General features: G+C 71.6%; 51 protein-coding genes, 2 tRNA genes and 2 pseudogenes (2 of these 55 only partly in view). 40 read left to right on the top strand and 15 right to left on the bottom strand.

The window, feature by feature from the left end; genetic code table 11:
- On the bottom strand, positions 1-397 hold the 5' portion of the coding sequence (gene phoU / locus ABEA62_RS03075) for a phosphate signaling complex protein PhoU (RefSeq protein WP_286214100.1). Its footprint begins 263 nt before the window's first position; only the first 397 of its 660 coding nucleotides appear in the window; the start codon lies at positions 395-397; its stop codon lies beyond the left edge, outside the window.
- 139 nt (positions 398-536) lie between these two features.
- Here phoU and ABEA62_RS03070 point away from each other — a divergent pair, with 139 nt between their 5' ends.
- The 6 genes from ABEA62_RS03070 (at position 537) to pstB (ending at position 6,725) form a co-directional block, all read left to right on the top strand.
- Positions 537-1,649, top strand: a complete 1,113-nt coding sequence (locus tag ABEA62_RS03070; protein WP_286214099.1) for a sensor histidine kinase — start codon at positions 537-539, stop codon at positions 1,647-1,649.
- The gene (locus tag ABEA62_RS03065) at positions 1,646-2,341 is read left to right on the top strand and encodes a response regulator transcription factor (RefSeq protein ID WP_286214097.1); all 696 of its coding nucleotides are present in this window, start codon (positions 1,646-1,648) and stop codon (positions 2,339-2,341) included. The genes ABEA62_RS03070 and ABEA62_RS03065 overlap by 4 nt, the downstream gene beginning before the upstream one ends.
- Before the next feature lie 404 nt (positions 2,342-2,745).
- On the top strand, positions 2,746-3,870 hold the full coding sequence (gene pstS / locus ABEA62_RS03060; RefSeq protein WP_286214094.1) for a phosphate ABC transporter substrate-binding protein PstS: 1,125 nt from the start codon (positions 2,746-2,748) through the stop codon (positions 3,868-3,870).
- Positions 3,871-3,954: 84 nt separating this feature from the next.
- On the top strand, positions 3,955-4,959 hold the full coding sequence (gene pstC / locus ABEA62_RS03055) for a phosphate ABC transporter permease subunit PstC (protein ID WP_425557955.1): 1,005 nt from the start codon (positions 3,955-3,957) through the stop codon (positions 4,957-4,959).
- A gap of 1 nt (position 4,960) precedes the next feature.
- Positions 4,961-5,935 carry a phosphate ABC transporter permease PstA gene (gene pstA, locus ABEA62_RS03050; RefSeq protein WP_345378495.1) on the top strand — a complete coding sequence of 325 codons (975 nt, stop codon included), beginning with the start codon at positions 4,961-4,963 and terminating at the stop codon, positions 5,933-5,935.
- A 10-nt stretch (positions 5,936-5,945) separates the two neighbouring features.
- Complete coding sequence (pstB, locus tag ABEA62_RS03045; RefSeq protein ID WP_345378493.1) at positions 5,946-6,725, top strand: phosphate ABC transporter ATP-binding protein PstB; 780 nt, start codon at positions 5,946-5,948, stop codon at positions 6,723-6,725.
- Positions 6,726-6,998: 273 nt separating this feature from the next.
- Here the strand turns inward: pstB and ABEA62_RS03040 are convergent, their stop codons facing one another.
- Positions 6,999-7,454 carry a hypothetical protein gene (locus ABEA62_RS03040; protein ID WP_286214092.1) on the bottom strand — a complete coding sequence of 152 codons (456 nt, stop codon included), beginning with the start codon at positions 7,452-7,454 and terminating at the stop codon, positions 6,999-7,001.
- A gap of 184 nt (positions 7,455-7,638) precedes the next feature.
- Here ABEA62_RS03040 and ABEA62_RS03035 point away from each other — a divergent pair, with 184 nt between their 5' ends.
- From ABEA62_RS03035 to rlmB, 5 genes are all read left to right on the top strand, one after another.
- On the top strand, positions 7,639-8,121 hold the full coding sequence (locus ABEA62_RS03035) for a CarD family transcriptional regulator (RefSeq protein ID WP_286214091.1): 483 nt from the start codon (positions 7,639-7,641) through the stop codon (positions 8,119-8,121).
- Positions 8,118-8,786 (top strand): 2-C-methyl-D-erythritol 4-phosphate cytidylyltransferase, encoded by a 669-nt coding sequence (gene ispD, locus ABEA62_RS03030; RefSeq protein WP_345378487.1) that lies wholly within the window; start codon positions 8,118-8,120, stop codon positions 8,784-8,786. The genes ABEA62_RS03035 and ispD overlap by 4 nt, the downstream gene beginning before the upstream one ends.
- Positions 8,783-9,256: a 2-C-methyl-D-erythritol 2,4-cyclodiphosphate synthase gene (gene ispF / locus ABEA62_RS03025; protein WP_345378485.1), complete on the top strand. Its 474-nt coding sequence runs from the start codon at positions 8,783-8,785 to the stop codon at positions 9,254-9,256. The genes ispD and ispF overlap by 4 nt, the downstream gene beginning before the upstream one ends.
- 51 nt (positions 9,257-9,307) lie before the next feature.
- On the top strand, positions 9,308-10,732 hold the full coding sequence (cysS, locus tag ABEA62_RS03020; RefSeq protein ID WP_286214089.1) for a cysteine--tRNA ligase: 1,425 nt from the start codon (positions 9,308-9,310) through the stop codon (positions 10,730-10,732).
- Between the two features lie 187 nt (positions 10,733-10,919).
- Positions 10,920-11,897: a 23S rRNA (guanosine(2251)-2'-O)-methyltransferase RlmB gene (rlmB, locus tag ABEA62_RS03015; protein ID WP_286214088.1), complete on the top strand. Its 978-nt coding sequence runs from the start codon at positions 10,920-10,922 to the stop codon at positions 11,895-11,897.
- 233 nt (positions 11,898-12,130) lie between these two features.
- Here rlmB and ABEA62_RS03010 read toward each other — a convergent pair.
- Positions 12,131-13,375, bottom strand: a pseudogene (locus tag ABEA62_RS03010) (DUF4032 domain-containing protein); the annotation flags it as partial.
- A 105-nt stretch (positions 13,376-13,480) separates the two neighbouring features.
- Positions 13,481-14,644 carry an ABC transporter ATP-binding protein gene (locus ABEA62_RS03005; protein ID WP_286214087.1) on the bottom strand — a complete coding sequence of 388 codons (1,164 nt, stop codon included), beginning with the start codon at positions 14,642-14,644 and terminating at the stop codon, positions 13,481-13,483.
- A gap of 192 nt (positions 14,645-14,836) precedes the next feature.
- Here ABEA62_RS03005 and ABEA62_RS03000 point away from each other — a divergent pair, with 192 nt between their 5' ends.
- The 4 genes from ABEA62_RS03000 to ABEA62_RS02985 all read left to right on the top strand — a co-directional run bounded on the left by ABEA62_RS03000 (position 14,837) and on the right by ABEA62_RS02985 (position 18,060).
- Positions 14,837-16,453, top strand: a complete 1,617-nt coding sequence (locus ABEA62_RS03000) for a serine/threonine-protein kinase (RefSeq protein WP_286214086.1) — start codon at positions 14,837-14,839, stop codon at positions 16,451-16,453.
- Between the two features lie 100 nt (positions 16,454-16,553).
- Positions 16,554-17,063 (top strand): MauE/DoxX family redox-associated membrane protein, encoded by a 510-nt coding sequence (locus ABEA62_RS02995; protein ID WP_286214085.1) that lies wholly within the window; start codon positions 16,554-16,556, stop codon positions 17,061-17,063.
- Between the two features lie 50 nt (positions 17,064-17,113).
- Positions 17,114-17,935 carry a DsbA family protein gene (locus ABEA62_RS02990; protein ID WP_286214084.1) on the top strand — a complete coding sequence of 274 codons (822 nt, stop codon included), beginning with the start codon at positions 17,114-17,116 and terminating at the stop codon, positions 17,933-17,935.
- A gap of 49 nt (positions 17,936-17,984) precedes the next feature.
- Positions 17,985-18,060 (top strand) — tRNA-Thr (locus ABEA62_RS02985).
- Positions 18,061-18,067: 7 nt separating this feature from the next.
- Here the strand turns inward: ABEA62_RS02985 and ABEA62_RS02980 are convergent.
- Positions 18,068-18,742 (bottom strand): uracil-DNA glycosylase, encoded by a 675-nt coding sequence (locus tag ABEA62_RS02980; RefSeq protein WP_345378478.1) that lies wholly within the window; start codon positions 18,740-18,742, stop codon positions 18,068-18,070.
- A 109-nt stretch (positions 18,743-18,851) separates the two neighbouring features.
- Between ABEA62_RS02980 and ABEA62_RS02975 the strand changes: the two genes are divergently transcribed.
- The 3 genes from ABEA62_RS02975 (at position 18,852) to groL (ending at position 21,642) form a co-directional block, all read left to right on the top strand.
- The gene (locus tag ABEA62_RS02975; RefSeq protein WP_286214083.1) at positions 18,852-19,130 is read left to right on the top strand and encodes a DUF3263 domain-containing protein; all 279 of its coding nucleotides are present in this window, start codon (positions 18,852-18,854) and stop codon (positions 19,128-19,130) included.
- Positions 19,131-19,165: 35 nt separating this feature from the next.
- Positions 19,166-19,768 carry a LytR C-terminal domain-containing protein gene (locus ABEA62_RS02970; protein WP_286214082.1) on the top strand — a complete coding sequence of 201 codons (603 nt, stop codon included), beginning with the start codon at positions 19,166-19,168 and terminating at the stop codon, positions 19,766-19,768.
- A 248-nt stretch (positions 19,769-20,016) separates the two neighbouring features.
- Complete coding sequence (gene groL, locus ABEA62_RS02965; protein WP_286214081.1) at positions 20,017-21,642, top strand: chaperonin GroEL; 1,626 nt, start codon at positions 20,017-20,019, stop codon at positions 21,640-21,642.
- Positions 21,643-21,734: 92 nt separating this feature from the next.
- On the opposite strand, the gene ABEA62_RS02960 is transcribed toward groL, so the two are convergent.
- The 3 genes from ABEA62_RS02960 to ABEA62_RS02950 all read right to left on the bottom strand — a co-directional run bounded on the left by ABEA62_RS02960 (position 21,735) and on the right by ABEA62_RS02950 (position 23,157).
- Positions 21,735-22,004: a DUF4031 domain-containing protein gene (locus tag ABEA62_RS02960; RefSeq protein ID WP_286214079.1), complete on the bottom strand. Its 270-nt coding sequence runs from the start codon at positions 22,002-22,004 to the stop codon at positions 21,735-21,737.
- A 69-nt stretch (positions 22,005-22,073) separates the two neighbouring features.
- Entirely contained in the window at positions 22,074-22,361 is a 288-nt protein-coding gene (locus ABEA62_RS02955; RefSeq protein ID WP_286214078.1) for a WXG100 family type VII secretion target, read from the bottom strand.
- 73 nt (positions 22,362-22,434) lie between these two features.
- On the bottom strand, positions 22,435-23,157 hold the full coding sequence (locus tag ABEA62_RS02950; RefSeq protein WP_286214077.1) for an HD domain-containing protein: 723 nt from the start codon (positions 23,155-23,157) through the stop codon (positions 22,435-22,437).
- Positions 23,158-23,337: 180 nt separating this feature from the next.
- Here ABEA62_RS02950 and ABEA62_RS02945 point away from each other — a divergent pair, with 180 nt between their 5' ends.
- From ABEA62_RS02945 to ABEA62_RS02935, 3 genes are read left to right on the top strand one after another with little or no spacing between them, the layout of a single operon-like run.
- The gene (locus ABEA62_RS02945) at positions 23,338-23,718 is read left to right on the top strand and encodes a cold-shock protein (RefSeq protein WP_286214076.1); all 381 of its coding nucleotides are present in this window, start codon (positions 23,338-23,340) and stop codon (positions 23,716-23,718) included.
- Positions 23,718-24,566: a DUF3027 domain-containing protein gene (locus ABEA62_RS02940; RefSeq protein ID WP_286214075.1), complete on the top strand. Its 849-nt coding sequence runs from the start codon at positions 23,718-23,720 to the stop codon at positions 24,564-24,566. Before ABEA62_RS02945 ends, ABEA62_RS02940 begins: the two co-directional genes overlap by 1 nt.
- Positions 24,466-25,773: an MFS transporter gene (locus tag ABEA62_RS02935; RefSeq protein WP_345378563.1), complete on the top strand. Its 1,308-nt coding sequence runs from the start codon at positions 24,466-24,468 to the stop codon at positions 25,771-25,773. Before ABEA62_RS02940 ends, ABEA62_RS02935 begins: the two co-directional genes overlap by 101 nt.
- A 3-nt stretch (positions 25,774-25,776) precedes the next feature.
- On the opposite strand, the gene ABEA62_RS02930 is transcribed toward ABEA62_RS02935, so the two are convergent.
- The gene (locus ABEA62_RS02930) at positions 25,777-26,556 is read right to left on the bottom strand and encodes a CAP domain-containing protein (RefSeq protein ID WP_345378473.1); all 780 of its coding nucleotides are present in this window, start codon (positions 26,554-26,556) and stop codon (positions 25,777-25,779) included.
- Complete coding sequence (gene serC / locus ABEA62_RS02925) at positions 26,553-27,677, bottom strand: phosphoserine transaminase (RefSeq protein ID WP_286214073.1); 1,125 nt, start codon at positions 27,675-27,677, stop codon at positions 26,553-26,555. Before serC ends, ABEA62_RS02930 begins: the two co-directional genes overlap by 4 nt.
- A gap of 32 nt (positions 27,678-27,709) precedes the next feature.
- Between serC and manA the strand changes: the two genes are divergently transcribed.
- The 16 genes and pseudogenes from manA to ABEA62_RS02845 all read left to right on the top strand — a co-directional run bounded on the left by manA (position 27,710) and on the right by ABEA62_RS02845 (position 48,647).
- Positions 27,710-28,897, top strand: coding sequence for a mannose-6-phosphate isomerase, class I (manA, locus tag ABEA62_RS02920; RefSeq protein ID WP_286214072.1), 1,188 nt, complete (start codon positions 27,710-27,712; stop codon positions 28,895-28,897).
- A 28-nt stretch (positions 28,898-28,925) separates the two neighbouring features.
- Complete coding sequence (locus tag ABEA62_RS02915) at positions 28,926-30,254, top strand: UDP-glucose dehydrogenase family protein (RefSeq protein WP_286216729.1); 1,329 nt, start codon at positions 28,926-28,928, stop codon at positions 30,252-30,254.
- Complete coding sequence (locus ABEA62_RS02910) at positions 30,251-30,931, top strand: metal-dependent transcriptional regulator (protein WP_286214071.1); 681 nt, start codon at positions 30,251-30,253, stop codon at positions 30,929-30,931. The genes ABEA62_RS02915 and ABEA62_RS02910 overlap by 4 nt, the downstream gene beginning before the upstream one ends.
- A gap of 151 nt (positions 30,932-31,082) precedes the next feature.
- A complete protein-coding gene (locus ABEA62_RS02905; RefSeq protein WP_286214070.1) occupies positions 31,083-31,796 on the top strand; it encodes a C40 family peptidase in 714 nt (237 codons plus the stop codon).
- A 138-nt stretch (positions 31,797-31,934) separates the two neighbouring features.
- The gene (locus tag ABEA62_RS02900; RefSeq protein ID WP_286214069.1) at positions 31,935-32,921 is read left to right on the top strand and encodes an aldo/keto reductase; all 987 of its coding nucleotides are present in this window, start codon (positions 31,935-31,937) and stop codon (positions 32,919-32,921) included.
- A 38-nt stretch (positions 32,922-32,959) separates the two neighbouring features.
- Positions 32,960-33,032: transfer RNA gene (locus ABEA62_RS02895), tRNA-Arg, on the top strand.
- A gap of 61 nt (positions 33,033-33,093) precedes the next feature.
- Positions 33,094-34,485 (top strand): glycoside hydrolase family 10-like protein, encoded by a 1,392-nt coding sequence (locus ABEA62_RS02890; protein ID WP_286214068.1) that lies wholly within the window; start codon positions 33,094-33,096, stop codon positions 34,483-34,485.
- A gap of 76 nt (positions 34,486-34,561) precedes the next feature.
- Positions 34,562-35,788 (top strand): lycopene cyclase family protein, encoded by a 1,227-nt coding sequence (locus tag ABEA62_RS02885; protein WP_286214067.1) that lies wholly within the window; start codon positions 34,562-34,564, stop codon positions 35,786-35,788.
- Complete coding sequence (locus tag ABEA62_RS02880) at positions 35,785-38,076, top strand: heavy metal translocating P-type ATPase (protein WP_345378467.1); 2,292 nt, start codon at positions 35,785-35,787, stop codon at positions 38,074-38,076. Before ABEA62_RS02885 ends, ABEA62_RS02880 begins: the two co-directional genes overlap by 4 nt.
- Positions 38,077-38,099: 23 nt before the next feature.
- The gene (locus ABEA62_RS02875; RefSeq protein WP_286214065.1) at positions 38,100-39,263 is read left to right on the top strand and encodes a cytochrome P450; all 1,164 of its coding nucleotides are present in this window, start codon (positions 38,100-38,102) and stop codon (positions 39,261-39,263) included.
- Between the two features lie 26 nt (positions 39,264-39,289).
- Positions 39,290-40,564, top strand: a complete 1,275-nt coding sequence (locus ABEA62_RS02870) for an ROK family protein (protein WP_286214064.1) — start codon at positions 39,290-39,292, stop codon at positions 40,562-40,564.
- A gap of 333 nt (positions 40,565-40,897) precedes the next feature.
- Positions 40,898-41,038: a hypothetical protein gene (locus ABEA62_RS02865; RefSeq protein WP_286214063.1), complete on the top strand. Its 141-nt coding sequence runs from the start codon at positions 40,898-40,900 to the stop codon at positions 41,036-41,038.
- A gap of 15 nt (positions 41,039-41,053) precedes the next feature.
- Positions 41,054-41,902 (top strand): annotated as a pseudogene (locus tag ABEA62_RS02860) (NADH:flavin oxidoreductase); the annotation flags it as partial.
- Between the two features lie 48 nt (positions 41,903-41,950).
- The gene (locus ABEA62_RS02855; RefSeq protein WP_286216728.1) at positions 41,951-42,823 is read left to right on the top strand and encodes an NAD(P)/FAD-dependent oxidoreductase; all 873 of its coding nucleotides are present in this window, start codon (positions 41,951-41,953) and stop codon (positions 42,821-42,823) included.
- Positions 42,824-42,952: 129 nt separating this feature from the next.
- Entirely contained in the window at positions 42,953-44,305 is a 1,353-nt protein-coding gene (locus ABEA62_RS02850) for an MFS transporter (RefSeq protein WP_286214062.1), read from the top strand.
- Positions 44,306-44,525: 220 nt separating this feature from the next.
- Complete coding sequence (locus ABEA62_RS02845; RefSeq protein WP_345378461.1) at positions 44,526-48,647, top strand: hypothetical protein; 4,122 nt, start codon at positions 44,526-44,528, stop codon at positions 48,645-48,647.
- Between the two features lie 14 nt (positions 48,648-48,661).
- Here ABEA62_RS02845 and ABEA62_RS02840 read toward each other — a convergent pair whose 3' ends face one another.
- On the bottom strand, positions 48,662-48,868 hold the full coding sequence (locus ABEA62_RS02840; protein WP_286214058.1) for an FmdB family zinc ribbon protein: 207 nt from the start codon (positions 48,866-48,868) through the stop codon (positions 48,662-48,664).
- A gap of 9 nt (positions 48,869-48,877) precedes the next feature.
- Positions 48,878-49,507, bottom strand: coding sequence for a 5-formyltetrahydrofolate cyclo-ligase (locus ABEA62_RS02835; RefSeq protein WP_286214056.1), 630 nt, complete (start codon positions 49,505-49,507; stop codon positions 48,878-48,880).
- Positions 49,508-49,573: 66 nt separating this feature from the next.
- Between ABEA62_RS02835 and ABEA62_RS02830 the strand changes: the two genes are divergently transcribed.
- Genes ABEA62_RS02830 through ABEA62_RS02820 form a run of 3 tightly spaced genes read left to right on the top strand, consistent with a single transcriptional unit; the run spans position 49,574 to position 52,411 of the window.
- Positions 49,574-50,794 (top strand): molybdopterin molybdotransferase MoeA, encoded by a 1,221-nt coding sequence (locus ABEA62_RS02830; protein ID WP_286214055.1) that lies wholly within the window; start codon positions 49,574-49,576, stop codon positions 50,792-50,794.
- Positions 50,795-50,808: 14 nt separating this feature from the next.
- Positions 50,809-51,387 carry a GNAT family N-acetyltransferase gene (locus ABEA62_RS02825; RefSeq protein WP_345378455.1) on the top strand — a complete coding sequence of 193 codons (579 nt, stop codon included), beginning with the start codon at positions 50,809-50,811 and terminating at the stop codon, positions 51,385-51,387.
- A gap of 52 nt (positions 51,388-51,439) precedes the next feature.
- Entirely contained in the window at positions 51,440-52,411 is a 972-nt protein-coding gene (locus ABEA62_RS02820; protein WP_286214051.1) for a hypothetical protein, read from the top strand.
- Positions 52,412-52,415: 4 nt separating this feature from the next.
- On the opposite strand, the gene ABEA62_RS02815 is transcribed toward ABEA62_RS02820, so the two are convergent.
- The 3 genes from ABEA62_RS02815 to ABEA62_RS02805 form a co-directional block, all read right to left on the bottom strand.
- Positions 52,416-52,748, bottom strand: a complete 333-nt coding sequence (locus tag ABEA62_RS02815; protein WP_345378452.1) for a hypothetical protein — start codon at positions 52,746-52,748, stop codon at positions 52,416-52,418.
- Positions 52,749-52,921: 173 nt separating this feature from the next.
- Entirely contained in the window at positions 52,922-54,211 is a 1,290-nt protein-coding gene (locus ABEA62_RS02810) for a glycosyltransferase (protein WP_286214047.1), read from the bottom strand.
- Positions 54,208-56,208, bottom strand: partial view of a glycoside hydrolase domain-containing protein gene (locus ABEA62_RS02805; protein WP_345378450.1) — the 3' portion only. Its footprint extends 222 nt past the window's final position; the window shows 2,001 of its 2,223 coding nt (coding positions 223-2,223); its start codon lies beyond the right edge, outside the window; its stop codon occupies positions 54,208-54,210. The genes ABEA62_RS02810 and ABEA62_RS02805 overlap by 4 nt, the downstream gene beginning before the upstream one ends.

Genomic DNA, 56,208 nt, shown 5'->3' with positions numbered 1-56,208 from the left:
ACGCGGCCTCCTTCGCCGCGGCACACATGCCCTCGAGGATCTCGCGGTGAGACTCGGGCACGGCGGACGCGGGGTAGGCGCGGCGGGCGGACTCGGCGATGTGCTGCGCGAGGTCACCCATGCGCTCGAGCGATGCGGAGATCCGCAGCGACGAGATGATGGTGCGCAGGTCGAGGCCCACGGGCTGCTGCTGAGCGATGAGCAGCACGCAGCGCTCGTCGACCAGGCCCTCGAGCTCGTCGAGCGCGGCATCCTCGGCGATGACGGTCTGCGCCAGCTCGACGTTGCCCGTGAGTAGTGCGTCGGAAGCGTGGGTGATGGCGGTCTCGACGTGACGCGCCATCGCGATGAGGTCGTCCGCGAGCTCGGACATCTCGGCATTGAACAGGGTGCGCATGGCTCTCCTTCTGGCTTAGCCCTCCCAGTCTGGCACTGGTGCGAGGGACGATGCGCGCGTCGCCCCGCCGAGGGGGTGAACAATCGGTGGCGCGCGTGAACATTGGGTGAACCCGCATCGGCGTGGTTACTGTGTGCCCATGAGTCCGGAGGTGTGGGTCGCCGCGATCGTGGGCGCCGCCCTCGGGGCCGCGGTCACGGCCGCGTACCTGCACATTCGGGGCCGCAGGCTGCAGGCGGCCGCGACCCTGGTGCCGCACCGCACGCGTCAGTTGATGTCCGTCTTGCAGTCCGGTGCCGTGGTGATCAGGCGCGACAGGCGCAGCGCGTTCTCGAACCACATGGCGGCGGTGCTCGGTGTCGCGCGGCCCGACGGAGCGTTGAACTCGGATCTTGCCGACCTCGCGGAGGAGGCCTGGCGGCGTGACCAGCCCCTCGAGGACGAGATCGCGGTCCAGCGCGGGGTGCTCGGCACGCCGCGGTTCGTGCACGCCCGCGTGACTCCGCTCGATGACGACCTCTGCCTCGCCGTGGTCAACGACAACACCGAGGCGCGCGCCGCCGAGCAGTCCCGGCGCGAGTTCGCGGTGAACGTCTCTCACGAGCTCAAGACGCCGATCGGCGCGCTGAGCCTGCTCGCAGAGACCATCGAGGAGGGCGCCGACGACCCCGAGATGGTGCGGCGCTTCTCGAAGAAGATGCGCAAGGAGTCACGGCGGCTGTCCAAGCTCATCCAGGAGATCATCGAGATCTCGCGCCTGCAGGGCGGGGCGTCGCTCCTCGAGCACGAGGTGCTCGCTCTCGACGGCGTGGTCCATGAGGCGGTCGAGGCCGCGCGGCTGGGTGCCGACGCCAGGAACATCCGCCTGGTCACCGACGTGCGCGAGCGACCCACGGTGCTGGGGGACCGCGACCTGCTCGTGATGGCGCTGCGCAACCTCATCGACAACGCGGTGCAGTATTCGGACGAGGGCGCCGAGGTCGCCATCTCGGTCGACGCGCGCGACGGCGTCGCGGCCGTAGCCGTGATCGACAGGGGAATCGGCATCGACCCCAAGGACCAGGAGCGCATCTTCGAGCGCTTCTATCGCACCGACCCCGCCCGATCCCGCGACACCGGCGGCACGGGACTGGGCCTCAGCATCGTCAAGCACGTCGCTCTCCAACACTCGGGCTCCGTCGCCGTGTGGTCCGAGCCCGGCGTGGGATCCACGTTCACCTTCAAGCTGGCCGTACATCAGGAGGCATCATGACCGAGGCGCGCATCCTCGTCGTCGAGGACGAGGAGTCGTACCGCGACTCGCTGCAGTACCTGTTCGAGCGGGAGGGCTTCGCCGTCGCGCTGGCCGCGACCGGCACTGCCGGCCTCGAGGCCTTCGTGCGCGACGGCGCCGACCTCGTGCTCCTCGACCTCATGCTGCCCGGCATGTCCGGGCCCGAGGTCTTCAAGGCGATCCGCGAGCGCTCCGACGTGCCCGTCATCATGGTCACCGCCAAGGACGACCAGGTCGACAGGATCATCGGCCTCGAGCTGGGTGCCGACGATTACGTCACCAAGCCCTACTCCGGCCGCGAACTGGTGGCGCGCGTGCGCGCGGTGTTGCGGCGCTACGCGGCCGGCCAGCGGGATATCGTCGACGAGCCGGAGCGGCTCACCGTCGCGGGCATCACGCTCGATCCCGAGCGCCTCCAGATCACGCGCGAGGGGCAGACGACATCGCTGCCGCCCAAGGAGTTCGCTCTGCTGCACCTGCTGGCCCAGAACGCCGGCCGCGTGCTGCCGCGACAGGTGATCATCGACAGGGTGTGGGGCTCGGACTACTTCGGCGACACCAAGACGCTCGACGTGCACATCAAGCGCATCCGCAGTCGCGTCGAGGCGGACCCGGCTGAGCCCGTGCTGATCCAGACCGTCCGCGGCGTGGGCTACACGTTCGAGGCCTGACCCCGCCCCACCCCGCCCCACCCCGCCCCACCCCCGCGGCTCCGCCCAACCCCTGCTCCGCCCCACCCCTGCCCAACCCCTGCCCAACCCCCGCGGCTCCGCCACACCAGTTCGCGGCTCCGCCACACGCGCATCGGCGTGTCGTCGGCGTGTCGCGCAGCGCGGGCGCCCAGACGGGCCGATGCCGGGCTACTTGTGTGGCGGAGCCGCGCCGTTCAGCCGGGGGCGGGGGGGCTGGAGGGGGAACCGCAGGGGGCAGACGGTCACGATTCGGTCACGGGATGCCGGGTTCACCCGAAGTTCACCTTGCGTTCAGAATCCCCCCAACGAGCCGTTACCTCGCGTGCCTAACGTGAACGTCATCCGGCAATGAGCCGGGACCCCATGAACGTGAGGAAACCGAAGTGAAGCTTGTCACCCGTACCGGCGTGGTCATGACCGCCGCCGTGCTGTCGCTCTCGCTCGCCGCGTGCACCGCGAGCAACGAGGCCCCGGCCGAGAACGAGTCCGCGACCCCCGGCACTTCCGAGACCGCTGCGGCTGTCGAGCTCGCCGGCTCGATCAACGGTGCCGGCGCCTCGTCGCAGGAGTCCGCGATGGAGGCCTGGCGCGCCGGCTTCCAGTCGCTCAACCCCGACGTCACCGTGAACTACGACCCGGTCGGCTCGGGCGGTGGCCGCACGCAGTTCCTCGACGGCGCCACCTCGTTCGCCGGCTCGGACGCCCAGATGGACGAGGAGGAGTACGCGCTCGCGATGACCCGTTGCGACGGCGACAGCGGCGCGATCCACCTCCCGATGTACATCTCGCCCATCGCGGTGATCTTCAACCTCGAGGGCGTCGACTCCCTGAACATGGACGCGGACACCATCGCGAACATCTTCAACGGCACGATCACCACCTGGAACGACGAGGCCATCGCAGCGCAGAACGAGGGCGTCACGCTCCCCGACACCGCGATCACGATCGTCCACCGCGCCGACGAGTCCGGCACCACCGAGAACTTCACCGAGTACCTCGCCGCCGCCTCGACCACCTGGGGCGAGGAGCCCTCGGGTGACTGGGTTGGCGCCGCGGGCGAGTCGGGCCAGGGCACCTCGGCCCTCGTCCAGATCGTTCAGGACAACGTCGGCACCATCGGCTACGCGGACGCCTCGCGCGCCGGCGAGCTCGGCACCGTCGCCCTGAAGGTCGGCGAGGAGTACGTGCCGTTCTCCGCCGAGGCTGCCGCCGCGGTCGTCGACGCCTCTCCCGCCGCGGAGGGCACCAACGGTGAGAACGACCTCGCGATCCACCTCGACCGCACCACGACCGCCGCGGGCGCCTACCCACTGGTGCTCGTGTCCTACTCGATCGCGTGCCAGTCGTACGAGGACGAGACCGAGCGCGCGCTCGTGACCGGATTCCTCAAGTACATCGCCTCCGCAGAGGGTCAGGCGAAGTCCGCCTCGGCCGCGGGCTCCTCGCCCATCTCGGCGGACCTGTCCGCGAAGATCACCTCGATCCTCGACGAGATCGCGGCCGCGTAACACACCCAGGATTGGACCGGTGGTGGACTCGTCCGCAAGGATGAGTCCACCACCCGTCTGTCCGCCTTCCTCGGGAGATCGAGCGTGACCACCACCCAGAACGCATCAGGCGTGACCCCCGACTCGACGCCGCTCACGGCGAAGACGGAGACAGCGGCCAACAAGGTCTTCTTCGGCCTGTCCGCCACCGCAGCATCGTTCATTCTCGTGACCCTGGCGGCGGTCGCTACCTTCCTCCTCGTAGAGGCGTGGCCCGCGTTGACCGACACCTCGGGCGAGGTCGCGGCGAAGATCTCCTGGATCCGTCCCGACGACGGACAGAGCCTCCTCGAGCTCGCCGGATTCCTCGTCTTCGGCACGGTTCTGATCTCCGCGATCGCCCTGCTGATCGCGACCCCGCTGTCGGTCGGCATCGCGCTCTTCATCTCGCACTACGCGCCGCGCAAGCTCGCACAGACGCTCGGCTATCTGATCGACCTGCTCGCCGCGATCCCCTCGGTGGTCTACGGGCTCTGGGGTGCGATCGTCGTCATCCCCGTGCTGCAGCCCTTCTACGAGTGGCTCACCACGTACCTGGGCTGGATCCCCCTCTTCGCCCCCGCCGAGGACGGCACCATCTCCTCGACCGGGCGCGTCGCCATGTCCGCGGGCATCGTTCTCGCGATCATGATCATCCCGATCATCACGGCCGTGACCCGTGAGGTCTTCCTCCAGACCCCCAAGCTCCACGAGGAGGCCGCCCTCGCGATGGGCGCCACCCGCTGGGAGATGGTGCGGATGGCGGTCTTCCCGTTCGGTCGCTCAGGAATGATCGGGGCGACGATGCTCGGGCTGGGTCGAGCGCTCGGCGAGACGATGGCGGTCTACATGATCCTGTCGGTGGGCCTCAGCTACTCGTGGGGAATCCTCAACGCGTCGAGCCACAACACGATCGCCTCGTTCATCGCGGGCCAGTTCCCCGAGGCCAACACGCAGGGAGTGTCCGCGCTCATCGCGCTCGGACTCGCGCTCTTCGTCATCACGCTGCTCGTCAACATGCTGGCGCGCTGGATTGTCTCCCGCCGCGCCGAGTTCTCTGGAGCCAACTGACATGGCCACCACCGCATCGTCTCCCCGCACCCCGTCCTCCCCGCTCGGAAGCCTCAGCGGGCGCAGGAAGTTTGCCAATGGCGGCATGACCGTCGTCGTGTACCTGGCCTTCCTCCTCGCCGTCATTCCGCTGGTGTGGCTCACCGTGACCGTGGTGACGCGCGGTCTCGACCGCTTCTTCATCGACGCCAACGGGGACAGCAACTTCAACCTCGACTTCCTGCAGCAGTCGATGCGCGGCGTCTTTGGCGGCATGCCCGAGGGTGGCATCATCCATGCGATCTGGGGCACGCTGCTCATCACGCTGGCCGCGACCGTCATCTCGGTGCCCATCGGCCTGCTCACAGCGATCTACCTGGTCGAGTACGGCCAGGGCTGGCTCAAGCGGTCGGTGACGTTCTTCGTCGACGTGATGACGGGCATCCCGTCGATCGTCGCGGGTCTGTTTGCCTATGCGGTGTTCGCGATCATCGTCGGGCCGGGCACCAAGACGGGAATGGTGGGAGCCGTCGCGTTGTCGGTGCTGATGATCCCCGTGGTGGTGCGCTCGTCCGAGGAGATGCTCAAGCTGGTGCCCAACGAGCTGCGCGAGGCCGCGTACGCGCTGGGTGTGCCCAAGTGGCTCACGATCCTCAAGGTGGTGGTGCGCACCGCGATCGCGGGCATCACCACGGGCGTGACGCTCGCGATCGCGCGAGTGATCGGCGAGACCGCGCCGCTGCTCATCGCGGTGGGTGTCGCGGACTCGATGAACCTCAACCTCTTCGACGGCCGCATGATGGCGCTGCCGGTCTACATCGTGTCCGAGTGGCGCAAGGGGGTGCAGCCGTGCAACGACCCTGGTATCCCGTGCGTGGGTGAGATCACGGAGTACCGCGCGTGGGCGGCCGCGCTGGTCCTCATCCTCATCGTCATGGCGCTCAACCTCATCGCACGTCTCATCTCTCGTTACTTCTCCCCCAAGTCCGGCCGGTAAAGGAATCACTGTGGCCAAGCGCATCGACGTCAACAACCTCAACGTCTACTACGGCAACTTCCTTGCCGTGGAGGACATCTCGCTCGCCATTGAGCCCAGGTCGGTGACCGCGTTCATCGGCCCGTCGGGCTGCGGCAAGTCGACCTTCCTCCGCACCCTCAACCGCATGCACGAGGTCATTCCCGGCGCGCGCGTCGAGGGAGAGGTGCTGATGGACGGCATCAACCTCTACGACTCCGGCGTCGACCCCGTCGCCGTGCGTCGCCACGTGGGCATGGTGTTCCAGCGCCCCAACCCGTTCCCCACGATGTCGATCGCGGAGAACGTGCTGGCCGGCGTGAAGCTCAACAACAAGCGCATGTCGCGCGGCGACGCCGACGACCTGGTCGAGGGCTCGCTGCGAGGCGCCAACCTGTGGGACGAGGTCAAGGACCGCCTCGACAAGCCCGGCTCGTCGCTCTCGGGCGGTCAGCAGCAGCGACTGTGCATCGCCCGCGCGATCGCGATCAAGCCCGACGTCCTGCTCATGGACGAGCCCTGCTCGGCTCTCGACCCCATCTCGACCCTCGCGATCGAGGACCTCATCCAGGAGCTCAAGAACGACTACACGATCGTGATCGTGACCCACAACATGCAGCAGGCCGCGCGCGTGTCCGACCGCACCGCCTTCTTCAACATCGCGGGCACCGGCAAGCCGGGCAAGCTCATCGAGATGAACGACACCCCGGTGATGTTCTCGACGCCGTCGGAGAAGGCCACCGAGGACTACATCTCGGGCCGCTTCGGATGATCCGCGCCTGACCTCGCGCGTCGCGCGTCACCGCACGCGAACCCCGACGGCTCCGCCACACGGCGGGGCCGTCGGGGTCTGCGGGGAGAGTAGGGTGGCCGGCATCGTCCCTGCTACCGGACGATGCCCCGGGCGGCTCGTGTGGCGGAGCCGGGTTCTTGTGTGGCGGAGCCGCGAAGAAGCCCGGTGTGGCGGAGCCGCGAGAGAGCCCGGTGTGGCGGAGCCGCGAGAGAGCCCGGTGTGGCGTGTGGCGGAGCCGCGAGACGGCGCTGCCTACGCGGGCAGCTCGCCCGCGTACTCGGGAAGGGTGCCGTCGAACACCGGCACCTCCTCGACAATCTGGCCCGCGGCATCGGTCTGCAGCGTGATCTCGTGGCTGCGGCCGGGCGCCGCGGTCGAGGTTCCGGTCACCTGCGTGTCGCCTTCGGCTCCCAGGCGCACGGTTCCCCGCGCGGGCACCTCGACCATGGCGATGGTCTCGCCATCGAGGCTGACGGCGACCTCGACCGCCTCGTCGCCGGTGTTCGTGAAGGCGCCGATCAGCGAGGCGGGCGCACCCTCGGCCTCGGTGATGACCAGCAGGTTCAGCCCGCGCACGTCGCCGATCTCGACGCTCACGCCGTCCGAGGCGTCGTACGCCTGCTGCGTGGTGATGGGGTTGATCGCGCTGCAGCCGGCCGCGACGACGGCGAGGGCGGCGACCGAGACGAGTCGTGCGGGGAGCTTCACGGCGGGTCCTTTCGGGGAACGTCCCTCGAAGAATAGTCGGTGCGTGCGAGCGGGGACCACCTGCGCAACGGCGCTCGCGCCGCCCGTGAGGGACCATAGGCCCGAATGCAGGCAGGATGCTTCTGTTATGGGGCAAATACGCAATGGTAGAATGGAGTTCCGTCGAGAAGGGGATTACTCCACCATGAACTTCGTCGTTGGCGAGACCGTCGTCTACCCCCACCATGGGGCGGCCCAGATCCAGGACATCAAGACGCGCGTCATCCGCGGCGAGGAGAAGATCTACCTCAAGCTCAAGGTAGCCCAGGGCGACCTGACCATCGAGGTTCCCGCCGAAAACGTCGACCTCGTCGGCGTGCGCGACGTGGTGGACCAGGCCGGACTCGAGAAGGTCTTCGGCGTCCTGCGCGAGCCCTACATCGAGGAGCCCACCAACTGGTCGCGCCGTTACAAGGCCAACGTCGAGAAGCTCGCGTCCGGTGACGTCATCCGCGTCGCCGAGGTCGTGCGTGACCTGTCGCGTCGCGACAATGACAAGGGCCTCTCCGCCGGCGAGAAGCGCATGCTCCACAAGGCGCGCCAGATCCTCGTGAGCGAGCTCGCGCTCGCCGAGAAGTGCGAGGAGCCGGTCGCCGAGCAGCGTCTCGACGCCGTCCTCGCCTCGTGACCGTCGCGGCCGTCGTCACGGCCGCCGGATATGGGACCCGGCTCGGGTCCACCCTTCCCAAGGCGCTCGTGCCCGTCGCGGGCGAGGCGCTCGTGGTCCACGCGGTGCGTGCGATGCTGCGGGTCGCCTCGACCGTGGTGGTGACGGCGCCGCCGACTCATCTCGACGCCTTCCGCGAGGCTCTCGAGGGTCTCGACGTCAGCATCGTCGCTGGGGGTGAGACCAGGCAGGACTCGGTGAGAGCCGGCCTCGCCGCACTCTCGCTCGCGCCGTCCGACATCGTCATGGTGCACGATGCCGCACGCGCGTTCCAGCCGCCGGCGACCATGAGCGCGGTAGCGGCCGCCGTCGAGGCCGGCGCGGACGGCGCGATCCCCGTGGTCCCCGTGGTCGACACGCTCGTGTCCGCTCCGGGGCCCGACGGCGCACTTGGAGAGCCGGTTGATCGCGGCGACTTTCGCATCGTCCAGACCCCCCAGGCCTTCCGCGCGGACGTGCTCGCGGATGCTCATGCGCGCGGCGGTGCCGGCGCGACGGACGATGCCTCTCTCGCGCGGGCGCTCGGATACCGCGTGGTCGCGGTCGAGGGCCACGAGTGGGGATTCAAGGTGACGCATGCCGGCGACCTCGCGCTGGCCGAACATGTGGCGGTGGAGTGGACATGAACATGCCCCGGACGGGAATCGGCGTCGACGTGCACGCCTTCGGCGGCGACCGCGAGCTGCGCCTCGCCGGCCTCGCGTGGCCGGGGGAGCCCGGTCTCGAGGGGCACTCGGACGCGGATGTCGCCGCACACGCCGCATGCGACGCGCTGCTGTCCGCCGCGGGGCTGGGCGACCTGGGCGCGAACTTCGGTACGTCACGGCCCGAGTGGGCCGGTGCCGCGGGGGTCGCGCTGCTCGCGGAGAGCGCGCGGCTCGTGCGCGAGGCGGGCTTCGAGATCGGGAACGTGGCCGTGCAGGTCATCGGGAACCGCCCCAAGCTCGCTCCGCGCCGTGCCGAGGCGGAGTCGGTGCTGTCGGTGGCGGCGGGCGCGCCCGTGAGCATCGCGGGCACCACGACTGACGGACTGGGGCTCACCGGTCGAGGCGAGGGCATCGCGGCGATCGCGACCGCCCTGGTCTTCCCCGCCTAGGGCGCGCACGTCTCGCATCCCCCGCACGCGCCCGACCGGTAGCCTGGGCGGGTGACCCTGCGACTGTTCGACACCGCTACCCGCGAGGAGCGCGAGTTCGCGCCCCTGACCCCGGGCAAGGTGGGCATCTACCTATGCGGACCCACCGTGCAGAGCTCGCCGCATGTGGGTCATCTGCGCAGCGCCGTCGCGTTCGACGTGCTCCAGCGCTGGCTCGAGCGCTCGGGCTACCAGGTCAGCATGGTGCGCAACGTGACCGACATCGACGACAAGACCCTCGCCAAGGCCGCCGAGGCGGGCTGGGAGTGGTGGGCGTGGGCGCTGCGCTACGAGCGCGAGTTCCAGGCCGCGTACGCCGCGGTCGGGGTCAAGCCCCCCGCCGCCGAGCCGCGCGCCACGGGCCACATCCCCGAGATCATTGCGATCATCGCGCGCCTCATCGACAACGGCCACGCCTACGAACACGGTGGCAGCGTCTACTTTGACGTGCGCTCCTACGCCGCATATGGCTCTCTCACGCGCCAGGCGCTCGAGGACCTCACCCCCGCCCCCGACGCCCCTGCAGACGACAAGCGTGACCCGCGCGACTTCGCGCTGTGGAAGGCGCGCAAGGACGGCGAGCCCGAGACAGCGTCGTGGGAGTCGCCGTGGGGACGCGGACGGCCGGGCTGGCACATCGAGTGCTCCGCGATGGCGCAGCGCTATCTGGGCGACGAGTTCGACATCCACGGCGGCGGCCTCGACCTGCGCTTCCCCCACCACGAGAACGAGCAGGCGCAGTCGCGTGCGGCGGGCTACGGCTTCGCGCGCCTCTGGATGCACTCCGCGTGGGTGACGCAGTCGGGCGCCAAGATGTCGAAGTCCCTGGGCAACGGGCTGCTGGTGTCCGAGGTCCTCGAGCCGCACGAGCCCGCCGCCCTGAGGCTCGCGCTCGCCGCGGTGCACTACCGCTCGATGCTCGAGTACTCGCCGTCGACCCTCGACGAGGCGTCCGCCCAGTGGGCGCGCTTCCAGGGATTCGTCTCGCGCGCCACGGAGCGCGTCGGTGCCCCGACGTCGACCGACCTCGCGACCGCGACCCTCCCCGAGGGCTTCGTCGAGGCCATGAACGACGACCTTGGCGTGCCGCGCGCGCTCGCGGTCATCCACGAGACCGTGCGAGCAGGCAACGCGGCTCTCGCCGCGGGGGACGATGCCGCGGTCGCGGGCGCCCTCGTGGGCGCGAGGGCGATGCTCGATGTCCTGGGCCTGGACCCGGCCGCTCCGGAGTGGGCCGCCGAGCGCGCGGGTGCGTCCGACACCGCGATGGCCGCGCTCGACTTCCTGGTACGCGCGGACATCGACGCGCGCGCCGCGGCGCGTGCGTCCAAGGACTGGGCCACCGCGGACGCGATCCGTGACCGCCTGGCCGGCGCGGGCATCGTCATCGAGGACGCGGCCGACGGCGCACGCTGGTCCCTCGCCGCCGACTCCTGACTACCCGCCCTCTCGCGGCTCCGCCACACAAGTCCCCCGGGGAATGGTCCAGATCACGGACTCTGGCCGCGACACGCCGGCGACACGCCGAGCCGCGTGTGGCGGAGCCGCGAAAGCGTGTGGCGGAGCCGTGCGTATGTCTGGCTGCGCGCGGCGGCCTATGCGCCGCCCCCAGTACCCTTGAGCCATGGCTGGGAACTCGAAGCGCCGTGGCGCGACCCGCAATGCGGGCTCCAAGAAGGGCGCAAGCGTCGGCACCGGCGGTCACGGCCGCAAGGCGCTCGAGGGCAAGGGCCCCACGCCCAAGGCCGAGGACCGGCCGTATCACAAGGCATACAAGGCCAAGCAGCGCTCCGAGCGTGACGCCGCCAAGGCTCCCGGTACGCGCGGAAAGACCACGCCGCGCGACCGCACCTCCGGCTCGCTCGAGCTGGTCGTGGGCCGCAATAGCGTGCTCGAGGCGCTGCGCGGGGGCCTCAAGGCTCACACGCTGCACGTCTTCAACCGCATCGACGCCGATGACCGTGTGACGGAGATCGTGTCACTCGCCGTGGAGCACGGGCTCACCGTGCGCGAGGTGACCAAGGCGAGCCTCGACGCGCTCGCGGACGGCTCTCCTCACCAGGGCGTCGCGCTCGAGGTGCCGCCGTACGCGTATGCCCACCCCGAGGACCTGCTGGAGGCCGCCTCGCCGGTGCGCATCATTGCTCTCGACGGCATCCAGGATCCTCGCAACTTGGGTGCGATCGTGCGCTCCGCCGCGGCATTCGGCGCGTCGGGCGTCGTGGTGCCCGAGCGCCGCGCGGCGGGCATGACCGTGGCCGCGTGGAAGGTCTCGGCAGGAGCCGCGGCCCGCATCCCCGTGGCACGCGTCACCAACATGGTGCGCACGCTCGAGGACTACAAGAAGGCCGGCCTGTTCGTGATCGGCCTCGCGGGTGACGGCGAGGTCGACCTGCACGAGTCGAGCCTGCTCGACGGCCCGCTCGTGATCGTCGTGGGCGCGGAGGGCGAGGGACTGTCCCGGCTCGTGCGCGAGGCGTGCGACCAGGTGGTGTCGATCCCGATCGCCGCGACCACGGAGAGCCTCAACGCCTCGGTCGCGGCATCGATCGCGCTCTACGAGGCGTCCAAGGCCGCGAAGGCGGCGGCAGCCGCCGGCTAGAAGCCCGTCTCCTCGGCGGCCTCGGCATCGTCCGCCTCCGCGGCCGCCGCGGCCTCCGCGCGCTGGCGCCGCTGGGTGAGCTCTCCCGACAGCGGGGCGCGCTCCGGGGGAGCCACGCGCGTCGTGACGCGCTGGACCTGCGGCGGCGGGGCGTTCTCGGGCACGGGGACCTCGCCCCACGCGTACGTGTTGTCGTTCTCGAAGGGGTCTCGCCGCTCGAACTCGGTGCCGACCTCGTCGGTGAGCGCGGGCAGCTCCGCCGTCATCTCTGCGAGGGAGCGGCCGAGCACGGCGCGCTCGTCGGGACGCAGCGGCAGCACGTTCTTGACGTAGGAAGCCGTGGCCACCGGCATCGGCACATCCTCGTTGGCGGCCTCCGCGAGATACCAGCGGTGGTCGAGGACCTCGTGGAAGACCTGCGCCGGCTCGAGCTTGCCGCGCAGTTCGCGCGGCACGGCGCGCACCGTGGGTTCGAAGATCGAGGTGAGCCATTCGTGGGCCGCGAAGGCCTCGTCGTCCGCGACATCGGGGTGGACGGCGCGGAACTCGTCGAGGTCGTTGAGCAGGCGTCGCGCCTGGTTCTCCTGCACGTCGAGCCCCGTGAGGCGCATGAGGCGGCGCGAGTGGAAGCCGGCGTCGACCACCTTCGGGCGGATCCTGAGTCCCGTGCCGTCAGGGGTGGACAGCATGTCGAGCTCGCCCACGTCGAAGCCCATCTCGTTGAGGTGGCGCACGCGCTCGGAGACGTGGAAGGGGACGTTGGAGTCGAAGACCTCGGTCTCGGTGAGGGCCTTCCACAACTTCGTGTACTTGCTCTCGAGGCGCTCGCCGATCTTGAACGGGTCGATGCCCTCGTCGAGGTCCTCGTTGGCCTGCAGGTCCAGGATCTCGCCGATGATGTTGGTCGTCGCGATCTCGACGTCGTAGCCGCGCTGGCCGTCCGTGAGGCGTTCATGCAGCTCGCCGGTCTCGGCGTCGACCAGATAGGCCGAGAACTCGGACGCGTCGCGCCGGAACAGCGCGTTCGACAGCGACACGTCGCCCCAGTAGAAGCCGTTGAGGTGAAGGCGCACCAGCAGCACCGACAACGCGTCGATGAGGCGGTTGAGCGTGCCCTTGCGCAGCGCGGTCGAGAAGAGCGCGCGATAGGGGAGTGAGAACGCGAGGTGCTCCGTGACGAGCGCGGCCGACAGCTCCTCGCCCATGGGGGTGCGCCGCTGCGTCACCACCGCGACGGCCTTCACGCAGGGTGCGTCCATGCGCTCGAGCCCCCGCAGCATCTCGAACTCGCGGTACGCGATCTCGCGGTTGGTCTCCTTGACGGCGAGCACGTTCGCGCCGTGGCGGACGAACCGCACCACGTGGCGCGACAGTCCTCGCGGCAGCGCGGCGATGCGGTCCTCCGGCCACGCGGACAACGGGATCTCCCACGGGAGCTCCATCAAGGCAGGATCGGCGGCCCCGGTGATGTGCGGCATGTCCTCAGCCTAGCGAGGGCCAGCCGGGGGGAACGATGCCCACCCCGGCACGCGCAGAAGGAGGCGGCCCCCCGAGGGGACCGCCTCCTTCATGACCTGCGAGTGTTACGCCTTGATCGCGCCGGACGCCGCGGTCTTGACCGCGTGCGGGGTGAGGCGCTGCTGCGTCGAGGCGGAGAACACGTGCTGCTCGTTCGGGCGGATGGTGACCCAGATGGTCTCACCCTTGCCGGGCACGTCGCGGGGGTCGACGCGGACGATCACGTCGCCCGATCCACCCACGGTGACGTCCTTGCCGGTCGCGACCGGTGCGGGGATGTTGCCGTACACGAACGCGTCCGAGCCCAGCTCCTCCACGACGTTGACCTCGACCGGCACCGCGCCGGGCGTGTTCGGGGCGACACGGTCGAGCGACTCGGGGCGGAAGCCCAGCACCACGTCGCCGTTGTCGGCTGCGGTCATCTTGGCGACGACCTCGCGCTCGAGCGGGACACGGGCCGAGCCCACGATCGCGTGACCGTCCTCGACGCGGAACGTCGAGAGGTTCATCGCGGGCGAGCCGATGAAGCCGGCCACGAACACGTTCGCGGGGGTGTCATACATCTCGCGCGGGGTGCCGACCTGCTGGAGGACGCCGTCCTTGAGCACCGCGATGCGGTCACCCATGGTGAGGGCCTCGACCTGGTCGTGGGTCACGTAGACGGTGGTGGTGCCCAGGCGACGCTGGAGGGCGGCGATCTGGGTACGGGTCTGGACACGGAGCTTGGCGTCGAGGTTCGACAGCGGCTCGTCCATGAGGAACACCTGCGGCTGGCGGACGATCGCACGGCCCATGGCGACGCGCTGACGCTGACCACCCGAGAGGGCCTTCGGCTTACGGTCCAGGTACTCGGTGAGGTCCAGGATCTTCGCGGCCGCCTCGACGCGCTCGCGGATCGTCGACTTCTCGACCTTGGCGATCTTGAGCGCGAAGCCCATGTTGTCCGCAACGGTCATGTGGGGGTAGAGCGCGTAGGACTGGAACACCATCGCGATGTCGCGGTCCTTGGGCTGCACGTGGGTGACGTCGCGTTCGCCCACCCAGATGGATCCGGCGTCGACGTCCTCGAGGCCCGCAAGCATGCGCAGCGACGTGGACTTTCCGCAGCCGGAGGGGCCAACGAGAACGAGGAACTCGCCGTCGGCGATCTGGAGGTCGAGTGCATCGACCGCGGGGCGCTCGGTGCCGGGGTAGATCCTCGACGCCTTGTCATAGGTAACGGTGGCCATGGCCGTGTTTCCCTTCACCGGCAGGTACGTGCCGGACGATCCGTAGTGAAGAAATGCCGTTGTGTGTGTCCACACTGACACTTGCCGAGGCAGTCGCCTCGGCCCACCCATACTCTCACACCGCGTGCGGGACCAGGAACCCCGTGTCATGCGCCGGAGAGCGAGGGACGATGCTCCGGGTAGGTTGGGGCCATGGCCGGACTCCAGCGCGAGGTGGGCGACACCGTCGGTGGCTACCGCATCCTGGGGCGCCTGGGAACGGGAGGATCCGGTTCCGTATATCGCGTCGCGGACCAGTCCGGACGCGAGGCCGCGCTCAAACTCGTCGACGCCAAGGACGACGAGGTCGCGGCGGCCAGGCTTGCGCGCGAGGTGCGCGCGCTGCAGTCGCTGCGCCACCCGGCCGTCCCCCACATCCTCGACGCGGAGCTCGACGAGGACGAGACCTTCGTGGTCTTCGAACTCGTCGCGGGCGAGACCCTGTTCGACCACATTCAGCGCCACGGACCGCTCACGGGCGACGCGCTCGCGGACTTCGCCGAGCGCACCGCCTCCGCGCTCGAGGCCGCGCACGCCGCAGGCGTCATTCATCGCGACGTCACGCCGTCCAACATCATGATGGGGCCCGACGGTCCGGTGCTCATCGACTTCGGGCTCGCTCACCGCGCGGAGGACAGCCGTCTCACGCGCGAGGGGCTCGTGAGCGGCACGCCGGGCTACGTCGCCCCCGAGGTCATCGACGGCGCCGAGCCGGGCACGCAGGCGGACCGCTGGTCGTGGGCGGCGACCGTCGCGTATGCGATGACCGCGCAGGCCCCCTTCGGATCGGGCACCGGCGCCATCAGCCGGACGCTCGAGGCCGAGGTGCGGCTGCCTCCCGTGCCCGGAGCCGAGGCGCTGCGCGCCGCGCTGGGTCGCGACCTGGCCGCGCGCCCGGGGATGCGCGACGTGGTGGCCGCTCTGCGCGGTGCCACCGAGGTCATGTCGACGTCGCTTCCCGCGACCGCGGTCGCGCCGGTGGGCATGGAGGGCTGGTCGGGAGGAACGCCCGAGGGCGCCGCACCCACCGCGGTCCTGCCCAGCGGCGAGCAGCGCGTGGATGATGTCGCCGCGGGTGGCGACGACACGACCGCACGCGACGACGAAGGGGACGACGACGGGGAGTGGGACGAGCGCGGCGACCTCGAGCCGGAGGCCGAGCCCGCGCCGCGCGCGCCACGCCGCCGCATGCTGCTCGTGTGGGCCGCGCTCGTGGCGATCGCCGCCGCGCCGCTGGCGCCGATCATGACCTTCCTGGTCCTCGCCGCCGTGGCGATCCTCGCGCGCGGCGTCTACCGGCGCGCGCTGGCCATCGAGGCCGCGCGGGTCAAGCGAGGCCATCGGCGGACGGCCGACTCGGTGGTTCACACGCTCGGCCTGCCGTGGCACACGCTGCGTGCCGCGGCGGAATGCGTCCCCGCGATCCTCACCGCGGCCGCGCTCGGCGCGGGAACCGCGACGGGAGCGTGGTGGCTCGTGAGTTCGGGGACGGTGCTCGGGGGCACCCGCGACGCGCAGGACTACGGCCATGCGGGGGCGCTCGCGCTCGGCGCGGTGGTCGCCGTGATCACCCTCGGCTACGGGCCGTTCATGGCCGGCACGCGCGAGGGCGCCCATCGGATGGCGGCCGCCGTCTCGCCCACGAGCGGCCTGAGGGTCGCCTGGACCCTCGTCGCGATCGTCGCGATCCTCGTCGCGGTGATCGGCGTGTACGTCTCTCCGGAGGCCGCCTGGTGGCCGCTGCCCGACCTGCCCACGGCATCGTCCTGACGGCCGGACACTTGTACCCGGAACAATCGCGGCGCCCCGGGCGTTCGCCGGTCAACGACAACCGTGAGTGCGTCCGCACGCGCGGCGAGAAGGGGTGGGGATGAGCACGGAGACCGCCGAGGCAGCCGTCGAGGCGCCGGCAGGCCGCTGGGGGACCGTTCAGCCGTGGCTGAGCCTGATCGTGAGGCTCGGGATGGCGGGCATCCTCATCGCCGCCGCGATCCCCAAGCTGGTCGACATCCCGCAGTCGATCCGCGCGGTGCGCGCGTACCGCCTGCTGCCCGAGGCCGTGGTCCCGTTCGTGGGGACGATGCTGCCCTTCCTCGAGCTCTTGCTCGCGATCTTCCTGCTGGCGGGCCTGTTCACCCGGCTCGCGTCCCTGGTGTGGCTGCTCATGATGGCCGGATTCCTCGTGAGCGTCATCTGGGTGTGGGTCAAGGGCTACTCGATCGACTGCGGCTGCTTTGGCGGCGGCGGCGACGTCGAGGAGGGAACCACCAACTACCCCGTTCACCTGGCCGAACGCCTGGGCTTTGTCGCGATGGGCACGTATCTCGCGATCTGGCCACGCAGCCGCTTCTCGCTGGACCGCTGGATGCGGGCCGCGTGAGGCGCATCGTCTAGATTTCTTCCCAAGCACACCCAATCCTGGAGAGACAGATGTCGAGCAAGAACAACAAGGCGGGTGACGCGCGTGCCGCGGCCCGCGCGCAGGCGCAGGCTCAGGTGAAGGCGCAGGAGCGCCGGACCACCCTCATGATCGTCGCGGGCTCGATCGTGGGACTCGCGCTCTTCGGTGCGCTCATCTTCTTCATCGTCAACCAGGGCAAGGTGCCCGAGCTCGGCGCCGAGGGTGCGACGCAGCCGGCAGGCGCGGACGCGACGGGCGGCATCCCGGTGGGCACGGGCGGCGTCGTGGGCGTGGACGTCCCGACCGACGCGCCTCGCGTCGACATCTACCTCGACTTCCTGTGCCCGGTGTGCAACGTGTTCGAGGAGACCAATGCCGCCGACCTCGACGAGCTGCGCGAGGCGGGCACCATCCAGGTCTTCTACCACCCGATCTCGATCCTCGACCGCCTCTCGAGCGGCTCGCAGTACTCGACCCGCGCCGCGGGCGCGGCCGCCGTGGTCGCCGACCAGGCGCCCGAGCACTTCCTCGAGTTCCAGGCGGCGCTCTTCGCCAACCAGCCCGCGGAGAACACCACCGGCCTCACGGACGAGCAGATCGCGCAGATCGCGATCGACGCTGGCGTTCCCGAGGACGTCGCGAACGCCCTCGACAACGCCGACATGCGCAAGTGGGTCACCGCGGCCACCGACCAGGGATCGCAGGATGGCGTGGGTGGCACCCCGTCCGTCCGCGTCTCCACCACCGGCGACTTCGCCGACGGAGTGATCCTCAACTCGGACGACTCCGCACCGTCGGTCGACTACTTCACGGCGGGCGTCCTGCGCGAGTACCTCGAGGGCCTGTCCTAGGCCGCCGTCTCACGGTGCGGCGCCGGGTGTCCTATCCTGGCGTCGCCCGGCTGGCATGGCGCAATGGGTAGCGCACCGCTCTTGTAAAGCGGGGGTTGCGGGTTCGAGTCCCGCTGCCAGCTCCACGTCTCCCTAGCGCGGTGTCCCCCACCGCACGGGAGTAGCCCCCTGCGCCTCGAGCGCGGCGTTCACGCGCGAGAACGGGCGCGAGCCGAAGAACCCGCGCGACGCGCTGAGCGGGCTCGGGTGCGCGCTCTCGACTCGCGCGACCCCCGCGAAGGCGGGGGCGAGGGCCCTGGCATCGTTGCCCCACAGGACCGCCACCAGGGGGCCGCCGCGCGTCGCGAGGGACTCGATCGCGAGCATCGTCACGTGTTCCCACCCGCGCCCGCGGTGCGAACCCGGCTCCCCAGGGGCGACCGACAACACGCGGTTGAGGAGCATGACGCCCTGAGCGTGCCAGTGTGTGAGATCTCCCGAGGTGAGCTCCTCGCCCGTGTCCTCCTTGAGCTCGCGCGCGATGTTGCGCAGCGAGCGCGGCAGCGGACGCCCCGGCGCGACCGCGAAGCTCAGCCCCACCGCGTCCCCCGGGGTGGGATACGGATCCTGACCCACGATCAGCACGCGCACATCGGCGAGTGGCAACGAGAACGCCCGCAGGAGCGCCGGCGCGGGGGGCAGGAACGCGGGCTCGGCGCGCAGGAAGGCCTCGAGCTCGCGCAGGGCGGGCGCCGCGGGCGCCAGCGCCGCCTCCCACCCGTCGCCCAGTCCGGCGGTCGCGAGAAGGTCGCCCCCGGCATCGTCCATGCGGACACCCTAGTGAGCGGACGATGCGCGGCGGGGCCGGGTGCCCCGCGCGCCTGCGCGGAGGGCCGGCCGCCCGCCGGTAGCGTGGTGTCCGACGAATGGAGGACGGATGGACGCGGGAGCCGCACGCGTGGTGGACGCCAGCACGCTCGACGAGCGCGACGCCGACATCCTGTCCTTCGAGCGCCGGTGGTGGCGGTACGCGGGTGCCAAGGAGGACGCGGTGCGCGATCTCTTCGGGATGACCGCGACGCAGTACTACCAGGTGCTCAACGCCCTCATCGACACGCCGGGCGCGCTCGCGCATGACCCCATGCTGGTCAAGCGGCTGCGACGCATGCGCGCGGCACGCCAGCGGGGCCGCCACGCGGGCGCCGACGAGGCGTGAGCCCACACCTGCGAGCCGGACGATAGGGTGACCGCGTGACCAACGAGTACCAGCGCGACGAGTTCGACGAGATCGCCGAGCGCGGAGGGCCCGTCGGGGTCCACCGTGCGCCGCGACCGTGGTGGACGCTCCTGCTGGTGCCCCTGCTGGTGTTCCTCGCCGCGGGACTCGTGGCCTTCCTCTACGCGACGTTCCTGTGGAACAGCGGGTCGACGGCCGACCCGAGCGCCTCGCCCACTCCGTCCGCGACCGTGACGACCGAGCCGACGACCGAGCCGACCGCGAGCGCGGCGCCCGAGCCGTCCGAGACGGCCTCCGCCGAGCCGGAGCCGACCGAGACCGCGGAGCCCGAGCCCGTGATCGTGTTCGACACGCCCATCGCGGTACTCAACGGCACGGGAATCGGCGGTCTTGCGGCGGGTCAGGCGGACCTCCTCACTGCGGGTGGCTTCACCGACGTCACCGCGGCCAACCTGGGCGGTGACGAGCCCGACGTCAATACCGTGGTCTACGCGGACGAGTCGCTCGCCGACACGGCCGCCGAGGTCGCGTCGCTGCTCGGCTTCGACGCGGTCGAGCAGGGCACGCCCAGCTCTGACGCCGACATCGAGGCGCAGATCGTCACCGATCCCCGCTAGCGCGTCGCGTACCCGCCGGGCGAGTACCCGACGGACCCGCACACGCCGAGGGCGAACACACCCTCTCGGCGTTTGCACTCGACGGGGGAGAGTGCCAGAATCGGCGTTAGCACTCGGCTGGTCCGAGTGCTAACAGACCTAGGGTTCTCCGCCGAGGTGCGGAGCGCGGCGTGACGTGAACGCCGCGATCCGGGCCGTCCGTCGCGGGCGGTGGGGGACCGTCATCCATCGGAAGAGGAACTACCCCCATGGCAAAGATCATTGCCTTCGATGAGGAGGCCCGCCGCGGTATGGAGCGGGGCATGAACGCCCTCGCTGACGCCGTCAAGGTCACGCTCGGACCCAAGGGTCGCAACGTGGTGCTCGAGAAGAAGTGGGGCGCCCCGACCATCACCAACGACGGTGTCTCCATCGCCAAGGAGATCGAGCTCGAGGAGCCCTTCGAGAAGATCGGCGCCGAGCTCGTCAAGGAGGTCGCCAAGAAGACCGACGACGTCGCCGGTGACGGCACCACCACCGCCACCGTCCTCGCCCAGGCGCTCGTGACGCAGGGCCTGCGCAACGTGGCCGCTGGCGCCAACCCGATCGCCCTCAAGAAGGGCATCGAGAAGGCCGTCGAGGCCGTGACCGCCGAGCTGCTCAAGGCGGCCAAGGAGGTCGAGACCAAGGAAGAGATCGCCGCGACGGCTGGCATCTCCGCCGGTGACCCCGCGATCGGCGAGCTCATCGCCGAGGCGATGGACAAGGTCGGCAAGGAGGGTGTCATCACCGTCGAGGAGTCCTCGGCTCTGGGCCTCGAGCTCGAGCTGACCGAGGGCATGCGCTTCGACAAGGGCTTCCTCTCGGCGTACTTCGTCACCGACCCGGAGCGCCAGGAGGCCGTCCTCGAGGACGCCTACGTGCTGCTCGTCGAGTCGAAGATCACGTCCGTCAAGGACCTGGTCCCCGTGCTCGAGAAGGTCATGCAGACCGGCAAGCCCCTCGCGATCATCGCGGAGGACGTCGAGTCCGAGGCCCTCGCGACGCTCGTGGTCAACAAGATCCGTGGCACCTTCAAGGCCGTCGCCGTCAAGGCTCCCGGCTTCGGTGACCGCCGCAAGGCGATGCTGCAGGACATGGCGATCCTCACCGGCGGTACCGTGATCTCCGAGTCGGTGGGCCTGTCACTCGACAACGCGGGTCTCGAGCTGCTGGGCCAGGCGCGCAAGGTGGTCGTCACGAAGGACGAGACCACGATCGTCGAGGGCGCCGGTGCGGCCGAGCAGATCGAGGGTCGTGTTCGCCAGATCCGTGCCGAGATCGACAACTCGGACTCGGACTACGACCGCGAGAAGCTCCAGGAGCGCCTCGCCAAGCTCGCCGGCGGCGTCGCCGTCATCAAGGCGGGCGCGGCCACCGAGGTCGAGCTCAAGGAGCGCAAGCACCGCATCGAGGACGCCGTCCGCAACGCGAAGGCCGCCGTCGAGGAGGGAATCGTCGCCGGTGGTGGCGTGGCCCTCATCCAGGCGGGCACCACCGCATTCGCCACCCTCGAGCTCGAGGGTGACGAGGCGACCGGTGCGCGTATCGTCGAGGCGGCCATCACCGCCCCGCTGCGCCAGATCGCGATCAACGCCGGCCTCGAGGGCGGCGTTGTCGTGGAGAAGGTCAAGGGCCTCCCGATCGGTCACGGCCTCAACGCCGCGACCGGCGTGTACGAGGACCTGCTGGCCGCGGGCGTCAACGACCCGGTCAAGGTGACCCGCTCCGCGCTGCAGAACGCGGCGTCGATCGCGGCGCTGTTCCTCACGACCGAGGCCGTCGTGGCCGACAAGCCCGAGCCCGAGCCGGCCATGCCGGCCGGCGGTGGCGACATGGGCGGCATGGGCTTCTAAGCTCAGCCGAACCACCGTCCGATGGCCCCCGGGGATGTCCCCGGGGGCCATCGGCGTGTTCGAGGCGTCACCGCTACGTCCGCTCCGCCCACTCAGCCCGCGCGACGCTCTGCCGCGGTGACCCTGAGGCCCGACGCGCGCAGCCTCACGATGAGTTCGCGCGTCGAGACCTCCGTCGCACCCATCGCGACAAGCTCGTGACGGCGCGCGATGGGGTAGTCATAGTGGTCGCGGTCGAACGCGCGTCGCGGAATCCCGGCCCTCGCGGCGAACTCGTGGAGCTCCGCGAGAGAAGCGTCGGATACCAGGTGTCCCCACACCGTTCCGTGGTTGGGCCACAACGGCGGATCGATGAGGATCATGCGTCGAGCCTACGCGCCGGGCGGCGAGCCCTGACCGTCCCGGCCGGGGAGTGGGCGGGCGACAGGGGACTACCGCGAGAAGAGTCGCGCCGCCGTCGCCTCCGCCTCTTCGTAGGAGCGCGCCGCGTGCGCGAGGGCGGTCGTGATCGCGTCGAGAGCCGTCTCGACGTGGACCTGTGCGCCTCGCCACTGTTCGCGGGCGTCGCCAAACGCTGCCGCAGCCGATCCCTGCCATGTGGAGTCGAGGGCGTTGAGCTGGGCCATGAGCCCCGCGACCTCGGCACGGATCGCCTCGGCCGAGCGTGCGGCACGGGCGGAGGCGGCGGAGACCTCCGCCGCGTCGACGTGATACTGCATGGTGTCCTCCTCGGGTCGTGGTGACTCCGAGGCTAGGAAGTGGCTGGCGCGTCGCGCGCCGCGCGCCGTGCGATCAGGGGACGGGGTGTCCCGCGTCGGGGGCCGTGGACATCGCCGCGATGGCCTTGTCGAGCCGTGCGAGTTCCGCGGTGAGGTTCTGACGCGCCTGCGACTCCCAGTTGGCGCCCAGCGGGCTCGTGTAGAGGCGCTCGCGCCCGAGCAGCTTCATGACGATCTCCCTGCGGCTGCGCAGGAAGCGGTCCTCGGGGATCTCGGCGTACTCGGCCCTCACGTCGTGCAGATACGCCTTGTAGCGCTGCGGATCCGCCGCGAGGATCGCGAGGTCAGCGTCCGACAGCACGGCGGCATCGGGCGACTCCGCGGCCATCGCGTGGCGCGACAGGCCATGGACCATCGTCGCGACGGCGTCGATCTTCGCCTCGGGAAGACCCAACACCCTCAGCTCGAGCCTGGCGAACTCCGCGCTGGCGTCCTCGTCCTCGCCGCCGCGTGCCGCGTATGCGGACTCGGCATCCGACGCGAACACGGCGCCGTGATACCAGGCCGCGAGCCTCACGCAGTGGGGAAGCCGCGTCTCCTGCTGAAGCTCGTCCACGCGCGTCAGCAACTCGACCAGGTGGCGAACGTCGTGGAAGTGGCGGGCCGGGTTCTCCCAGCGGCGCAGCAGCCGAGACCCCGCCTCGGCGATCTCATCCTCGGATGCGGTTGCTCCCGCGGCGACCGCTTCCCGCACGAATGCGGGCAACAGCCAGGCTGGCGTGGTGGCCGGGGGCATGTTCACCTCAGGTGGATTCGAGTACCGCAACGCCTCCAGTCTGCCCACATCGGACCGTCGCGCGCAAAGGCCATCCGGCGCGCCGCGTGTGAACGGAGGCTCCGGGGGCCCAGGTCGCGGGCGCCCGCTAGAATCGTCGGAGCGCCGAGACGCGGCGCGAGCAGGACGAACGAGGTTGATGTGCCCACCGGACATGTGAAGTGGTTCGACTCCGACAAGGGGTTCGGATTCATCGCGAGCGATGACGGCTCGGAGGTCTTCCTCCACGCATCGGCGCTGCCCGCCGGCGTGACCATCCGCCCGGGCGCGAAGGTCGACTTCTCGGTGGCCGACGGCCGCCGCGGTCCCTCCGCGCTCAGCGTCACCGTTCTCGAGCCCGGTCCCTCGGTCGCGGCCAACCTGCGCAAGCCGGCCGACGACATGACCGTGATCGTCGAGGACCTCATCAAGATGCTCGACGGCGTCTCGAACTCGCTGCGCAAGGGCCGCTACCCCGAGCCCGCGAAGAGCAAGCAGGTGGCCGCCGTGCTGCGCGCCGTCGCGGAGCAGCTGGACGTCTGATGGCGAAGGATGCCGTCCTGATCGGAGCGACCGACCTCGCGCGCGAGGTCGCCGTGGAGGTCGCGGGAGGCGCCGAGGCCGTCGGCGAGCACCTGTCGGCGCACGTCGAGGGCGAGCGCCTGGTCACCCACCTGTTCGCGTGCACGATGCCCGGGTACCGCGGGTGGGTGTGGTCCGTCACGCTCGCTCGCGCCCCGCGCCAGAAGGCGGCGACGGTGTGCGAGGCGCACCTGGTGCCCGCGGACGATGCCCTGCTCGCCCCCGCGTGGGTTCCCTGGGCCGAGCGCATCCGCCCCGGCGACCTCGAGCCCTCGATGGTCCTCGCGTACATCTCCGACGACGCGCGGCTGGTGCCGGGCTACGAGCAGACGGGCGTCGGGCAGGCGGGCGACGAGGACGAGGATCGCGTCGCGAACTGGGAACTGGGGCTCGGTCGCGCGCGCGTCCTGGGTCCCGAGGGACGCTCGGACGTGGCGGACCGCTGGTACCGCGGCTCGCACGGGCCGACCGCGGCCTCCGCGATCGCGTCGCCCTCGCCGTGCTCGACCTGCGCGTTCTTCATCCCCCTGACGGGCTCGATGCGCATGCGCTTCGGCGCATGCGCCAACGAGTGGTCGCCCTCGGACGGTCGCGTCGTGAGCGTCGACCACGGCTGTGGGGCTCACTCGGAGACCGACGTCGAGCGTGGAGCCACCCAGTGGCCCGATCCCGACCCCGTGTTCGAGAACGAGGTCGCGGTGAGCGTCGATCTCGCCGAGCCTGCACCCGAGCCCGAGCCTGCACCCGAGCCCGAGCCCGAGCCCGAGCCCGAGCCTGTACCCGAGCCCGAGGAGACCACGGCTGACTGACCAGGCCCCCGGCCCGGTCAGTCCGCGGCGCGACGTCGCACGTGCGCTCGCCGCGCGCGCCTACGTCCCCACCTTCATCGCCGAGATCGGAATCGGCGCGATCCTGCCCGTGCTCGCGCTGAGCGTGGTCGGCATGGGCCATTCGGCGGTGCTCGGTTCGCTCGCCGTGGCCGCCTACCAGGCGGGACGCCTCCCTGGCTCCGCGTGGGGCGGTGCCCTCGCACATCGTTCGGGGGCGTCGCGAGCCGCGATGCTGTCGCTCGGCGTCCTGGGGACCGGCGCCGTGATCGCGGGAGCCAGCCCCGGCATCGTCCCCTTCATGGCAGGGGCGGCGCTCGTGGGGCTCGGCCACGCGGCGTATCACGTCGCGCGCCAAGAGCAGATCCTCGGCGTGATTCGTCCCGCCTTCACGGCACGTTCACTCACGACGCTCGCGGGGGTGTGGCGGATCGCCAACTTCATCGGCCCGCTGCTCGGCGCCGCGCTCATCGCGATCGCCGGCGTGCGCACCACGTACGTGCTGGGGGCTGTGTGCGTCGCCGCGGCGATGGTCGCGCTGGGGCTGTCGGGTGGCATGAGGGCCGGCTCCCGTGCGACGGAGCGCCCGCCGCGCCTCCCGCTGTCCCGCGTGGCGCGCGACAACGCGCGGCTCCTGCGGACGCTCGGAGTCGCCGTGGTGGCGACCGGGGCGCTGCGTCAGGCGCGGCTCGCGGTGATCCCGCTGTGGGCGACTCACGTGGGCCTCAGCCCCGAGGCCGCGACGCTCATCTTCTCGATCTCCGCGGCCATCGACATGCTGCTCTTCTACCCCGCTGGCGCGGTGATGGACCGTCGCGGACGGCTGTGGACCGCGATTCCCTCCACGCTGCTGCTGGCGGCCGGGACGCTCGCGTTGCCGCTGACCGAGGGCGCGACCGCGGTCGCGGCGGCCGCGCTGCTCCTCGGAGTCGGCAACGGCTGGGGCTCGGGGCTCATCATGACGCTCGGAGCGGACGTGGCGCCCGCCCAGGGCAGGTCAGTCTTCACCGGCCTGTGGATGATCCTGCAGGATGCGGGCGGACTGCTCGGACCCGCGATCGTGTCGCTGGGGGCGCTGATCGCGCTTCCCGTGGGCTTTGTTGCCGTGGGCGGCGCGGGACTCGCAACGGCGGGCGCTTTCGCGGTGTGGGTGCCGCGCGGGCCCCGCGGGGCCCACGCGGTCGAGTGACGGCTAGCGGAAGTTCTCCGTCGCGTACCAGGTGGTTCCGTCGGATGTCGACGCCGCTCCCGCGCCCATCTGGGTGTACGCGGGGTTCATGATGTTCGCGCAGTGGCCGGGGGAGTACATCCAGTTCACGTGCATCTTCGCGATCGCGGTCGAGCGCGCGTAGCCCGTTGAGCGGTAGACCATCGCGACGTTCTCGGCACCCGGCCGGTTGGGGTTGTGCGCGAGCTGGTCCGCGATCTCGCTCGTCTGCTCGTCCGCCGCCGCGAGGTGCTGCGACCACGCGGTCGCCGCGGAGGCGAGGGAGCCCGACCATGACAGCGGCGCGTAGCCCAGCCGCGCGCGCTCGGCGTTCGCCGCGCTCAGCAGTCCCTCGACGCTCGTCGCGGACGCGGGGGAGGAGGGGCTCGCGCAGTACGCGGCGAAGCCGCGGGAGGACGATGCCTGGGTCGCGCCCCCCGATGACGTGCGGCGCCCGTTCGAGACGGCCGGCGCCGCGGGCTCGGGCGGCGGCGGAACCGTCACCGTGATGCGGGGAGTCGAGTCGGCCATGTCGACCTCGACGTCGGGCGCCGCGATGGCTGCCACCGTCGCGCGGAAGGTGGGTGCCTCCGCGACCGCGGGCGACGACGGTACCGGCGCGGGGACAGGCGGTCCCGGCGCGTAGGTGAAGGCGCCCACGAGGGCGGTGGACGCGATCGCCACGGGCAGCCCACCGAGCAGGAGGGCCGGAGCGTGGCGTCGACGAGGGCGCGTGTGCTCCAGCACATCCTGCGGCTCGGTCATGTCAGCAATTTCTCCACGAGGTAGTCCATGCACTGCACCAGGGACTCGACGTCGCGCGGATCGACCGCGGGGTAGACGCCCACGCGGATCTGGTTGCGGCCAAGCTTGCGGTACGGGTCAATGTCCACCACGCCGTTGGCGCGAAGGTGACGACGCAGCTCGGCGCTATCCACGCTCTGGTGCAGGTCGATGGTCGCAACCACGGGGGACCGATGGGCAGGGTTTGTGACGAACGTCTCAGTCCACGGGGTCCGCTCCGCCCAGTCGTACACGACCCCCGAGGAGCGAGCGCTGCGGTCCGCGGCGAAGCCCAGTCCTCCCGAGGCGATCATCCATTCGAGCTGCGCACGCATCATGACGAGGGTGGCGATAGCAGGGGTGTTGAGGGTCTGGTTGGCGCGCGAGTTGGTGAGCGCCACGGCGAGAGAGAGGGACTCGGGGATCCACCTGCCGGAGGCCGCGATCTCCTCGATGCGTGCGATGGCCGCGGGAGAGACGATCGCGAACCACAGCCCGCCGTCCGAGGCGAAGCTCTTCTGAGGCGCGAAGTAGTAGACGTCCGCCTGGGCGATGTCGACCCGCACTCCGCCTGCCGCGGACGTCGCGTCGACCACCGTCAGCGCGTCCCCGATGTCCGCGGGACGCTCGACGGGGGCGATCGCGCCGGTCGAGGTTTCGTTGTGCGGCCACGCGTAAGTGTCGATCCCGTCTTCCGCGCGCGGCAGCACGATCTCGCCCGCGGGGGCGGTGAGGATGCTCGAGGCCGCGAGGTGGGGTGCGGAGTCGGTCGCCTTGGCGAACTTGCTGCCAAACTCGCCGAACGCGCAGTGCTGAGCGCGCTCGCGCACGAGCGAGAACGCCGCGGCGTCCCAGAACAGCGTCGATCCGCCGTTGCCGAGCAAGACCTCGTAGCCCTCGGGCAGCGCGTAGAGCTCGGTCAGCATCGCACGGATGTCACCGACGAGATTCTTGACCGGCGGCTGGCGGTGCGACGTGCCGAGCACGCCCGGCTGGCTCGCGACGAGCGCCGCGATCTGGGCGTCGCTGACCTTCGAGGGGCCCGATCCGAAGCGGCCGTCCTGCGGAAGAAGGTGCGCGGGAATCTCGATGATGTCCGTCATGGCATCACTGTAATGGCGCCGGTACTGGCATCATGGCGGGCGTGTACCGCCTGCAACCCGCCCTTCAGCGCTATGCGTGGGGCATGACCGACGTCATCGAGTCCCTCGTGGGTTGCGAGCCGTCCGGGGAGCCCGTCGCCGAGGCATGGTGGGGGGCGCACGCGTCCGCGCCGGCGCTCGCTCGCGTCGATCCGCACGCCGCTGCGGTTCCCCTCGATGCCGTGATCGCAAGCGACCCGCGCGCGATGTTGGGGGACGAGCACTCGACGCGGTGGGAGCGCCTCCCGTACCTCCTCAAGGTGCTGGCCATCGCCCGGCCGCTGTCGCTGCAGGTGCACCCGACCCTCGACCAGGCTCACGCGGGCTATGCGGACGAGGACCGCCGCGGCACGCCCATGGGTGATCCGCGGCGCACGTTCAAGGACCGGCTCCACAAGCCCGAGATGGTGGTCGCGCTCACGCCGATGACGCTGCTCACGGGCTTCCGGCCCGTGGCCGCCGTCGCGCGGGACCTCGTGACGATCGGCACTCCCCTCACGCGCCGGTGGGCGACGCTCCTCCTCGACGCGGGCACGGAGCCCGCTGTCGCGCTGCGCGACTACGTCGCCGAGGTGTTGCACGACCCCGAGGCCGCCGGTTCGATCGACGCCCTCATCGCGGCGGGAGAGGCGCCCGGCGCGCCCGAGACGCTCGCGATCGCAGCGGCCGCCGCACGCCAATACCCGTGGGATCCGGGCGCCTTTGTCGCCGTCGCCCTCAACGTGGTCCACCTCGCGCCGCGTGAGGCGTGCTTCACCGGCGCGGGGGTCATCCACTCGTATCAGTCGGGGCTGGGCCTTGAGGTGATGGTCAACTCCGACAACGTGGTGCGCGCGGGGCTCACGCCCAAGCCCATCGACGTGGACCTGCTGATCGCGCTCACGGACGGCACGCCGACCCCGCCGCCGCGTGTCATCCCTCACATCGAGGGGCCCGTCGCGCGCTACATCGCACCGGTCGAGGAGTACGCCCTCTCTCTGGTTGAGCACGGCACAGCGACCTTCCCCGCCGGCCCGCGCATCGTCCTCACGTTCGCCGGCACCTCGCGACTGCGCACGCACCGCCAGGAGGTAGAACTCGCCCGCGGCGAGGCGGTCTTTGTGGCCGCCGCCGAGGGCGAGATCGAGGTTGAGTCCACGGGCGTCGCGGTGGTGGTGGAGGTGCCGTCTCCCACCCGCTGACCGGGGCCGATACCCTGGGCGCATGTCACTGCGTATCTCCGTCTTCGGCACCGGTTACCTGGGTGCCACCCACGCGGCCGGGATGGCCGAGCTCGGACACGAGGTCATCGGCGTCGACATCGACCCCGCGAAGATCGAGCGCCTGCAGCGAGGCGAGGTCCCGTTCTTCGAGCCGGGCCTGCCCGAGTTGCTGAAGAAGCACGTCGATTCGGGTCGGCTGCGCTTCACGACGGACGCCGCCGAGGCGGCAGAGTTCGCCGACGTCCACTTCATCGGGGTGGGGACGCCCCAGAAGAAGGGCGAGTACGCCGCCGACATGAGTTTTGTCGACGCGGTCATCGAGACCCTTGCGCCGCGGCTCACCCGGCCCGCCGTCATTCTGGGCAAGTCGACCGTCCCTGTGGGGACGGCGGCTCGCCTCGCGGCGCGCGTGAGGGAGCTCGCCCCCGTCGGGGGCGAGGCCCAGCTGGGCTGGAACCCCGAGTTCCTGCGTGAGGGCTTTGCCGTCGAGGACACGCTGCGGCCGGACCGGCTCGTGCTGGGTGTCGACAAGGACAACCCGGGGCGGATCGAGGAGGTCGCGCGCGAGGTGTATGCCGACGCGCTCAGCCGTGACACGCCCATCGTGGTGACGGACCTCGCGACCGCGGAGCTGGTCAAGGTCAGCGCCAACGCGTTCCTCGCGACCAAGATCTCGTTCATCAATGCGGTCGCCGAGGTCTGCGAGGCGACGGGCGCGGACGTCGCCGACCTCGCGGATGCGATCGGCTACGACGAGAGGATCGGCCGCAAGTTCCTGGGTGCCGGACTGGGCTTCGGCGGCGGCTGTCTGCCCAAGGACATTCGGGCGTTCATGGCGCGCGCCGACGAGCTCGGCTCGGGCCAGGCGCTGCGTTTCCTGCGCGAGGTCGACGACGTCAACCTGCGCCGCCGCGATCACGTGGTCGACCTTGCCGCGCGCGAGGCGGGCGGCTCGCTCAAGGGCGCCCGCATCGCGGTCCTGGGTGCGGCCTTCAAGCCCAACTCCGACGACGTGCGCGACTCGCCCGCGCTCGACATCGCTGGTCGTCTGCACCTGGGCGGCGCCGACGTGCGGGTCTTCGACCCCGAGGCGATGGCCAACGCCGCCGCCGTGTGGCCGACCCTCCACTTCGCCGACAACGCTCAGCAGGCGTGCGCGGACGCGGATGTCGTGATCGTGGCAACCGAGTGGTCGGAGTTCCGCACGCTCGACCCCGTGGCGCTCAAGGACGTGGTCGCGAAGCCGACCGTCATCGACGGCCGCAACTGCCTCCCCGCCGAGTCGTGGATCGGGGCAGGTTGGCGCTACCTGGGCCTGGGGCGCTATTCGTCATGAGCGACCTCATCGACACGACCGAGATGTATCTGCGGACTATCTACGAGTTGATCGAGGACGGCGTGACGCCCATGCGCGCCCGGCTGGCCGAGCACTTCGGTCACGCCGGGCCCACGGTCTCGCAGACCATTGCGCGCATGGAGCGTGACGGTCTCGTCGTCGTGTCGGAGGACCGTCATCTCGAACTCACGCCCGCCGGAGAGGAGGTCGCGATGCGCGTCATGCGCAAGCACCGCCTCGCCGAGCGGCTCCTCACCGACGTGATCGGTCTGGACCTCGCGCACGTCCACGACGAGGCGTGCCGCTGGGAGCACGTGATGAGCGAGCGGGTCGAGCGGCGCCTCCTCGAACTCCTCGACAGCCCGACCGTGTCGCCCTACGGCAACCCCATTCCCGGGCTTGCCGAGCTCGGTGTCGTCGAGGGAGCTCGCTCGGCCGGAGAGGGGCGCGTGACGGACCTTCTCGACGCCGGTGTGACGGATGTCACACTCACCAGGATAGGCGAGCACCCGCAGGCGGACCTCGATCTACTAGCGGTGATGGTCGAGAACGGCGTGTTGCCAGGCGCGATCGTGCGCCTCGCGCCGGCCGATGCCGGGGTGGGTATCACGAGCACTCAGGGCGGTCTCGTGATGGGCCGCGAGCACGCTCGTCACATCTTCGGCTTGCCTTCTTGAGGATGTTTGATAAATTTTCGGTAACAACGACGGCCTTCAAGGCAAGGAGACTTACTCCGCGGTGCCCCTCACAAGAGGACACGCTCGAAGATGACGCGAGCGGCGGGGCACAGAAACATCGACGCGCAGACGGCGCGGAAGGAACGGAAATTTGAAGTACGGATACATGCGCGCCAAGACGCGCGCCGTGGCCGCAGCAGCGGGCGCAGCGCTTGTCGTGGTCCCGCTGACCGGTGCCGCCGCGGCCGCCCTGGTCACCACTGAACCCCTCGAGACTGACACCGGAGTCGACGTCGCCTCGGCCTACACCGCCGACGTGGCAGCGATCCCCGCGCTCACCACCGACGAGGAGGCCGGCGACTACACGATCGACACCCCCACGGTGCAGGTCAAGGTCCCGCCGCCCCCGCCCCCGCCCGAGCCCGAGCCCGAGCCGGTCGCGGAGGCCCCCGCCTCCTCGTCCTCCTCCAGCGGAGCCACGGCCGTCGCGAAGACGCAGACGGTCCAGCCGTCCGCAAACGTGCAGGCCGCGATCTCCGGATCCGCGATCATCGCGGAGGCCGCCAAGTACGTGGGCGTGCCTTACGTCCTGGGCGGGAGCACCCCGTCCGGCTTTGACTGCACAGGATTCGTGTCGTACGTCTATCGGGCCTTCGGCATTTCGCTGCCGCGCTCGTCGGGCGCGTACTACAACGTGGGCACGCGAGTCTCCGACCCCCAGCCCGGCGACCTGATTGTGTCGCCCGGCCACGTGGGCATCTACGCGGGTCCCAACCTGCAGATCGACTCGCCGCGTCCCGGCAAGACCATCCAGTTCCGCCCGATCTGGCAGTCGAACCCGATCTACGTCCGCGTCACCGGCTGATCGCGCACGCCCCACGAAGGCCGTCACCCTCCCGGGTGGCGGCCTTCGTCGTGTGTGGGCCCGGGCATCGTCCCCGCATCCCCCGGTTCGCGTCCCGACGTGGCGTTGAGTGCTCCCGGACCGGGCTACCGTGGAGCCATGAGGACGACAACGGTGCCGAATCTTGGACGCGAGATCTCCCTGGTGGGACTCGGAACGTGGCAACTGGGTGGCGACTGGGCCACCGTCGGCGACGAGACCGCGCAGGAGGTGCTCGCGGCGGCCGCCGACGCGGGAACGCGCCTCTTCGACACGGCGGACGTGTACGGTGACGGCCGCTCGGAGAAGGCGATCGGGCGGTTCCTTGCGGGCCGCACGGACCGCGGCGAGTTCACGGTCATCACCAAGATGGGCCGGCGTGCGAACCCGCACACCCCCGAGGAGTACACGCTCGACCACTACCGCGCGTGGACGGACCGCTCGCGCGAGAACCTGGGCGTCGACACCCTCGACCTGGTGCAGCTGCACTGCCCGCCCACGGCGGTGTTCGGCGACGAGCGCGTCTACGACGACCTGCGCACGCTGCAGCAGGAGGGGCGGATCGCGCGGTGGGGCGTGTCCGTCGAGCTGGTGGACGAGGCCCTCGCGGCGCTCGAGCAGCCCGACCTCGCCACCATTCAGATCATCGTCAACATCTTCCGCCGCAAGCCGCTTGAGCGAGTGCTTCCCGAGGCGCGCGAGAAGGGTGTCGGGATCATCGCGCGCCTGCCGCTCGCATCGGGGCTGCTGTCGGGCAAGTACGACGAGCACACGACGTTCGCGCCCGAGGACCACCGGACGTGGAACCGCGACGGCGCCAAGATGAACATCGGCGAGACGTTCTCCGGCATCCCGTTCGAGGTGGGAGTGGCGGCTGCCCGCGAGGTCGCCGCGCTCACCCCCGAGGGCTGGGCGACGTCGCAGATGGCGCTCGGCTGGCTCGCGCAGGTGGGCGTCGCCACGATGATCCCCGGCGCCTCCAAGCCCTCACAAGCGCGCTCCAACGCCGAAGCCGCGGAGTTCCCCGAGCTTCCGGCCGCGACCATGGCGGCGCTCGAGGACATCTACGACCGCTTCTGCAGGGAGCACGTCCACCACCTGTTCTAGGCCGATGCGCGAGCGGGTACCCTGGTGCGGTCACCCCGGCGCCTGTAGCTCAGGGGATAGAGCACCGCTCTCCTAAAGCGGGTGTCGACAGTTCGAATCTGTCCAGGCGCACTTCTGCGGTGTCGTCTCCACGCTCGTAGACTGAGAGTGATCTCGTCGAGGAGGTCCGGTGATGAGGCGCCTGCGGCGGCGTCGCTGGCCACGATGGCTTGTCGGCATGCTCGCCGCGATGATGGTGGCGACGGGCTGCTCCGGTGGCTCGCAGCCAGTCCCGAGCGCGGCCCCGAGCGGCGGCGTCACCGAGACCCCGCTACCCACCTCCATACCCGACCCCCTGCCGACGCACGGGCCGTCCGCGACTCCGACCGGCATCGTCGCCCCGAGCACTACGCCGACCCCGACCGCCGCCCCGCGCGTGACGCCTACCCCCACACCGCCGGCGCCCCAGCCACCAGCGCCCCAGCCGCCCGCGCCCGCCACCCTCGACCGGGCGGTGTGGGTCCACCTCTTCGACGGGTCGCTCAAGACTCGCGAGGGCATCGCGCGGGTGGTCGAGCGGCTCGACGGCGCGCGTGCCACGGCAATCGTCGCGGAGGTGGTGCGCCGCCACGACGCGTACTACGACTCGGACGTCCTGCCCCGCACGCCGGACCCCGCTCTCGAACCGGGTCTCGACGTGCTCGCTACGCTGATCTCCGAGGCGCATGCGGCGGGTCTCGAGGTGCACGCGTGGATTCCCGTCGCCCCGACCTGGCACGCCGCATACGACGGCCTTCCCGCCCCCGCCGGCTGGCTGCCCGCCGAGCACGGACTTGCGGCGCCCGAGCGCGACCGATGGGTCACGCGCACGGTCGACGGCGAGTGGACCGAGTACCTGGATCCGGCGCTTCCCGAGGTGCGCGAGCACGTCGCGGCCGTCGTGCGCGAGATCGCCGAGGACTACGACGTCGATGGCATTCACCTCGACTACGTCCGTTACGCCTCGCAGCGCCACGGATATCACCCGCGTGCACTCGCGCGCTATCGGGAGGCGACGGGCACCACGGCCACGCCCGCGCCGGACGACGCCGCGTGGTCGCGATGGCGCCGCGCCCAGGTCGACGCGCTCGTCGCGGACGCGGGCCGCGCGATCGATGCCGCGGGAAGCGACGCCGTGCTCTCGGCGGCGGTGATCGCGTGGGGGGACGGGCCGGGTGGGTCGTCCGTGCGGGACTTCGAGGACACGGCCGCGTTCCGCGAGGCGCTCCAGGACTGGGAGGGTTGGGCCGAGCGCGACCTGGTCGATGTCCTCATGCCCATGGACTACTTCCGCGAGGCGGACGCCCAGCAGTCGGCGTGGCTGCGGCGCTGGCTCGACTACCAGGCGGGACTCGAGCGCCGCACGGGCACCCCCGTGGTGCCGGGGATCGCCGGCTACCTCAACTCGCCGCGCGACGCGCTCACCCAGGTGGGCCTCGCGGACGCTCGGCTCGGCTCGGTTGCGGTGTACTCGTATCAGGGCTCGACCAACGATCCGGAGCGTCCGCTGTGGGCCAGCCTTGCGGCCAGCGACTGGGGCGGGTAGTCACCGGGACCATGGGCACTGTCGCGAGCGCGCGGCCGCTGCGAGACTGCCGCCGAGCGACCGGGGGGAGACGGCGGTGACGTCACGCGACCACGCCGATGCCGTCGACGCCGAGTCTTTCGACGCCGTGATCGTCGGAGGCGGCGCCGCGGGGTTGTCGCTCGTGTGCCATCTCGCACACGCCGGCTGGCGCGGGCGGCTCGCGATCGTCGACGACGGTGACCACCCGCACGCACACCGGTCGTGGGCGTGGTGGGGTCGCGGAGCGGGCCTGCTCGACGCACACGCCACCGCTCGCTTCCACCACCTTGAGGCGGCCGGTCCCACGTGGCGTCGCCACGCCCCTCTCGCTCCCCACACGTATCTCTCGATCACCGGCTTCGCGCTCGCCGAGGCGGCGCAGGCCGCGCTGGCCGAGCTGGACGGCGGCGTGCGGGTCGCCGGGCGCGCGCTCGGGATCGCGCAGGAGGACGATGCCGGGGTCGTGACCGTCGACATGCCGCGGGGCGGCGTGACGCGCCTGCGGGCGCCGTGGGTCTTCGACAGCGTGGGCCCCGGCGCCACCCGGGTCGATCCGCGGTCGGCCCCTCATCTCGACTTCCTGGGACTCCACGTCGAATCCGATCGGGACGTGTTCGATGGGGACGCGGTGACCCTCATGGACTTCCGCACCGGCCAGCGTGACGGCGTCGCCTTCGTCTACGTGCTGCCGTCGTCGCCGCGGACGGCGCTGGTCGAGCGCACCGTCTTCGTCCACCCTGGCGCGCGCGGGCGGGTTCGCGGCGGCCACGAGGCCGAGCTCGCCACGTATCTGCGCGACACTCTCGCCCTGCCCGACGCGCGCGTCACGGGTCGCGAGGAGGGCCTCATCCCGCTCGTCGCCCACGCGTCCGCCCGACCCGGCGGGGGCATCGTCCCCATCGGGGCGCGTGCCGGAATGGTGCGCGCGAGCACGGGCTACGCGTTTGCGCGCATCCAGCGCCACAGCGAGGGGATCGCGCGGCGGCTCGTGGCCGAACGCGACCCTCGTCGCGCCGCGGCGCCCGAGCGCTGGCCTCGGCTGCTCGACGCCGCGCTGCTGCGGGTGATCCGCGCGGATCCCGACGCCGTGCGCGAGGCCTTCGCCGCGATGCTCACGGCTCACCCGCCGGCCCGCACGCTGCGCTTCCTCGACGGCGAGGCGAGCCTCGCCGACCACGTGCGGATCTTCGCCTCGCTGCCGTTGCTGCGCTTCGCGCGCGCACAGGTGAGCGACCTTCGTCCCACCGCGAGCCGGCGTCGCCGTCCTACCGTGGACAGATGAGCCGCTGGTTCAGGCGCCACCTCGAGATGATCGTGCTGGTCACCTCGGCCTCGCTGCTGGCCGGGGGAGGGCTCGCGTGGTGGGCGGGGCTCTCCGGAGCGGCGCGCTCGGCGTGGATCGCGGGAGCCCTGCTGGGGCTCGCCTTCGCTCTCGCGGCGACCGTGGACGCCGCCCGCCACCGCCGCCCCACGGTCGATGTCATCGCCGTGCTCGCGCTCGCGGGGGCGCTGTGGGTCGACGAGCCCCTCGCTGGCGCGATCATCACCCTCATGCTCGCCACGGGTCAGGTCCTGGAGGCACGCGCGGACGCCCGCGCGCGTCGCGAGCTGAGCCTGCTCACCGCGCGCGCGCCGCGCACCGCGCGACGCGTCACGCCCGGCGGCATCGTCGACGTGTCGGTGGACGATGTCGGGGTCGGGGAACGCCTGCTGGTGCGCCCCGGCGAGGTGGTGCCCGTCGACGGGCGCGTCGTGAGCGCCTCGACATTCGACGAGGCCGCGCTCACGGGTGAGCCGATGCCCGTCGCGCGTCCCGCGGGTGACGACGTGCGCTCGGGAGTGGTCAATGTCGGCGCGCCGGTGGAGATCGTCACGACCACGACGGCGTCCACGTCGACCTATGCGGCGCTGGTGCGCCTCGTGGAGCAGGCGCAGGCGTCCTCCGCTCCGTTCGTGCGCGCCGCGGATCGCTGGGCAATCGCGTTCGTTCCGCTGACGCTCGTGCTCGCGTGTGTCGCGTGGTGGGCCGCGGGCGATCCCGTGCGGGCGGTCGCGGTGCTCGTGGTCGCGACGCCGTGCCCGCTGCTGCTCGCCGCCCCCATCGCGATCGTGTCCGGCCTGTCGCGAGCGGCACGGATGGGCGTGGTGATCAAGGGTGGCGGCGCGCTCGAGCGACTCGCGCGGGCGCGCGTCGTCGTCTTCGACAAGACGGGAACGCTCACGCGGGGCCGCCCGACGCTCACCGACGTGCTCGTGCGTGAGGCGACGGCCGACGAGGCGTTGCGCCTCGCGGCCTCGCTCGAGCAGGTGAGCGCCCACGTGCTCGCGGGTCCGATCGTCGAGGCGGCGCGTGCGCGCGGCCTCGCGCTCGAGCTGCCCGAGGCGGCCGAGGAGATTCACGGCCAGGGCGTCGCGGGCACGGTCGACGGGCGGCGCGTGCGCGTGGGTCGGCCGTCGTGGATCGTGGGGGAGCGCCCCGACGCGTGGACGCGCCAGGTGCGCAGGCGGGCCGACCTGGACGGGTCGATGTCGGCGCTCGTCGAACTCGACGGCCGTGTCGCGGCGGCGCTGCTCCTGCACGACCCCATTCGCCCCGACGCGCCCCGCATGGTGCGTGCGCTGCGCGCCGTGGGGGTCTCGCGCATCGTGCTCGCGACGGGAGACCGCGACGACGTCGCGGCGATGGTGGGACGCATCGTGGCGGTCGACGCGGTGCTCGCCGAATGCACGCCGGCGGACAAGCTCGCCGCGCTTGAGCGAGAGGCGGCACACGGCTCGACCGTCATGGTGGGGGACGGCATCAACGATGCCCCCGCGCTCGCGGCGGCCGACGTGGGCGTCGCCCTCGCCGCCCGCGGATCCACCGCCTCGTCGGAGGCCGCGGATGTGGTGCTGACCGTCGATCGTGTCGACGCGCTCGCCGACGCGATGCTGATCGCGCGTCGCTCACGCCGAATCGCGCTGCAGGCCGTCGCCGTCGGCATGGGGCTGTCGCTGGTGGCGATGATCGCCGCGGCGCTGGGATACCTGTCGCCGACCGCGGGTGCCGCCCTCCAGGAGGCAATCGACCTGCTCGCGATCGCGATCGCATTGCGCGCGGTGGTGCCCACGCGCATGCATTCGATCGTGCTGTCTCCCGAGGACCGTGCGACCCTCGCTTCGCTGCGCGTCGAGCACGACTCCCTGGCGCCGCTCGTCGAGAGCGTCGCGAGCGTGGCGGATGCCCTGACGAGCGCGAGGCCCGATCTCGGCGACGCCCGCGCGTTGGTCGCGTCCCTCGAGAGCGACCTGCTGCCGCACGAACGCGCGGACGAGGAGCGGCTGGTGCCCGTGGTCGCGCGCGCGCTCGGTTCCACGGAGGCCGTCGCTGCGCTCAGCCGCACGCATGCCGAGATCGAACACCAGGTCGCGCGCGTCAGACGGCTCCTCGACACCGTCGACGGCGGCGCGACCGCGGAGGACGTGGTCGAGCTGCGGCGCATGCTGTACGGGCTGTATGCCGTGCTGAAGCTCCACAACGCCCAGGAGGACGAGGGCGCGTTCAGCCTGGTGCCGGTGGGCTCGGCGTGACGGCACGGTGGCAGGATGGCGAGATGCCGCACCGTCATCTCGAACACGAGCCGTGGGACCCGCATCTCGCCACCGAGGGGAGGGACCCGCGCGACGTCTATGACGAGGCGCGTGGACGATGCCCGGTCGCGCCGCGCGTGGGTGGCGGGTGGACGGTCTTTGGTCACGCAGCCGCCGTGGAGGTCGCGTCGCGCTCCGACCTGTACTCGAACGCGGTGTCGCGCTTCCTGCAGGTGCCCAACGGCCTCGACGGCCCTCGCCACGCCGCGGTGCGGCGCGCCATCGACCCGCTCTTCGAGGCGGCGCGCATGCGTGACCTCGAGCCGCGCATCGCGCGCGTCGCGAGCGCGCTGGTCGCTGAGATCGCGCTGCCCGCTCGCGTCGACGCGGTCGCTTTGGGGGCGCGCTTCGCGGTCCGCGCGCAGTGCGCGTGGCTGGGCTGGCCCGCCGACCTCGAGGAGGAGCTCCTCGCGTGGATGGCCGACAACCACGCCGCGACCCGGTCCAGGGACACGAGGCGCACGGCTGCCGTGGCCGAGCGCTTCGATGCGATCATCACGCGCCTCACCGCGGAGCGCCGCGCTGCTGGCACCGATGCCCCGGACGACGTCACCACCGAGTTGCTGCGCGTGCGCGTGGAGGGTGAGCCACTCACGGATCCCGAGGTCACGTCGATCCTGCGCAACTTCACCGGCGGCGACCTCGGGTCCATGGCGCTCTGCGCGGGAGTGATCCTCACGTACATCGCGGACCACCCACCACTTCAGTCGCGCCTCCGGTCGGGAGTCTCCGACGCCGAAGGTGACGCGATCCTCGACGAGATCCTGCGCATCGATGACCCGTTCCTCGCGAACAGGAGGCGCGCGAGCGTCGACACGTCGCTCGCCGGACACGAGATCGCCGCGGGAGACGTGGTCATCGTCAACTGGACCGCGGCCAACCGTGACCCCGCGGCGTTCGGCGATCCCGACGCCTTCGCCCCCAAGGCGAACCGCGACGCCAATCTGGTCTACGGCATCGGCCCTCACGTCTGTCCGGGACGGCCCCTCGCGACCCTCGAACTACGGGTCCTGGTGCGCGAGGTGCTCGCACGCACCTCGGAGATCGCGGTCGATTCCGAGCGGACTCGCGTCCGCTCCATGCCGCCGCTCGGCGGGTTCGAGGAGGCGCCGCTCGTCTTGAGGTGAGCCGCGCGCGCGTACCCTTGCACACCATGGGAATCGTGCCGGAGTCCGGCCGCGGCGCCGCGGCCCGAGTCGGCGCACACCTCGACGCGTCCGCCGCCGCCGATCCTCACACGCTGCGTGCGCACAATCTGGGCATCGTCATGCGCATGCTGCGTGACCACGGCAGCCTCACGCGCAAGGACATCGAGCAGTCGACCGGGCTGGTGGCCGCCTCGGTCACCAATCTGCTGGCCGATCTCTCGGGCAGGCGGCTGGTGCGCGACGTGCGCGGCGGCGGCGCCGAGGCGCGCGGCCGCGGGCGCCCGCGCGTCATGGTCGAGCAGGTGCCCGACCGATGCCTGGCGCTGGCGGTCCGCATCGAACGCACCCGGGTGACCGCGGAGGTGCACTCGAGTGCCGGGGTGCTGCTCGACTCTGCCTCGCGCTCCGTGACGCTCGCATGGGGTCAACCGGGCGATGTCGCGCACGCCGTCGCCGGCCTCGTGGCGCGCGCCGAGGGCATCGCCGCGGATCACGGCGGGCTGCTCCTCGCGTGTGTCGTGACGGTCCCCGGGCCCGTGAGCCACGAGAACCGGATCGCGGACTCGGTCGAGTTCGGGTGGGGTCACCTTGAGCTCGTCGAGCTCATCCGCGCCGCAGGGGTGCCCTCGGAGCTGCCGCTCGAGGTGATCAACGACTCGAACGCCGCCGCGCTCGCGGAGCACTTCGCGCTGCCGTTGCCGCGTCCGGGCGTCATGCTCTATGTCGAGGCCAGCATCGCGGCAGGAGTGGGCGGCGGCGTGATCGCGGACGGGCGCATTCTCACCGGCGGTCGCGGTTTTGGCGGCGAACTGGGTCACGTCACGGTCGATTGGCGCGGGCGGCCGTGCCACTGCGGAGCGAACGGTTGCCTGTCGGCGTACATCGGCCCGGACGCGCTGTTGACGTCGGCGCGGCTCGTGGATCACGCGCAGCTCGCGGGCCGTCAGGCGGCCATGGATGAATTCCGCGCGCGACTGACCCGCGGGGAGAAGCGCGCGGTCGACGTCGCGCTGCGCGCGGGCGACATCCTGGGCGCGGGAATGCGCTCGGTCTATGACGTCATCAACCCCACCACGCTGGTGCTGGGCGGATACCTGGCGGGCATGAGGCGCTGGATCGAGCCCGGCATCCAGATGCAGCTCGCTCCGCGCACCGAGAAGCTCGCGCCCGTGGCCGTCGAGTCCGGCCGACTCGGCAGGCGCGCGGGCCTCGTGGGTGCCGCGCGACACGGGCTGCTGCCGCTGTTCGACGACCCGACCCTGGTGCCGCCGGCCTCCTAGCCGCCTCCTCACCTGCGCGGCTCCGCCACACGATTTCGCGGCTCCGCCACACGGGCCTCGGCGTGTCGCCGGCGTGTCGCGCCCAAGAGGGCGGTTGAGGGCCGATGCAGGGGGGGCTTGTGTGGCGGAGCCGCGAGTGGGCGCGGTGTGGCGGAGCCGCGAGTGGGCGCGGTGTGGCGGAGCCGCGAGTGGGCGCGGTGTGGCGGAGCCGCGAGTGGGCTTGTGTGGCGGAGCCGCGAGTGGGCGCAGGGTGACCTTCGTCCCGCGGCGCCACCATCTAATAGACATACGCTCATTAGTGGATGGACTGTCCCCCATCCGAAGGAGCCAACGATGTCGACCGCCTTTTCCCACGTCCTGCAGCCCGGTCGAATCGGCGACCTTGAGCTGCGCAACCGCGTCATCATGGTCCCGATGGGCACCGCGATGGGTGACCACGACGGCCACCTCACGGACCGCGAGATCGCCTACTAAGCCGAGCGCGCCAAGGGTGGCGCGGGGCTGGTCGTGACGGGCATCAATGCCGTGACCGACGACTACGAGGTCATCAACGAGGGGCTCGGCCGCGTCGACTCCGACGCCGCGATTCCTGGACTCACCAAGCTCGCCGAGGCCGTGCACGCGCACGGCGGCGCGATCTCGGTCCAGCTCACCGCGGGACTGGGGCGCAACATCAACAACGTCGACCCCGCGCGTCCGCCGATCTCCGCGTCCGACAACCCCCACTGGCTCGTTCCTGGAGTCGTGTGCCGCGCGCTCGAGGTGGACGAGATCGCCGTGATCGTGCAGCGCTTCAGGGAGGCCGCGGCCCGCTGCAAGGCCGCTGGCATCGACGCGATCGACATCCACGGCCACACCGGCTACCTGATCGACCAGTTCATGTCCCCCCAGTGGAACCGCCGCGAGGACCAGTACGGCGGCTCCGTCGAGAACCGCTGCCGTTTCGCGACGGAGATCATCGCCGCCGTCAAGGAGGGGGCGCCGGGCCTGCCCGTGAGCTTCCGGCTCAGCGTTGACCACCGCTACGAGGGCGGGCGCACGCCCGAGGACTCGAAGCAGATCGCGCGCGTGCTCGAGTCGGCCGGCCTCGACCTCATGATGGCGGACGAGGGCTCGTACGAGGCCATGGACTATGTCTTCCCGCCCTACTACCTGGGCGACAACTGCATGATGGGCGCCGCGGCGGCCATGAAGGAGGTGCTGTCCATCCCCGTGCTCGGCTGCGGCAACCTCACCCCCGAGCGCGCCGAGGCGGCGATCGCCGCGGGCGAGATGGAGTTCGCCGGAATCGGCCGCGCCCTCATCGCGGATCCCGAGTGGGCGCTCAAGCTCGCCGAGGGCCGCCGCGAGGACATCCGCCCGTGCATCCGCTGCAACCAGCTGTGCGTGGGCAACGCGTTCGTCGGCAAGCCCCTCGGATGCGCGGTCAACCCGGCGGTCGGCTACGAGCGCGAGCGCGTCCTCACCCCCGCGCCTGCGAGCAAGCGCGTCGCGATCGTGGGCGCCGGCCCGGCCGGCCTCGAGGCGGCGCGGGTCGCCGCCCTGCGCGGGCACACGGTTGACGTGTACGAGAAGGGCGAGCAGCTGGGAGGCGTGCTGTGGCCCGCCGCAACCCCGGAGTTCAAGAAGGAACTGCGCTCGATGATCTTCTGGTGGGAGCGCCAGCTGAGGGACCTGCCCGTGACGGTGCACACCGGCGTCGAGATCGCCCCGGACTCGCCCGAGCTCGACGGCGCGGATGCGGTGATCCTCGCGACCGGCTCGACCCCGCTCACCCCGCCCATCCCTGGCCTCGACGGCGAGCACGTGGTGGACGTGATCGACGCCCACCTGGGCGCGGAACTCGGCCACCGGATCGTCGTGTGCGGCGGCGGGCTGTCGGGCGCCGACTTCGCTCTCGAGGCTGCCCAGGACGGCCACGACGTCACGATCGTCGAGATGGCCGACGGCATCGCCGCCGACCTCCTGATGATCAACCGCATCACCCTCATGCGCGACCTCGCGGAGGCCGGGATCACCCTCCTGACCGGCCACACCGTGACCGCGGTGGACCCCACCGGCGTGACCGTGGGCGGCCCCGACGGGCCCGTTCACATCGCCGCCGACACGGTGGTCTCCGCATTCGGCGTCCGGCCGGCCACCCGCCTGGTCGAGGCGCTCGCGGACCGGGAGGGCGTGGTCGCTATCGGCGACTGCGTCCGTCCCGCCAAGGTGGGCGACGCGATCAACGCCGGCTTCGAGGCCGCGTTCGCGCTGTAGCCCACCGCAGGGGGACGATGCGCGGGTCACCCGCCCGCGCATCGTCCCGTCTCGCGGTGGTCGTGCGGCCCTGCCGCACGCCATCCCTGGGTCCGAGGTCCGGCGCGAAGGCCGCGCCACGCCCGTAGCGTGACCGCAACCGAGGGAGGAACCGTGACCGCCGCGCGCCCGGATGCCGCATCACCTGATCGCGCGCGCGCCCGCGCCGCGTGGGCCGTGCTGTTCGCAGGCATCGCGCTGTACTTCGTCGCGGTCGTCAACCGCACGGCCCTGGGTGTCGCCGGCGTCGAGGCGATCGAGCGATTCGGGATCGAGGCCACGTGGCTGTCGATTCTCGCGGTCGCGCAGATCGCGACGTACGCGGCGCTGCAGCTCCCCGCGGGCGCACTGCTCGATCGGTGGGGGCCGCGCCGCGTCATGATCGGCGGCGCGGTGCTCATTGCGGCGGGCACCGCACTGCTTGCCGTGACGACGAGCCTGCCCCTCGCGATCCTCGCGCGCGTGCTGATCGGCGCGGGCGACGCCCCCATCTTCATCTCCGCGTGTCGGCTCATCCCGCAGTGGTTCCCCGCGCGGCGCGTCCCGCTGCTGGTGCAGGTGACCGGCTTCGCGGGGCAGGCGGGTCAGCTCGCCACCGCGGTGCCCGTCGCCTGGCTGCTGCGCGAACAGGGCTGGACCGTGGCCTTCGCGACCCTCGCCGCGGTGACGTTGGGACTCGCGGCCCTCGCCGCGGCGGGCGTGCCGGCGCGCGCGCCCTCCGCCACGGCATCGTCCCCTCGCCAGGTCGAGCCGCTGCTGCCCGCGATCCGCGCGGCCACCCGGCCCGCTGGCACGCGGCTGGGCTTCTGGACGCACTTCCTGTCGCTGTTCTCCGCGAACACCATGGCGCTGCTGTGGGGCGTGCCGTTCTTCGTGACGGCGCAGGGCCGGTCCGCCGCGGAGGCGAGCCTGCTGCTCACGGTCGTGACGCTCGCCAAGATGGCGGCGGGTCCCCTCGCGGGCATCTACACCGCCCGGCATCCGTTGCGCCGCAGCTGGCTCGTGCTCGCGTCCGCCGTCGCGACCGCTCTCGCATGGCTCGCCCTGCTGGGCCCGTCGACGCCGCGCCCGCTGTGGCAGCTGTGCCTCTTCATGGCCGTGATCGGGGCGGGCGGGCCCGTGTCGCTCATCGCGATGGACTACGCCCGAACGTTCAGCCCCGAGGAGCGGCTGGGAACCGCGACCGGATTCGTGAACATCGGTGGATTTGTCGCGACCATCGTGTCGATCCTGCTCGTCGGCGTGACGCTCCAGCTGGTGTCGCCTCCCGGCGCGGACACGTACACGCTCGACCAGTACCGGATCGCGTTCGCGACGCTCGCGATTCCGTGGGCGCTGGGGCTCGCGGGAGTGCTGCGCAACCGCCGCCTCGCGCGCGCCGACATGGCCCGCGACGGCATTCACGTGCCCCCGCTGCGCGAGGTGCTGCGCCGGCGTCGCTGACCTCCCATGGTGGCGTTCACATCCGGTCTCTCGGCCGGTTTGACGCGGGGGCGGGGTGCGGCCCACAATCAGGCCAACAGTGCGTGTCGGCTGCACAAGTCGGCGCGCACTGTCTCTTTGTCCGGGCAGGCTCCGCGAGGGCTTCCGATGGGGGACGATGCGGCGGTCGCGGGCGGCGTGGTGTGGAGGGGCGCCGTGACCGAACCGTTACCGTAGGACAGTGGTCGACTACATCGGGCGCGCCCTCGTGGCGGAGGCCCTTCAGGAGTGGAGAGAGCAGCTGCAGCAGCTCGCGAGCGTCTCTCCGCTGCGCGACCTCGCCCTGAGCGAGGCGACCACTGTCGACCTGCGCGGCTCCCACCCCGGTGGCCTCGCTCCGCTCTTCGCGGGACGGCCCGCCTCGCTCGCCTCGCTGCTGCGCGATCCCGAGCACTACGCGCAGGCGCTGCACCGGATCCGCATGATCCGCGAGGGCGCCGACCGCGTCAAGGCCGCGACGGGGGTGTGGACCGCGGCCATGGTGATCGGCACCGTGTCGTGGACCGAGCACGACCGCCGCCGCGAGCTCCCGCTGCTCATGCGGCCCGTGCACTTCGAACCCGCCCGCCAGGGCGACGTCCTGCTGACGATGCTCGACGAGGTCGCGGTCAACCCGGTGTTCCTCACCGAGGCCCGCGCGCGCGGCGTCGGCGAGGGTCTCGCGGGCCTCGCCCCGCAGGCGGGACCCGGCGTCGAGTTCGATCCGCGGCCCCTGTGGCAGCGCGTCCGCGAGCTGGACACGGCATTCCCCGACATCGAGGTGGTCGACAGGCTCTTCGTGGGCGCGTTCGACGACCCCGAGCAGCGCCTCCTCGACGACCTCGACGAGATGGACGCCGTGATCGGGGCCTCCGACATCCTCGCCGCGACCGCGGGCGATCGTGACGCGCAGGCCCTCCTCGCGCAGCCGTTGCCCGCTTTCCCGCTGGGCGACCGCGATCCGTTCGCCGAACGCGGCGTGGGCGACCTCGACGACATCGAGTTCGCGGCGCTCGACCTCATCGCGACCGGGCGCTCGGTCTTCCTGCAGGCGCCTCCGGGCGCGGATCCGCTGGGCACGGTCGCCGCGATCGTGGCCGATGCCGCCGCGTCGGGTCGTGCGGTCATGGCCGTGGGAGGCACGGAGCAGTCCGTGCGCGCGCTCGCGAAGCGCCTCGACAAGGTGGGGGTGTCCGACGCGTACGTGTCCGGCGCAGTCGCGTCGTGGAACGAGGTCGCGAGGCGACGCCTGCTCACGTCGATGACGATGGGCGTCGACGAGGTCGACGACGACTCGCTCCGCCGCGGCGGGGAGGACCTGCTGGCGGCCCGCCACGAGCTGCAGGCGCGCTTCGACGCGCTCCACCGCTCGCATCGTCCCTGGGACGTGAGCGCCTACGAGGCCGTCCAGGCCGTCGTGAGGCTCATCTCCACGTCGCCCGCGCCGGCGACTCAGCAGCGGCTGGGCGGCGAGGCCGCCGCGCTGGTCGCCGAGCATGGGTTCGCGTCCGTCGCGCATGCGATGGTCGAGCGGCTGCGCCCCGCCGCGCCGGCGGAGGAGGAGGCCGCGCCGCGCGTCGCCGAGCCCGAGGTGACGCTCGTCCCCTGGTGGTCCGAGGTCACGGACGATCCCGCGGAGGGCGCTCGCCTCGACGAGGCGCTCGCGACGCTCGTGGTGCGCCACCTTCCTAAGATGCGCGCCGAGGCGCAGGCCGCCGCGCACGAGACCGGCATGGATGAGCCCCCCACGATCGCCGCGTGGGCCGACCAGGTCGGGCTGTTCACGGATCTGCGCGAGACCCTCGAGATCTTCTCGCCCGCGGTGTTTCACCGCTCGCTGCACGACCTCGTCGCCGCGACAGCGCCTCCTGGCTCGCCGCAGGCGGGTGAGCTTGCTCGCCGCGACCGCCGCGCGCTCCGGCGCCGCGCGGTCGAGTTGCTGCGGCCTGGGCGCTCGAAGGACTCCCTCCACGAGCACCTGGTGGCGGCGCACGCGCAGGCGCTGCGCTGGCGCGCGCACTGCTCGGCCGGCGGCTGGCCCGTGGTGCCCAACGACTTCGACCTGTACGCGGACCGCATCGACAGCGTGCTCCGCCTGTGGGGCAGGATCGCCGAGCCCGTGACGCGCGTCGCGGGCGAGGAGGACCTCCTCGATCAGCCGTGGGACCGCGTGCGCGAGGTGCTCGAGCGCCTGGCGGAGGGCGTGCCAGGCACGCTCGAGGCCGCCGAGGAGGTGCCCGTCGAGCGCGATCTCGAGTCCGCAGGGCTGGGCACGCTACTCGCGGAGCTGCGCGCGCGCGACGCGTCGCCCGAGCAGGTGCGACGCGACCTTGAGTTCGCGTGGTGGGCCTCGGCCTTCGACGCGATCGTGTCGGCGGAGCCCCGGCTCACCGAGGAAGGCGCGCTGGGTCGCGTGGTCGAGCGCTTCCTGCGCCGCGATCACGAGTTCGGTGCCGCGCGCGTGGGGCCGCTCATGCGCGCCGCCGCCGAGCGCAGGCGGATCGCCGTCGCACGCCACCCCGACTTCGCGCGGGACCTGTTCGCGACGCTCGTCGAGGGAGCTGACGCCCCGTACCGTGACCTGTGGAGAGACTTCCAGCCGCTCGTGAGCGCGCTGCGCCCCATCACGGTCGCGACGGCCGAGCAGGTGTCGCGGCTCGCCCCACCCTCGCGCTGCGTCGACCTCGCCGTGGTCTTCGCGTCCGAGTCGCTGGCGCTCGCCGAGACGGTTCCGACGCTCGCCCGCGCGCGCCAGGTGGTGGTGATCGGCGACGCCGAGTCCGCGACCCGCAGCGCCGTGGCCGTGTTCGCCCACCTCCTCCCGCGCGTGCCGCTGCACGCTCTTCCGCAGCCGCGCGACCCGCGCGTCACGGGGGTGCTCGGCGCTCTCGCGTACGGTCGCTCGCTCAGCTCGCTGCCCTCGGCGGGTGAGCCCGATGCGCTGCGCGTGATCCGGGTCGAGGCGACGGGGACCCCGGTGGCGGGGGAGCGCACCGTCGAGTCCACGCGCGCCGAGGTCACCGCGGTGCTCGACCACGCCGACCGCGTGGTCCACGCGATGCCGCGGCGCGACCTCGTGATCGTCGCGGGCAACGAGCTCCACGCGGCGCGGCTGCGCGACGCTCTCGACGAGCGGGGGGCACGGCTCGCGGAGTCGGTCGCCGTGGTCACTCTCGGCAACGCCGCCGGAATCGACGCCGACGAGGTGATCCTCACGCTGGGCTACGCGTGCGATACGCGTGGCACGCTGCCCGCGCGGCTCGGGGTGCTGTCCGAGGAGGGCGGAGCCCACGCCCTCGCGCAGGGGATCGTGGCCAGCCACGAACGCCTCACCGTGGTCAGCGCCCTCGACGAGGACCAGCTGGCGGCGATCGCGGAGGGTGGCGACGCCGACGGCGTCGAGGGCCTGCGCGAGCTGCTACTCGCGGAGCGCGCGGCGCCCGTGCCGCCGGAGCGCCCCGAGCCCGCGCCGGGGGACTGGCTGCTTGCCGACGTCGCGGCGCGGCTGCGCGCCGCCGGCTACGCCGTCCACGTGCGCTACGGGTCGGGAGCCGACGCGATCCCGCTGGTCGTGGGCGGTCGCCACGATCGCGGCTACAAGGTCGCGGTCGTGACCGACGAGGCGGCGCGCGTGGGCACCGCGAGTGTGCGCGACCGCATGCGCCACCAGTACGCGGGCCTCGAGGCACTCGGCTGGAGCGTCGTGTCCCTGTGGACGCTCGACGTCTTCATGGATCCCGAGGTCGCCGTGGCGTCGATCATCGACGCGGTCGAGGGATATCACGAGCCCCTCGTGTGGGAGCAGCCCAGCCTCGACCTGGGCGTCGAGACCTCCGCGGTCAGGGTGCCGGCTCAGGAGGTGTTCGACCTGGACGCCGTCTCGGACGTCACCGGCGCGATTCCCGCGCTGCGGGCGGACGATGCCGGGGTCGCCACGGACGAGCCCGCGGCCGCACCCGCGGCTACCGCCGAGGCCCCCGACGTCACCCTGGGGATCTCGGTCTTGCTCGCGGAGCAGATCCTTGCGGACAAGGTCGAGACCCGGGAGCGGTCGGCGACCCAGGAGAAGGAGCAGGACATGGAGGACGTGCAGGAGGAATTGGAACTCGAGACCGAGCACGCCGCGCCCGCCGCGACGGAACCGGAGGCGACCCAGGCATCGTCCCTTCCCTCACCCCCGCCGCTGCGACCCGCCGGGCAGGGCACGGGCCGCCCGCTGATCCCTACGCGCTCGCGCGAGGACCTCGACGAGGGCTGGGGAGGTGGACACGGCGGATCGAGCCGTGACGACGAGATCAAGCGGGAGCGCCCGCCGCACTGGTGAGCGCGCGCCGCGCCTCAGGAGGTGCTGGCCGCCTTGGTGGTCTCCGCACGGGAGTCCGTGCGGTAGAAGCCGGAGCCCTTGAAGGTCACTCCGACCGAACCGAACAGCTTGCGCACGGGGGCGGTGCACTCGGGGCATTCGGTGAGCGCCGAGTCGTGGATGGACTGCACCGCATCGAACGCGTTGTCGCACGCGGTGCACGCGTAGGAGTACGTAGGCATGCGCACATTCTACGCGGGAAGAGCGAATGCCCCCTCGGGTGTCACCACCATGTCGACCCCGAGGTCATGCGGCTCGCGCGGGAGCGGGTCCGTCACGGCGTCCCTGACCTCGTTTGCGAACGCGAGAGCGATGATCGGCGTGCCCGGTCGCGCGTCCATGAGCGCGCGGTCGTACCACCCGCCGCCCTGACCCAGGCGCGTGCCGCGCGTGTCGACCGCGAGCGCAGGGACCACGATGACGTCGGCCTCCGCCAGGGTCGCGGACGGGAGGAAGTCGCCGCTCGGCTCGGGCGGGCGGCCGGGGGCGCGCTCGACCAGGTCCTCGACGCCGCGGTACACGCCCCAGCCGCGCTGCAGCCCGTCTCCGAGGAGGGGAATGAGGACGCGCACGCCGCGGCGGTGGAGCTCCTCGATCAGCGGGTCCGTGCCCGGCTCGTGCGGCCGTGAGGCGTAGACGGAGACGCAGCGCGCCTCCTGAATAGCGGGCAGCGCGAGCAGGTGGTCGCGGAAGGCCGCCGCGGCCTCGTGGCGGCGGCGTTCGCTCCTGTGGAGCCTCTCGCGTCGAATGGTCGCCCGGAGATGGGCCTTCGCCTCGTCCGGCTCGGGCGTGCGAAGAAGACCTTCGGACATCGGCGTCATGGGAACCATTGTGCCAAAGTTCGGTAAATCTTTGTTCCACTGTGGGCAAGTCCCTAGGCTCGAGCCATGTGTCCGCCGCCCGTCACGCGCAGCCTCGACCAGCATCGTGCAGCCGTGAACGCCGCGCTCGCTCCCATCCCCGAGCTCAGCGTGCTCGTCGGGGACGCCGCGGGGGCCACGCTCGTCGAGCCGCTCGTGGCTCCGGCGCCGCTGCCGTCGTTCGATGTGGCCGCGTGGGATGGCTACGCGGTGCGCGCCGCGGACGTCGCGGAGCCCGTGGTGCTGCCCGTCGCGCACGAGGTGTCGTTTGCCGACCGAGGACCCCGGCGTCACCTGCCGGCGACGGCGGCGCGGATCGCGTCGGGGCAGGCGGTGCCCGCCGGAGCGGATGCCGTGGTGCCGCTCGCGGCCACCGACCGCGGTGCGGCAAGGGTCGGGCTCGCGGGGGGCATCGTCCCTGGCAGTGGAGTCCTGCCTGCGGGACACGGGGCCGCGGAGGGCCGCGTCCTCGTGCCTGCCGGGCGTCGACTCGGGGGCCGTGAGGTCGCGCTCGCCGCGTCGATCGGGCGCGCGCGTCTCACGGTGCGTCCCGTGCCGCGGGTGGTCGTGGTCGCCACGGGTTCGGAGCTGATCGACCCCGGCACCTCGCGCGCGGGTGTTCCCGAGGCGACCGCGCACCTCATCGCGATCGCCGCGCGCACGGCGGGGGCACGAGCCTCGCGCGTGGGCCCCGTCCCCGACGATCCGGCGACGTTGCGGACCGCGCTCGAGGACCAGCTGGTCCGCGCCGACCTCGTGATCGTCACGGGCGGGCTGAGCGACGGGGAGAGTGACACGGTGGTGGCGGTCCTGAGCGAACTGGGAGAGGTGGACGATGTCTCGCTCGCCTTCGCGCCGGGGTCTCGTCACGCATTCGCGATGGTGGGGGAGGACGCGCGGCGCGTTCCCACGATCGCCCTTCCGGGCAATCCCGCCGCCGCGGCGCTCGCGTTCGAGGCGTACGTGCGGCCCGCGCTGCGCCAGATGTGCGGATTCACGGAGGTGGCTCGCCCCGCGGTGCGGGCGCGCCTCGACCGTGGGTGGTCGTCTCCCGCCGGCGTCACCCAGGCCGTGCCGGTGCGCCTGGGGCTGGACTCCGGCGGCGTGGTGACCGCGGCCCCGACGTGCGAGCCGGGCCGCGTGTCGCTCGCGGCGCTCGGAGACGCCGACGGCATCGCGTGGGTCGAGCCTGGCGTGACGGCCGTACAGGCGGGCGACGTCCTGCGGTGCACCGTGTGGGACGACTGAGTGTGGGACGACTCATGGGCGACGCCGACGTGATTGAGTCCTCGGGGCTGCGCCTGCGGCCCCTGCGTGCGCGCGACGCCCGCGCGTGGATGGATCTGCGCGAGGCCAACCGTGACTGGCTGAGGCCGTGGGAGGCGTCCGCTCCCCCCGAGGCCGGTCACGAGCCCATGTCGTTTCGCGCCTTCGTGCGTCTCGAGCGCGCGCAGCGGCGCCGGCTCGAGGCGATCCCGCTCGCGATCGAGGTGGACGGCGCCCTCGTGGGCCGCGTCGCGATCGCGGGGATCCAGTGGGGCGCACAGCGGGCCGGTTCGCTCGGCTACTGGATCGCGCAGGACCACGCGGGTCGAGGAATCGCGACCCGCGCTGCCGCGCTGCTCGCGGATCACGGGTTTCGGGCGGGGCTGCACCGCATCGAGATCGCGATCCGCCCCGAGAACGCCGCGAGCCGGCGCGTCGCGGAGAAGTTGGGCTTTACGGAGGAGGGCATCCGCCGCTCTCACCTCTACATCGACGGTGCCTGGCGAGACCACGTGGTGTTCGCCCGGACTCAAGACGAGCCGCGGACCGGCCGATATTGGGAGACCGGCGCCTGACACGCCGCGCACCCTCCCGCGCTCGCGGGCCGGGCGGCCGTACCGTCGTGCCATGCCTCCCGCTGGACTCCTCGCGATCATCGCCCTCGGCATGGTGCTCGCCTACGTGATCCCCCAGCGGATCAAGGAGCGCTCGGACTATGCGCTCGTGCGCACCGAGGACCGCTTCTCTGCCGAGATGCGGGTGGTGAAGACCACCGCCGAGCGTCTCGAGAAGCCCGTCTCCCGTGCCTCGTCCGACTCCGGCGAGGTGCCCCTGTTGGTGACCGGCGCCGCGAGGGCATCGATCGTCAAGCTGGGCGCCGACGCGATGTCCCGTCCCGCGGGCCCGATCGACAAGGCCGCTACCTCGGCGCAGCGTCAGCTGATCGCGATGCGCGCGGACCGTGCGAGCGTGCTCGCCGAGCGTCGCGCTCGTGCGCGTCGGCGTGCCCGCGTCGCATTGGGAACGGCCGTCTTCGCCGCCCTCGCATGGATTCTCGTGAGCTTCGGGGTGGTGCACCCCGCCGTGGCGGCGGTCGCCACCGGACTGTTGGCCGGAGTCGTCGTGCAGGGCGCACGCGCCGCCGCCGCTCAGCGTCGCGTCGACGCCAGGATCGCGCTGGTAGCCCGCGAGGTGGGCGCCGCCGCGACCGCGACGCAGGCGCTGCGCCAGGTGAGCGCCGAGCGTGCCGCCGGACGCGACGCCCAGCCGTCCGACGTCGCGACCCAGGCGATCAAGATCGTCACCGCGGCGGACCTTGCGCCGCTCGCGGCACCCGCACCGACCCCCGTGGTCACTCAGGCGCCCGCGGTGGCCCGGACCGCCGAGGAGTCGGCGGCGTGGAGCCCTCGCGAGATGCCCGCGCCGTCGTACACGCTCAAGGCGCAGGTGCGTCCGGGGCAGGCCCGACCGCTCGAGGACGGCGATATCGCCGCCGCGTCCTACCGCGCGGTCGAGGGTGAGGCCGCTCCCGAGGCCGCACCCGCAACCACGGGGTCGCTCGACGCGATCCTCGCTCGCCGCCGCTCCGCTTCCGCGTAGCGCTTCAACCCTCGACGGCGCTCGGGTCCTGCGCGCTTGCTCGCGCCTCGATCGCCTCTCGGACCACCTGGCGGAGCGACTCGATGATGATGGCGGCCGCGATGAGCGCCGCCGCCATGGGGAAGGCCGCGCTTCTGGTGAGCGTCATGATGAAGGAGAAGGCCCACTCGCCGACCTCGGCGTTGGCGCCCATGCGCTCGACGACCGCGGTGTAGAGGTTCGTCCCCCACGTGAGGACGATCGTTCCCACCGCGGCGAGGGCGATCCCCCAGCCGAGGCACTTCTTGGACGAGTCGAGCATGCTTCCCCCCAGGATGCGGTGTGCGTCGAAGGCCACGGTGCCAGGCAACTCGTGCCGCCGCAACCGGTCGCCGCGTCTCGCGCATCGCCTGGTGTGATTCTCAGGCCGAATCCGGCCTTAGCGCATCGTCTGGTGCGATTCGCCGCTGGTCCCCGGGCGGTGCCGAGGCTGACAGAAGGCGGCGACCCCCCACCACGACACTGCAGCAGCTACGCGCCCACCCGTGCCCTGTCAGGGAGCAGCGCGAACAGCCTGTCGAATACCTCGACGCGGTCGAACTGCATCGCATGCTCGCGCGCGCGGTGCTCCCACCACTCGCGGTCGGCGTCGTCGAGCCCAGCCGCGCACACGTTGAGCGCGACCGTCAGCGCCGACGGGTCGCCGTGCGGCACCACTACCGCGGTGTCGCCCACCGCCTCGAGGATTCCGCCGGTGTCGCACGTGATGACGGGCCCGCCGCCCGCGAGCATCTTCTCGACCAGCGCGATCCCGAAGGTCTCGGTGAACTCCGGAGCGGGACGGGACGGCAGCGCATACGCGGAGCACGCGGCCATGAGGTGCGCCTTCTCGTCGTCGCCCACGTCCTCGAGGAAGACGATCCTGTCGCGCGCGGCGGAGCGCGCCGCGACCTCGCGGAAGTACGGAAGGTCGGGACCGCGGCCCGCGATCACGAGCGTCTGGTCCGCGCACGACTCCGCCGCCGCGAATCCGCGGATGAGGTCGTCGACGCCCTTGGCACGCTGGAGGCGCGACAGGTAGAGGACGTAGCGGCCGCGCGCGAGGTCACGCGCCGCGAGCACGCGATCCGTCTCGGAATCGTCGCGCACCAGGTATGCCGAGGTGTCGATCGCCGGATACGAGATGCGCACCCGTGCCTCGCACTGCGCCGCAAATGAGGTCCCGTACACCGCGTCGAGCTCCGCCGCCGAGGCCACGATCACCTCCTTGGTGTACCGCGACACCGCGACGCACACGTCCTGCGACAGGTACGTCGACAGCACCGCTGCGGCCGCCCCGAACTCGCCGTGGTCCACCGCGGAGCGCACCACATCGGTGATGTCCGAGCCCACCGCCTCGGCGATGGTCGTGACGTTGACCGGCAGCCCCGTGGTGCGCGCGATGCGCAGCGCATCGGCGACGGCGGTCGTGTGGGGGTGCAGGTAGAGCGACATCGCGACCGTGGGCACGCCGTCCGTGAACAGCTCGACCAGCCGGCCCACCATCCCCGCGAGGTAGCGCCCGTCGGGAATCTTGTAGCCGCCCACCGGTCCGGGACGCTCGACCGTGATGCCCGCCGAATAGGGCAGCACGGTGTCGAGTGGCTTGAGCGGCAGCCCCGTCTCCTCGAGGCGGTCCAGCGGCCACGTCACGATCCGCACGTCGTCGAAGCCGCGCGTGAGCGCGACCTCGGCGAGGTTGCGCGCCTCGCCGGAATGCCCGCAGATCACCGGATCCGCGCGGACCACGATGACCAGCCTGCGGCGAATCTTCTGGGTCATGATGCCTCCTTCACGGGTGCCGGCTCGGGCGATGAACTCAGGGAGGGGGGACGATGCTCGCGGCCCCAGTCGCTCGGGGAGTCGCCGAGCACGAAGCGCAGCTCGCCGCCGCGGTGGACGTCGCAGCCGTCCAGCCAGGCGCCCTCGACGGGCTCGCCGTCGAACGTCACCGACCTCACGTATTGCACCGGCCCGCCAGGGATCGGCTCGACGAAGTTCTCCGCCACGATCGTCAACTCGCCGCGCGCGACGCGCATCGTGGCGCGCGCAAACGCCGGCGGGTGGAGCAGGAACAGGTTCTGGCCCGCGACGGGGAACAGCCCCAGGCACGCCCACACGAACCACGAGGACAGCCCGCCCGAGTCGTCGTTTCCCGGCAGTCCCCCGCGTCCCGGCCCGAACATCTGATGGACGATGCCGTGGACCACCTCCGCGGTCCGGTCCGGCCTCCCCGCGTAGTGGTAGGCCCACGGGGCCTCCATGTCGGGCTCGTTGTTGAGTCCCTCGAAGCGGCCCAGCCCGTAGCCGGCCGCCATCTCCTCGGGGCTCGGCCGCTCACCCGGTTGGACCACGGCATCGGCCCCGTAGCCGAAGAACGTGTCGAGGAGCGCGACGAAGGCGGCGTCGCCGCCGGCGAGCGCGATGCGCGCGGCCATGTCGTGGAGCAGGCGGAACGAGTAGTTGAAGCGCGTGCCCTCGTAGTACGTGGACGCGCCCAGGAGCCCCGTGGCGGGGTCGAAGGCGTTGCGCCAGCGGTCGGCGAGGGGCGCGTACTCGGCGACCAGGGCATCGTCCCCCAGGAGGCCCGCGACCTGCGCGGTGCACCAGTAGCCGTAGGCGATGTCGAGGGTGTGGCTGAGCGGCTCGGCGCGTCCCTGCAGCAGGAACTCCTCGCCGTAGGTGCGGCGCAGGTCGGTCTGCATGTGGACGAGCGCCCAGTCCCAGTCGATGCCGGAGATGCCCAGCTGCGCGAGGTCGGACAGCAGGGTGTGCGCGAGGGCGCTGCCCTGGCGGCTGAAGCGGTCCGAGCCGCGCGCCATGCGATAGCCGATGGGCAGGTTGCCCTCCTGCTCGCAGATGCTGAGCAGCGCGGTGGCGAGCTCGGCCGCGCGGTGGGGGAGCAGCGCCGTGAGCAGGGGCAGCTGAGTGCGGTAGATGTCCCACATGGTCGACACGTCGAAGACGAAGGGGCCCTTCTGGGGCCAGAACGGGCTCTCGTTGGGCGCGAAGCACGGCTTGATGAGCGAGTGGTACAGCGCCGTCGCGAAGACCTGCCGGCGCTGGGCGTGGGGGGTGTCGACCGTGATCGCGTCGAGCAGTCCTCGCCAGGTCTCGCGCGTCCCGGCGAGCCGGGAGTCGAACGTGCCCAGCTCGCCCAAGTCAGCGTGGAGGTTCGTGCGCGCCTGCTCGACGCCGCGCAGCGAGAAGCCGATCCTCAGCTCGACCGCCTGTCCCTCCTCGGACGGTCCCGCCCACATGAGCCCGAAGCTGCGCAGCGTGGTGGGGCGGATCGAGTCGAGGTCGAGGCGCTGGCCTGCGGGCATGAGGCGGCGGTCGTACCAGAGCATCTGGCGCCAGGACTCGGCGTCGCACTCGACGTAGATCGCGAGCGGCACGCCCTCCACGACGATCTCGCCCTGCGCGATCCCAGGCTCGACGGACTCGAGACGGGCGCGCAGCGGCACGGTCGCGCCGTAGGGGATGGTGAGCCCTCCCGTCGACAGGTCGACCACGACGCGCGCGTTGGGGTGGGCGGGGAAGCGGTAGCGGTGGATCATGCTGCGCGGACCGGCGACCAGCTGCGCCTCGATGCCGTTCTCGAGGGTTGCGGAGTAGAGGCCCGGCTCGGCGTGCTCGTCGATGAGGTCCCACGTGCGTCCGAGCTCGTCGAGCGGCTCGATCATGGGCGTGACGCGGAAGTAGTTGTAGTACTTGCGGATCGCGCCGGTGCCCGACTGCTGGAAGTGCGTGAATCCGGAGGCTAGTGGGCGGTCGTG

The organism is Demequina sediminis, from assembly GCF_039545075.1.
Taxonomy (GTDB): domain Bacteria; phylum Actinomycetota; class Actinomycetes; order Actinomycetales; family Demequinaceae; genus Demequina; species Demequina sediminis.
The sequence above is the reverse complement of the archived record's forward strand: the minus strand, read 5'-3'. Positions and strand labels throughout refer to the sequence as shown.

Bases quoted from the DNA above. Each gene is read 5' to 3' on its own strand.
- ABEA62_RS03070 (WP_286214099.1), top strand. From the start codon at position 537: ATGAGTCCGGAGGTGTGGGTCGCCGCGATCGTGGGCGCCGCCCTCGGG.
- ABEA62_RS03065 (WP_286214097.1), top strand. From the start codon at position 1,646: ATGACCGAGGCGCGCATCCTCGTCGTCGAGGACGAGGAGTCGTACCGC.
- pstA (WP_345378495.1), top strand. From the start codon at position 4,961: ATGGCCACCACCGCATCGTCTCCCCGCACCCCGTCCTCCCCGCTCGGA.
- ABEA62_RS03035 (WP_286214091.1), top strand. From the start codon at position 7,639: ATGAACTTCGTCGTTGGCGAGACCGTCGTCTACCCCCACCATGGGGCG.
- ispF (WP_345378485.1), top strand. From the start codon at position 8,783: ATGAACATGCCCCGGACGGGAATCGGCGTCGACGTGCACGCCTTCGGC.
- rlmB (WP_286214088.1), top strand. From the start codon at position 10,920: ATGGCTGGGAACTCGAAGCGCCGTGGCGCGACCCGCAATGCGGGCTCC.
- ABEA62_RS03005 (WP_286214087.1), bottom strand. From the start codon at position 14,644: ATGGCCACCGTTACCTATGACAAGGCGTCGAGGATCTACCCCGGCACC.
- ABEA62_RS03000 (WP_286214086.1), top strand. From the start codon at position 14,837: ATGGCCGGACTCCAGCGCGAGGTGGGCGACACCGTCGGTGGCTACCGC.
- ABEA62_RS02995 (WP_286214085.1), top strand. From the start codon at position 16,554: ATGAGCACGGAGACCGCCGAGGCAGCCGTCGAGGCGCCGGCAGGCCGC.
- ABEA62_RS02990 (WP_286214084.1), top strand. From the start codon at position 17,114: ATGTCGAGCAAGAACAACAAGGCGGGTGACGCGCGTGCCGCGGCCCGC.
- ABEA62_RS02980 (WP_345378478.1), bottom strand. From the start codon at position 18,742: ATGGACGATGCCGGGGGCGACCTTCTCGCGACCGCCGGACTGGGCGAC.
- ABEA62_RS02975 (WP_286214083.1), top strand. From the start codon at position 18,852: ATGGACGCGGGAGCCGCACGCGTGGTGGACGCCAGCACGCTCGACGAG.
- groL (WP_286214081.1), top strand. From the start codon at position 20,017: ATGGCAAAGATCATTGCCTTCGATGAGGAGGCCCGCCGCGGTATGGAG.
- ABEA62_RS02960 (WP_286214079.1), bottom strand. From the start codon at position 22,004: ATGATCCTCATCGATCCGCCGTTGTGGCCCAACCACGGAACGGTGTGG.
- ABEA62_RS02955 (WP_286214078.1), bottom strand. From the start codon at position 22,361: ATGCAGTATCACGTCGACGCGGCGGAGGTCTCCGCCGCCTCCGCCCGT.
- ABEA62_RS02950 (WP_286214077.1), bottom strand. From the start codon at position 23,157: ATGCCCCCGGCCACCACGCCAGCCTGGCTGTTGCCCGCATTCGTGCGG.
- ABEA62_RS02940 (WP_286214075.1), top strand. From the start codon at position 23,718: ATGGCGAAGGATGCCGTCCTGATCGGAGCGACCGACCTCGCGCGCGAG.
- ABEA62_RS02930 (WP_345378473.1), bottom strand. From the start codon at position 26,556: ATGACCGAGCCGCAGGATGTGCTGGAGCACACGCGCCCTCGTCGACGC.
- serC (WP_286214073.1), bottom strand. From the start codon at position 27,677: ATGACGGACATCATCGAGATTCCCGCGCACCTTCTTCCGCAGGACGGC.
- manA (WP_286214072.1), top strand. From the start codon at position 27,710: ATGGCGGGCGTGTACCGCCTGCAACCCGCCCTTCAGCGCTATGCGTGG.
- ABEA62_RS02910 (WP_286214071.1), top strand. From the start codon at position 30,251: ATGAGCGACCTCATCGACACGACCGAGATGTATCTGCGGACTATCTAC.
- ABEA62_RS02900 (WP_286214069.1), top strand. From the start codon at position 31,935: ATGAGGACGACAACGGTGCCGAATCTTGGACGCGAGATCTCCCTGGTG.
- ABEA62_RS02890 (WP_286214068.1), top strand. From the start codon at position 33,094: ATGAGGCGCCTGCGGCGGCGTCGCTGGCCACGATGGCTTGTCGGCATG.
- ABEA62_RS02880 (WP_345378467.1), top strand. From the start codon at position 35,785: ATGAGCCGCTGGTTCAGGCGCCACCTCGAGATGATCGTGCTGGTCACC.
- ABEA62_RS02875 (WP_286214065.1), top strand. From the start codon at position 38,100: ATGCCGCACCGTCATCTCGAACACGAGCCGTGGGACCCGCATCTCGCC.
- ABEA62_RS02870 (WP_286214064.1), top strand. From the start codon at position 39,290: ATGGGAATCGTGCCGGAGTCCGGCCGCGGCGCCGCGGCCCGAGTCGGC.
- ABEA62_RS02865 (WP_286214063.1), top strand. From the start codon at position 40,898: ATGTCGACCGCCTTTTCCCACGTCCTGCAGCCCGGTCGAATCGGCGAC.
- ABEA62_RS02840 (WP_286214058.1), bottom strand. From the start codon at position 48,868: ATGCCTACGTACTCCTACGCGTGCACCGCGTGCGACAACGCGTTCGAT.
- ABEA62_RS02835 (WP_286214056.1), bottom strand. From the start codon at position 49,507: ATGACGCCGATGTCCGAAGGTCTTCTTCGCACGCCCGAGCCGGACGAG.
- ABEA62_RS02830 (WP_286214055.1), top strand. From the start codon at position 49,574: ATGTGTCCGCCGCCCGTCACGCGCAGCCTCGACCAGCATCGTGCAGCC.
- ABEA62_RS02825 (WP_345378455.1), top strand. From the start codon at position 50,809: ATGGGCGACGCCGACGTGATTGAGTCCTCGGGGCTGCGCCTGCGGCCC.
- ABEA62_RS02820 (WP_286214051.1), top strand. From the start codon at position 51,440: ATGCCTCCCGCTGGACTCCTCGCGATCATCGCCCTCGGCATGGTGCTC.
- ABEA62_RS02810 (WP_286214047.1), bottom strand. From the start codon at position 54,211: ATGACCCAGAAGATTCGCCGCAGGCTGGTCATCGTGGTCCGCGCGGAT.